At 72.7% G+C, this 55,998-nt stretch carries 54 protein-coding genes (2 of these 54 cut by a window edge); 13 read left to right on the top strand and 41 right to left on the bottom strand.

The features are described from left to right. The 3 genes from KBX43_RS07790 to KBX43_RS07780 form a co-directional block, all read right to left on the bottom strand. On the bottom strand, window positions 1–467 hold the 5' portion of the coding sequence (locus KBX43_RS07790; protein WP_064448084.1) for a hypothetical protein. 73 nt of this gene lie to the left of the window's left edge; only the first 467 of its 540 coding nucleotides appear in the window; it begins with the start codon at window positions 465–467; its stop codon lies off the left edge, out of view. A 73-nt stretch (window positions 468–540) separates the two neighbouring features. After that, window positions 541–993 (bottom strand): hypothetical protein, encoded by a 453-nt coding sequence (locus KBX43_RS07785; protein ID WP_030499431.1) that lies wholly within the window; start codon window positions 991–993, stop codon window positions 541–543. A 144-nt stretch (window positions 994–1,137) separates the two neighbouring features. Next, window positions 1,138–1,875: a hypothetical protein gene (locus KBX43_RS07780; protein ID WP_043330823.1), complete on the bottom strand. Its 738-nt coding sequence runs from the start codon at window positions 1,873–1,875 to the stop codon at window positions 1,138–1,140. Window positions 1,876–2,037: 162 nt separating this feature from the next. On the opposite strand from KBX43_RS07780, the gene KBX43_RS07775 reads away from it, so the two are divergent. Further along, window positions 2,038–3,252: an arginine deiminase gene (locus KBX43_RS07775; protein WP_043327730.1), complete on the top strand. Its 1,215-nt coding sequence runs from the start codon at window positions 2,038–2,040 to the stop codon at window positions 3,250–3,252. Between the two features lie 9 nt (window positions 3,253–3,261). Here the strand turns inward: KBX43_RS07775 and KBX43_RS07770 are convergent, their stop codons facing one another. From KBX43_RS07770 to KBX43_RS07715, 12 genes are all read right to left on the bottom strand, one after another. Beyond that, window positions 3,262–4,146: a DUF5926 family protein gene (locus tag KBX43_RS07770; RefSeq protein ID WP_069089873.1), complete on the bottom strand. Its 885-nt coding sequence runs from the start codon at window positions 4,144–4,146 to the stop codon at window positions 3,262–3,264. Between the two features lie 60 nt (window positions 4,147–4,206). Continuing rightward, window positions 4,207–4,623 (bottom strand): ATP-binding protein, encoded by a 417-nt coding sequence (locus KBX43_RS07765; RefSeq protein ID WP_176722903.1) that lies wholly within the window; start codon window positions 4,621–4,623, stop codon window positions 4,207–4,209. Window positions 4,624–4,686: 63 nt separating this feature from the next. Then, on the bottom strand, window positions 4,687–6,141 hold the full coding sequence (locus KBX43_RS07760) for an ATP-binding protein (protein WP_043327733.1): 1,455 nt from the start codon (window positions 6,139–6,141) through the stop codon (window positions 4,687–4,689). A 76-nt stretch (window positions 6,142–6,217) separates the two neighbouring features. Continuing rightward, on the bottom strand, window positions 6,218–7,009 hold the full coding sequence (locus KBX43_RS07755) for a glycerophosphodiester phosphodiesterase family protein (protein WP_043327734.1): 792 nt from the start codon (window positions 7,007–7,009) through the stop codon (window positions 6,218–6,220). A 7-nt stretch (window positions 7,010–7,016) separates the two neighbouring features. After that, window positions 7,017–7,352 carry a rhodanese-like domain-containing protein gene (locus KBX43_RS07750; protein WP_030499424.1) on the bottom strand — a complete coding sequence of 112 codons (336 nt, stop codon included), beginning with the start codon at window positions 7,350–7,352 and terminating at the stop codon, window positions 7,017–7,019. Window positions 7,353–7,380: 28 nt separating this feature from the next. Next, window positions 7,381–8,298, bottom strand: a complete 918-nt coding sequence (locus KBX43_RS07745; protein WP_233607736.1) for an LCP family protein — start codon at window positions 8,296–8,298, stop codon at window positions 7,381–7,383. Window positions 8,299–8,495: 197 nt separating this feature from the next. After that, on the bottom strand, window positions 8,496–9,710 hold the full coding sequence (locus tag KBX43_RS07740) for an LCP family protein (protein ID WP_043327735.1): 1,215 nt from the start codon (window positions 9,708–9,710) through the stop codon (window positions 8,496–8,498). 203 nt (window positions 9,711–9,913) lie between these two features. Then, window positions 9,914–11,161: an LCP family protein gene (locus KBX43_RS07735; RefSeq protein WP_210883910.1), complete on the bottom strand. Its 1,248-nt coding sequence runs from the start codon at window positions 11,159–11,161 to the stop codon at window positions 9,914–9,916. A 74-nt stretch (window positions 11,162–11,235) separates the two neighbouring features. Next, entirely contained in the window at window positions 11,236–12,213 is a 978-nt protein-coding gene (locus KBX43_RS07730) for an NAD-dependent epimerase/dehydratase family protein (protein WP_104115643.1), read from the bottom strand. A 66-nt stretch (window positions 12,214–12,279) separates the two neighbouring features. Continuing rightward, entirely contained in the window at window positions 12,280–13,953 is a 1,674-nt protein-coding gene (locus KBX43_RS07725) for a cation acetate symporter (protein ID WP_043327738.1), read from the bottom strand. Continuing rightward, entirely contained in the window at window positions 13,931–14,299 is a 369-nt protein-coding gene (locus KBX43_RS07720) for a DUF485 domain-containing protein (protein WP_030499418.1), read from the bottom strand. Before KBX43_RS07720 ends, KBX43_RS07725 begins: the two co-directional genes overlap by 23 nt. Window positions 14,300–14,473: 174 nt before the next feature. Continuing rightward, the gene (locus KBX43_RS07715) at window positions 14,474–15,070 is read right to left on the bottom strand and encodes a flavin reductase family protein (RefSeq protein ID WP_307851482.1); all 597 of its coding nucleotides are present in this window, start codon (window positions 15,068–15,070) and stop codon (window positions 14,474–14,476) included. On the opposite strand from KBX43_RS07715, the gene KBX43_RS07710 reads away from it, so the two are divergent. Beyond that, window positions 15,060–15,317, top strand: a complete 258-nt coding sequence (locus tag KBX43_RS07710) for a hypothetical protein (protein WP_043327741.1) — start codon at window positions 15,060–15,062, stop codon at window positions 15,315–15,317. The genes KBX43_RS07715 and KBX43_RS07710 overlap by 11 nt on opposite strands. Before the next feature lie 6 nt (window positions 15,318–15,323). Here the strand turns inward: KBX43_RS07710 and KBX43_RS07705 are convergent, their stop codons facing one another. Genes KBX43_RS07705 through KBX43_RS07695 form a run of 3 tightly spaced genes read right to left on the bottom strand, consistent with a single transcriptional unit; the run spans window position 15,324 to window position 18,252 of the window. Then, window positions 15,324–15,815 (bottom strand): SRPBCC family protein, encoded by a 492-nt coding sequence (locus tag KBX43_RS07705; protein WP_043327742.1) that lies wholly within the window; start codon window positions 15,813–15,815, stop codon window positions 15,324–15,326. Next, window positions 15,815–17,503, bottom strand: coding sequence for an ABC transporter permease (locus tag KBX43_RS07700; RefSeq protein ID WP_187692710.1), 1,689 nt, complete (start codon window positions 17,501–17,503; stop codon window positions 15,815–15,817). Before KBX43_RS07700 ends, KBX43_RS07705 begins: the two co-directional genes overlap by 1 nt. Beyond that, window positions 17,488–18,252, bottom strand: a complete 765-nt coding sequence (locus tag KBX43_RS07695) for an ABC transporter ATP-binding protein (protein WP_043327744.1) — start codon at window positions 18,250–18,252, stop codon at window positions 17,488–17,490. Before KBX43_RS07695 ends, KBX43_RS07700 begins: the two co-directional genes overlap by 16 nt. 151 nt (window positions 18,253–18,403) lie before the next feature. Between KBX43_RS07695 and KBX43_RS07690 the strand changes: the two genes are divergently transcribed. Then, window positions 18,404–18,904 carry a SigE family RNA polymerase sigma factor gene (locus KBX43_RS07690; protein ID WP_043327745.1) on the top strand — a complete coding sequence of 167 codons (501 nt, stop codon included), beginning with the start codon at window positions 18,404–18,406 and terminating at the stop codon, window positions 18,902–18,904. After that, window positions 18,897–19,754, top strand: coding sequence for a hypothetical protein (locus KBX43_RS31390; RefSeq protein ID WP_247677233.1), 858 nt, complete (start codon window positions 18,897–18,899; stop codon window positions 19,752–19,754). The genes KBX43_RS07690 and KBX43_RS31390 overlap by 8 nt, the downstream gene beginning before the upstream one ends. A gap of 45 nt (window positions 19,755–19,799) precedes the next feature. Here KBX43_RS31390 and KBX43_RS07680 read toward each other — a convergent pair whose 3' ends face one another. Then, on the bottom strand, window positions 19,800–21,440 hold the full coding sequence (locus KBX43_RS07680; RefSeq protein ID WP_113974508.1) for a cation acetate symporter: 1,641 nt from the start codon (window positions 21,438–21,440) through the stop codon (window positions 19,800–19,802). Next, window positions 21,440–21,790 carry a hypothetical protein gene (locus KBX43_RS07675; protein WP_051611565.1) on the bottom strand — a complete coding sequence of 117 codons (351 nt, stop codon included), beginning with the start codon at window positions 21,788–21,790 and terminating at the stop codon, window positions 21,440–21,442. The genes KBX43_RS07680 and KBX43_RS07675 overlap by 1 nt, the downstream gene beginning before the upstream one ends. A gap of 307 nt (window positions 21,791–22,097) precedes the next feature. Here KBX43_RS07675 and KBX43_RS07670 point away from each other — a divergent pair, with 307 nt between their 5' ends. Beyond that, entirely contained in the window at window positions 22,098–22,649 is a 552-nt protein-coding gene (locus KBX43_RS07670; protein ID WP_166456772.1) for a Uma2 family endonuclease, read from the top strand. 22 nt (window positions 22,650–22,671) lie between these two features. On the opposite strand, the gene KBX43_RS07665 is transcribed toward KBX43_RS07670, so the two are convergent. The 5 genes from KBX43_RS07665 to KBX43_RS07645 form a co-directional block, all read right to left on the bottom strand. Next, the gene (locus KBX43_RS07665) at window positions 22,672–23,334 is read right to left on the bottom strand and encodes a DUF5701 family protein (RefSeq protein WP_210883905.1); all 663 of its coding nucleotides are present in this window, start codon (window positions 23,332–23,334) and stop codon (window positions 22,672–22,674) included. A 67-nt stretch (window positions 23,335–23,401) separates the two neighbouring features. Further along, the gene (locus tag KBX43_RS07660; RefSeq protein ID WP_113974511.1) at window positions 23,402–24,157 is read right to left on the bottom strand and encodes a LytTR family DNA-binding domain-containing protein; all 756 of its coding nucleotides are present in this window, start codon (window positions 24,155–24,157) and stop codon (window positions 23,402–23,404) included. Then, window positions 24,154–25,377: a histidine kinase gene (locus KBX43_RS07655; protein WP_064448098.1), complete on the bottom strand. Its 1,224-nt coding sequence runs from the start codon at window positions 25,375–25,377 to the stop codon at window positions 24,154–24,156. The genes KBX43_RS07660 and KBX43_RS07655 overlap by 4 nt, the downstream gene beginning before the upstream one ends. Window positions 25,378–25,410: 33 nt before the next feature. Then, entirely contained in the window at window positions 25,411–26,919 is a 1,509-nt protein-coding gene (locus KBX43_RS07650; protein ID WP_064448099.1) for a sugar transferase, read from the bottom strand. Between the two features lie 325 nt (window positions 26,920–27,244). Further along, the gene (locus tag KBX43_RS07645) at window positions 27,245–28,105 is read right to left on the bottom strand and encodes an Fpg/Nei family DNA glycosylase (protein ID WP_210883903.1); all 861 of its coding nucleotides are present in this window, start codon (window positions 28,103–28,105) and stop codon (window positions 27,245–27,247) included. A gap of 24 nt (window positions 28,106–28,129) precedes the next feature. Between KBX43_RS07645 and KBX43_RS07640 the strand changes: the two genes are divergently transcribed. After that, complete coding sequence (locus KBX43_RS07640) at window positions 28,130–29,404, top strand: glycosyltransferase family 4 protein (RefSeq protein ID WP_210883901.1); 1,275 nt, start codon at window positions 28,130–28,132, stop codon at window positions 29,402–29,404. 73 nt (window positions 29,405–29,477) lie between these two features. Here KBX43_RS07640 and KBX43_RS07635 read toward each other — a convergent pair whose 3' ends face one another. The 4 genes from KBX43_RS07635 to KBX43_RS07620 form a co-directional block, all read right to left on the bottom strand. After that, window positions 29,478–30,200, bottom strand: coding sequence for a CDP-alcohol phosphatidyltransferase family protein (locus KBX43_RS07635; RefSeq protein ID WP_210869998.1), 723 nt, complete (start codon window positions 30,198–30,200; stop codon window positions 29,478–29,480). Continuing rightward, window positions 30,175–31,242 carry an iron-containing alcohol dehydrogenase family protein gene (locus KBX43_RS07630; RefSeq protein WP_043327755.1) on the bottom strand — a complete coding sequence of 356 codons (1,068 nt, stop codon included), beginning with the start codon at window positions 31,240–31,242 and terminating at the stop codon, window positions 30,175–30,177. The genes KBX43_RS07635 and KBX43_RS07630 overlap by 26 nt, the downstream gene beginning before the upstream one ends. Further along, window positions 31,230–31,961: a sugar phosphate nucleotidyltransferase gene (locus KBX43_RS07625; RefSeq protein WP_043327756.1), complete on the bottom strand. Its 732-nt coding sequence runs from the start codon at window positions 31,959–31,961 to the stop codon at window positions 31,230–31,232. The genes KBX43_RS07630 and KBX43_RS07625 overlap by 13 nt, the downstream gene beginning before the upstream one ends. Window positions 31,962–32,031: 70 nt before the next feature. After that, window positions 32,032–32,487: an NUDIX domain-containing protein gene (locus KBX43_RS07620; RefSeq protein WP_231915615.1), complete on the bottom strand. Its 456-nt coding sequence runs from the start codon at window positions 32,485–32,487 to the stop codon at window positions 32,032–32,034. Between the two features lie 112 nt (window positions 32,488–32,599). Between KBX43_RS07620 and KBX43_RS07615 the strand changes: the two genes are divergently transcribed. Further along, on the top strand, window positions 32,600–32,992 hold the full coding sequence (locus tag KBX43_RS07615; RefSeq protein ID WP_030499400.1) for a cyclic nucleotide-binding/CBS domain-containing protein: 393 nt from the start codon (window positions 32,600–32,602) through the stop codon (window positions 32,990–32,992). Window positions 32,993–33,088: 96 nt separating this feature from the next. Here KBX43_RS07615 and KBX43_RS07610 read toward each other — a convergent pair whose 3' ends face one another. The 9 genes from KBX43_RS07610 to KBX43_RS07570 form a co-directional block, all read right to left on the bottom strand. After that, a complete protein-coding gene (locus KBX43_RS07610; protein ID WP_113974516.1) occupies window positions 33,089–36,175 on the bottom strand; it encodes a malectin domain-containing carbohydrate-binding protein in 3,087 nt (1,028 codons plus the stop codon). 189 nt (window positions 36,176–36,364) lie between these two features. Next, complete coding sequence (locus KBX43_RS07605) at window positions 36,365–37,408, bottom strand: glycoside hydrolase family 26 protein (protein WP_043327759.1); 1,044 nt, start codon at window positions 37,406–37,408, stop codon at window positions 36,365–36,367. Window positions 37,409–37,549: 141 nt separating this feature from the next. Next, on the bottom strand, window positions 37,550–38,482 hold the full coding sequence (locus KBX43_RS07600; RefSeq protein WP_069090049.1) for a sulfotransferase: 933 nt from the start codon (window positions 38,480–38,482) through the stop codon (window positions 37,550–37,552). A 28-nt stretch (window positions 38,483–38,510) separates the two neighbouring features. Further along, window positions 38,511–40,124 carry an oligosaccharide flippase family protein gene (locus KBX43_RS07595; RefSeq protein WP_166456767.1) on the bottom strand — a complete coding sequence of 538 codons (1,614 nt, stop codon included), beginning with the start codon at window positions 40,122–40,124 and terminating at the stop codon, window positions 38,511–38,513. Continuing rightward, window positions 40,091–40,954, bottom strand: coding sequence for a sulfotransferase (locus KBX43_RS07590; protein WP_043327762.1), 864 nt, complete (start codon window positions 40,952–40,954; stop codon window positions 40,091–40,093). The genes KBX43_RS07595 and KBX43_RS07590 overlap by 34 nt, the downstream gene beginning before the upstream one ends. Window positions 40,955–40,971: 17 nt before the next feature. Next, the gene (locus KBX43_RS07585; RefSeq protein WP_210883899.1) at window positions 40,972–42,177 is read right to left on the bottom strand and encodes a hypothetical protein; all 1,206 of its coding nucleotides are present in this window, start codon (window positions 42,175–42,177) and stop codon (window positions 40,972–40,974) included. Continuing rightward, window positions 42,177–43,658 carry an O-antigen ligase gene (locus KBX43_RS07580; protein WP_043327763.1) on the bottom strand — a complete coding sequence of 494 codons (1,482 nt, stop codon included), beginning with the start codon at window positions 43,656–43,658 and terminating at the stop codon, window positions 42,177–42,179. The genes KBX43_RS07585 and KBX43_RS07580 overlap by 1 nt, the downstream gene beginning before the upstream one ends. Continuing rightward, window positions 43,655–44,662, bottom strand: a complete 1,008-nt coding sequence (locus KBX43_RS07575) for a DUF3048 domain-containing protein (RefSeq protein ID WP_210883897.1) — start codon at window positions 44,660–44,662, stop codon at window positions 43,655–43,657. Before KBX43_RS07575 ends, KBX43_RS07580 begins: the two co-directional genes overlap by 4 nt. Next, complete coding sequence (locus KBX43_RS07570; protein WP_210883893.1) at window positions 44,659–46,482, bottom strand: Wzz/FepE/Etk N-terminal domain-containing protein; 1,824 nt, start codon at window positions 46,480–46,482, stop codon at window positions 44,659–44,661. The genes KBX43_RS07575 and KBX43_RS07570 overlap by 4 nt, the downstream gene beginning before the upstream one ends. A gap of 498 nt (window positions 46,483–46,980) precedes the next feature. Here KBX43_RS07570 and KBX43_RS07565 point away from each other — a divergent pair, with 498 nt between their 5' ends. From KBX43_RS07565 to KBX43_RS07550, 4 genes are read left to right on the top strand one after another with little or no spacing between them, the layout of a single operon-like run. Beyond that, the gene (locus KBX43_RS07565; RefSeq protein ID WP_030499390.1) at window positions 46,981–47,457 is read left to right on the top strand and encodes a polysaccharide biosynthesis protein; all 477 of its coding nucleotides are present in this window, start codon (window positions 46,981–46,983) and stop codon (window positions 47,455–47,457) included. Continuing rightward, entirely contained in the window at window positions 47,457–48,035 is a 579-nt protein-coding gene (locus KBX43_RS07560; protein ID WP_043327766.1) for a glycosyltransferase, read from the top strand. The genes KBX43_RS07565 and KBX43_RS07560 overlap by 1 nt, the downstream gene beginning before the upstream one ends. After that, the gene (locus KBX43_RS07555; protein ID WP_043327767.1) at window positions 48,032–49,030 is read left to right on the top strand and encodes a sulfotransferase; all 999 of its coding nucleotides are present in this window, start codon (window positions 48,032–48,034) and stop codon (window positions 49,028–49,030) included. Before KBX43_RS07560 ends, KBX43_RS07555 begins: the two co-directional genes overlap by 4 nt. Further along, a complete protein-coding gene (locus tag KBX43_RS07550; RefSeq protein ID WP_013289266.1) occupies window positions 49,027–49,941 on the top strand; it encodes a glycosyltransferase family 2 protein in 915 nt (304 codons plus the stop codon). The genes KBX43_RS07555 and KBX43_RS07550 overlap by 4 nt, the downstream gene beginning before the upstream one ends. Window positions 49,942–50,001: 60 nt before the next feature. Here KBX43_RS07550 and KBX43_RS07545 read toward each other — a convergent pair whose 3' ends face one another. Both KBX43_RS07545 and KBX43_RS07540 read right to left on the bottom strand, forming a co-directional pair. Beyond that, window positions 50,002–51,498 (bottom strand): hypothetical protein, encoded by a 1,497-nt coding sequence (locus KBX43_RS07545; protein WP_210883891.1) that lies wholly within the window; start codon window positions 51,496–51,498, stop codon window positions 50,002–50,004. A 100-nt stretch (window positions 51,499–51,598) separates the two neighbouring features. Continuing rightward, window positions 51,599–52,477 (bottom strand): 3'(2'),5'-bisphosphate nucleotidase CysQ, encoded by an 879-nt coding sequence (locus tag KBX43_RS07540; protein ID WP_043327770.1) that lies wholly within the window; start codon window positions 52,475–52,477, stop codon window positions 51,599–51,601. Between the two features lie 199 nt (window positions 52,478–52,676). On the opposite strand from KBX43_RS07540, the gene KBX43_RS07535 reads away from it, so the two are divergent. Continuing rightward, window positions 52,677–53,771 (top strand): PLP-dependent aminotransferase family protein, encoded by a 1,095-nt coding sequence (locus KBX43_RS07535; RefSeq protein ID WP_030499384.1) that lies wholly within the window; start codon window positions 52,677–52,679, stop codon window positions 53,769–53,771. 322 nt (window positions 53,772–54,093) lie between these two features. Next, window positions 54,094–55,245, top strand: a complete 1,152-nt coding sequence (gene corA / locus KBX43_RS07530) for a magnesium/cobalt transporter CorA (RefSeq protein WP_043327771.1) — start codon at window positions 54,094–54,096, stop codon at window positions 55,243–55,245. Window positions 55,246–55,317: 72 nt separating this feature from the next. Here the strand turns inward: corA and KBX43_RS07525 are convergent, their stop codons facing one another. Further along, window positions 55,318–55,998, bottom strand: partial view of a hypothetical protein gene (locus tag KBX43_RS07525; RefSeq protein WP_043327772.1) — the 3' portion only. Its footprint extends 159 nt past the window's final position; only the last 681 of its 840 coding nucleotides appear in the window; its start codon lies off the right edge, out of view; its stop codon occupies window positions 55,318–55,320.

Raw genomic sequence — 55,998 nt, 5'->3', positions numbered from 1 at the left:
CACACGTCCGTCCCGGCCGTCACCAGCGTCGGCGTGCCGCTGCCGCCCCGGGTGACGACCTGCAGCTCCTCGTGTCCGGCGACCGCCAGCACGGTGTACTGCCACCCTTCGGCGCAGAGCGGACCGGTGGCCACTGTGACCCGGACGTCGCGGGGCAGCACTCCGGCGGACCCGCGCAGCAGCGCGACGATCCGGTCGCCGGACGGCCGGCCCCGGCACGGCGTCGCCGTCACCGGCGTGGACGGGGAGAGCACGGGCGCGGACGGTGTGACAGGTGCCACCGTCGTGGCGCTCGGGGTGGGCGTGGCGGACGTCGACGGGACCGGCGCGGGCGTGGCGACGGCGGGCGGCGTGCGCAGCTCGGGCGGCGCGCCGCAGGCGGCGAGGGCGAGCACCGCCAGCAGCGCCAGTGGGCGGTGCCGGCGACCGGGGTGGGGGGTGCGGAGCACGGTGGGCGTCCTCGGCATCGAGGGATGTCGTCGTACGGCGGGGGCCGAGCCCATCGTAGGAGGAGGCCGGGCCCGGGTGGAAGCGTGCCGGTCAGACCGCGGAGAGGAAGGTGAGCGAGCCGGCCACCACGCCGTCGGTGAGCACCGGGGTGGAGATCGCGTCGACCGTGCGGCCGGCGTCGGAGTTGGGCCCCTGCACGCGGAGCAGACCCCGGGCGAGTCGCCCGGAGTGCAGCGCGAGCAGCGGCGGGATCTTGTCGGTCTCCTGCTCGGTCAGCTCGCTCGGGCTGGCCGTGAAGTCCACCAGGCGCAGGCCGCCCTCCAGCAGCGGCAGGCCGATCACGTCCCCCGGCGCGCCCAGGCAGAGCAGCGCGCAGCCGGACGAGGAGATCGCCACGACCGTGGTGCCGGCGTCGATCAGCAGGCACGGCTCGGCGGCTCGGGAGACCATGCCGGACCACTGCCCGAAGTTGTCGGACTCCTGCTCGGTGGAGCCCGCCGGGGGCGCGAACACGTCCGAGAGTGAGAGTTCGACGTGGGCCACCGCGCCTCCTATGTACACCGACGGTCTGTCCACGCTAGCCGGTCGGTGCGGCGGGAGCATCGGCTGCCGGGCGGCCGGCGACGACGCGGACCGACGGAACCAGTCGGGGGCGGAGCCGGGGGCCGCGTGGCGTCGCCGGAGACGTTACCGGCGGGCGGCCCGCTTGTCAGCGGCCGTTCGGCCCTCGTCGTACCACCGGTAGTCGGCGGTTGGACGGTACGTGCCGTTGAACCACGTCGACGGCGCCTGGGCCACGCGGGACAGCTTCTCGGCGGTGGCCGGGCTGATCCGGTTCCCGCCGGCCACGAGCAGGCGGTCCAGCTCCCGGTGGGTGGCCATGAGGCAGTCCTTCGGCAGCCCGTAGACGCTGATCACGCCGGAGCCGACGAACGTCAGCACCGGCGTGACCGGGATCGGCAGGCCGACCGCGTCGGAGAGGGCCTTGCTGGCCCGCTTGGCGTCCCGGCGCGCCTCCGCCACGTACGGCGGGCGCTTGCCGTTGATCTGCACGACGTCACCGGCGACGAGCACGCGCGCGCGGCCGTGGTCGGCGATGGTGACCGCGAACAGGCCGCTCGGGCCGATGGCCAGGAACCCGGCCCGGTCGTCGCGGACGCGGTCGAGCAGCATGTCGGCCGGGTCCGTCCGGGGCCACTCGATGACGTGCCAGGCGGGCCCGAGGTGGTCGAGCTGGCCGAGGGCGCGGGCCCCGGCGGCTTCCAACCGGCGGGCCCCCCGCTCCGCCCGGCGACGCCGGGCCCACTCCAGTGGAGTCGGTCGGGCCGGTTCGAGCACCGACGTGGGCTCGACCCGGGTGTGCGGCACCGTGCGGGGCGGCAGTGCCCTGCTCGGTACGGCTCGACGAGCGGGAAAGACAGTCATCGCGACCTCCGGCAAAAGGTCTCTCGAAGTTATGTCTCCACTACCCTACGTTGCGCCCCCGGGGGCTCGGCAAGCCGGGGCGCCGGAGTGAGTGTGGATGAATGCCATATTCATCCACGCTTCTTTTCCGAATGGTGCGCAAGCCTGCCCTAGGCTGCGGGGGTGACCCACTATGTGGACAGCGAAGTCGCCCGGCTCGGGACGGTGTTGCTGCACCGCCCGGGACCGGAACTCGCCCGCCTCACCCCACGCAACAACGACTCGTTGCTGTTCGACGCCATCCCGTGGGTGGGACGGGCGCAGGAGGAGCACGACGCGTTCGCGGCGGCGCTGCGGTCCCGCGGGGTCGAGGTGCTCTACCTGGCCGACCTGCTGGCCGAGACGCTCGCCGTGCCGGACGCCCGGGCCGAGCTGACCGATCAGGTGCTGCGGTCCCGCCGGCTCGGCCACACCCTGCGGCGCCGGGTCGCCGACCACCTGGCGTACCTGGACCCGGCCGGGCTGGCCGACGTGCTGATCGCCGGGCTCGCCCACGAGGAGTTGCGCATCGGCGGCGACCGCCCCGGCGGTCTCGTGTGGACTCTGATGGACCGGCACGACTTCGTCATCGATCCGCTGCCGAACCTGCTGTTCACCCGCGACTCGTCGGTGTGGATCGGGGACCGGGTCGGTGTCACCAGCCTGGCCATGCCGGCGCGACGGCGGGAGACCACGCTCACCGACGCGATCTACCGCTACCACCCCCGGTTCGTCGGCACCGAGTTCGTCTACCACCCGCGGCTGGAGCATCTGGAGGGCGGCGACGTGCTGCTGCTCGCCCCGGGGGTGCTCGCCGTCGGCGTCGGTGAACGCACCACCCCGGCCGGCGCGGAGCGGCTGGCCCGGCAGGTGTTCGCCGCCGGCCTGGCGCACACCATCCTGGTGGTCCCGATCGCGCAGGAGCGCGCCACCATGCACCTGGACACGGTCTGCACGATGGTCGACACCGACGCCGTGCTGATGTACCCGAACATCGCCAACGAGCTGTCCGCGTACACGGTGATCGTCGGCGCGGACGGCGACGACCTGCGGGTCGACGGCCCGGCGCCGTTCCTGCGCGCCGCCGCCGACGCGATGGACCTCGATCAGCTCCGGGTGATCGACACCGGCCTCGACCCGGTCACCGCCGAACGCGAGCAGTGGGACGACGGCAACAACACGCTCGCGCTCGCGCCCCGGCTCTGCGTCGGGTACGAGCGCAACGTGGAGACCAACGCGCAACTGGAACGGGCCGGCATCGAGGTGATCGCGATCGCCGGATCGGAGCTGGGCTCCGGGCGCGGCGGCCCGCGCTGCATGTCCTGCCCGCTGGTGCGGGAGAAGGGCGGGGCCGCCTGACCCGGAACGTCAGCGCAGCGTCAGCTGGCGGCCGAGCAGCCCCTGCCGCGACCGGCGGCCGGCCGCGTCCAGCGGCGCCTGCTCGGCGACCGCCTCGGCGTAACGCTTGGCGAACTCCGCCAGCGGCGCCTCCCACTCGGCGGCCGGGGTGTCCTCCGGCAGGTCCCAGACCGGCGCGAGACGCCCGTGTGCCCGGAACATGCCGGCGAACTTCGTGTCGTCGCCGAGCGTCAGCGCGCCGGCCGCGCCGAGCCGGGACAGCGCGTCCAGCGCGGCGTCCTCGTCCTCCGGCAGGACCATCCGCACGTGGGCCTTCTCCGGCACCTGGCACCAGTACGCGGCCCGCGCGGCGGCCAGCTTCACGGTCGGGTAGATGGCCGAGTTGGCCCGCTCCAGGGACGCCTGCACGTTCGGGTCGTCGGCGGCGCCCGGGTCGAGCCAGAAGTCGAACCCGTCGTGCATGGTGATCTCCAGCGGGCCGTCCACCAGGATGTCCTGGAGGCGGGGGCCGGGCCCGGGCAGCGGCGGCACGCTCACCTGGCCGCCCGGCTCGGTGCGCAGCGCGGAGATCAGCGCGTCGGCCAGGTCACGGGAGACGTCGCCGGACTGCTGGTGCCGCTGCAGGCCGACGAAGACGCGCCCGTCCGGCTTGGTCATCGCCGGGGCGGCCATCGGCAGCACGGTGGCCAGCGTGACCGGGCGGTCGCCGTACTCCTCGATCAGTTCCGGGGTGAGCCGCAGCGGCGCGGACGCGGCCGGGACCAGCTCACGCAGGGCGATCCACTCCGGCTCGTCGACCAGGCCCTCGAACGGCCGGGGCACGAAGACGTCGCGCACCTTCTCCCGCTTGGGGGTGCTCTCGCCGACCCGCTGGTTCTTCCGACGCTTGCTCATGGCGAGACAGCCTAGATGCCGGGCCGCGCGGGTGGGGGCAGGACCCGCCTGCCCGTGCGTTCAGCCGGCCGCGACCAGGCCCGGACGGTGCGCCGGGGCCGGATCGAACCGTGCCCAGACGCTCTGGCCCAGGCCGTCGCGCTCCACGCCCCAGCCGCTGGCGAGCCCGGCGACGATGTGCAGCCCGCGCCCGTCGGCGGCGTCCGGCGAGGCGGCCCGCATGCACGGGCCGGCGCCGGAACCACCGTCGGTGACCCGGAGCTGGATGCTCGGCCCCTCCTCGGTGACCCGCAGCCGCCAGGCCACCCGGACCACGCCGCCGGGCAGCGCGTCGGCGTGCCGGACCGCGTTGCCGACCAGTTCGGCGAGGACCGCGACCAGGTCGGCCAGCAGAATCGGGGGTACGACGCCGGTCAGCTCGTCGGCGAGCCGGTGCCGGGCCAGACGCGCGCCGGTCGGGTCGTGGGGCACCACCACACACCACGACCGTTCGGGCGGACCAGTCGACACGTCGTTCCTTCCCCGTCTGCGAGCGCCGGGTCAACCCCGCGGCAGCCGCACCTCTGCGACCGTACCGCCACCGGCTCTGGGCCGGAGGGATACCCATCCATTCTGCTGTTCAACGATCTGGCGGACGAGATAGAGACCGAGTCCCGCGCCCGGATACCGCCGGCGGTCACCGGACTCGCCCTGCCAGAACCGGTCGAAGGCCCGCTCCACGTGTTCCGGGCGGATGCCGATGCCCCGGTCGGCCACCCGGAACGAGACGGTCCGCTCGTTCGCCTCGGCGGTGACCTCGATCGGGGTGTCCGGCAGTGAGTACTTCCCGGCGTTCGTGCCCAGCTCGGTGAGCACTGTGGCGAGGCTGTGCCGGTCGCCGAGCGCCTTGGGCAGGTCGGCCGGCAGGTCGAGCACGACCCGGTGCCGGATGTCGGCCGGCAGGTCCGTCGCCGCCGCGCGCAGCGCGTCGACCAGGTCGAACGGCGCGGCCGGTTCCCCGCCGGGACGGTTCTCGGTGGCGGCGGTCAGCAGCCTGTCGACCAGGCGGGCCAGCTCGTTCGCGCGCTGGCCGATGATCCGCGCGGCCTGCCGGCGGTCGTCGTCGCTCAGCGAGTCCCAGTGGTCGGTGAGGGTGTCCGCGTACCCCTTGATCACGGTGACCGGGGTCCGCAGCTCGTGGCTGGTCACCGCCACGAAGAGATCGCGGTCGTGGTCGCGCCGCTGCTGGTCGGTGACGTCGCGGAAGGTGACCACGCGCAGCGCGTTCGGGCCGGGCAGCTCGCCGGAGGTGATCCGCAGCCAGCGCCCGTCCGGCATCCGGTGGTCGAGCACCTGGCCCGGCGGCGGCAGCGGGAACGGCAGCGGGCGGCTCAGCGCCTCCTCCGCCGGACGGCCGGTCACCTGGACCGCCGCCGGGTTCCAGAGCCGGATCCGCCCGTCGCGGTCCACCACGGCCAGCCCGTCGGCGAGCGCCGCCACCACCGGGCCGTCCCCGTGCACCGGCAGGCCGGTCTGGTCGCCGTACATGTGCGCGACGCACGCGGCCACGTAGCCGATCACGGCGCGTTGCGCGGCATCCGGCGGCTCGCCCAGCGGGTAGAGCGCGTGCAGGCTGCCGACGGTGAGACCGCCGATCTCGGCACGCGCCACGATCATCCGGCTGAGCCCCCGGCCGGCCACCTCGTCGGCGAGCGCGCCCGGGATCGCGTCGACCCGGACCTCCCGCACCGGCGGCCCGGCGAGCAGGCAGACGGTGGCCGGGTCGGTGGCGGGCAGCGGTCGGCCGAGCACGAACTCGGCGCGGCCGGTCGCCGCGATCACCCGTCCGCCGGCCGGGGTGAACTCCACGAAGACCAGACCGGCCGCGCCCACCGCCGGTCCGACCTCGTGGAGCAGGCGGTTGAGCACTGCGGGACCGGACTCGCCCGCGTTGATCATGTTGATCACAGTCGTGTGGCCGGCGATGAGGGCGGGGTAGTCGGTTCGCTCCGGCATGTCCCGAGTGTGCCGCGCGGCAGCCCTCCCGGACACCCCCGGCCGGTCGACCGTGGCCGATACCGATCGACCGGACTCACCGGCCCAACCGGGCCAGCGCACGGGCCGGCCGGTCCGTGATCACCCCGTCCACGCCGGCTTCCAGCACGAGTTCCAGATCCTCCGGCTCGTTGACGGTCCACACGTACACCGAGTGGCCGGCCGCGCGCAGCGAGGGAACCAGGCGCGGGCGGGCCCGGACCAGGTCCACGCCAGGACCGGCGATCCGGGCGCCGAACGGCAGCCGGCCCAGCGGCAGCAGCCGCGGCAGCACCTCCAGCAGCAGCACCGTGGGCAGCGCCGGGGCGAGTTCCCGCATCCGGCGTACGGCCAGCGGCGAGAACGACATCACAGTCACCTGGACCCGGTGGCCCGGGCGGGGCTCGTCCAGCCCGTACCGGCGCAGCAGCGTGACCAGGCGGCGCTCGACCTCGCCCCGGTAACGCGACGGGTGCTTGGTCTCGATCAGCAGCCGGACCGGCCGCCCGGCGTCGAGCACCGCGTCGAGCAGCCGCTCCAGCGTGAGCAGCCGGGTGTGCGACTCGTCCAGCGGCTCGTCGTCCTCGGCGAGCGTCGCGGCCCGGTGCCAGGAGCCGAAGTCGAGCGCGTCCAGTTCGGCGAGCGTACGCGCGCTGACCAGCCCGTGCCCGTTGCTGGTGCGGTCCAGCCGGCGGTCGTGCACGCAGACCAGGTGCCCGTCACGGGTCAGCCGGACGTCGCACTCCAGCCCGTCCGCGCCCTCCTCGATGGCACGGAGGTAGGCCGCGAGCGTGTGCTCCGGCAGGTCGTACGAGGCGCCGCGGTGGGCGAAGACCAGGGGGACGGTCATGACCGCCTCAGGCGACCCGGCCCGGCTGCCCGTCGTCGGTGACCACCGGGCGGCCGGCGGCGGCCCAGTCGCCCATCCCGCCCTCGACGTTGCGCACCTGGTCCCAGCCGTTACGCAGCAGATAGCCGACGACCTGGGCGGAGCGGCCGCCGGAGCGGCAGATCACCGCCACGTCGCGGTCCTGCGGGATCTCGGCCAGCCGGGCGGGCAGCTCGGTCATCGGCAGGTGACGGGCGGCCGGCGCGTGGCCGGCGGCCCACTCGTCGTCCTCGCGGACGTCGAGCAGGTAGACGTCGTCGGGCACGGCCGACGCGGGGACGCTTGGTAGTGAGGCTCCGAACACGGTCACCAAGCCTAGCCGCCCGGACCGCTCACAGCCGGTTGACCCAGCGCGGATTCGCGCCGGCCCACTGCGGCATCCGGGTGTCGCGCAGCGCGGTGAACAGACCGCCGCCGCCGTTGTCCAGCACCACGTACGAGACGCCGTCGATGGTCTGCGGGTACGAGGGCACCTGGACGCCGCGCAGGGCGTCCGCCGGTAGCCCGCGCAACGCGAACAGCAGCTCGTCCAGGGGTACGCCGTTGGTGTCCACGGTCAGCGCTCCGCCGGCCGCGCGCAGCACCCGGTCGAGCTTCACCGGATCGGTGCGCAGGTGGGTCTCGCCCGCCCGGTCGAGCACCGCCCGGAGCATCTGCTGCTGGTGGCGCTGCCTGTCGTAGTCGCCGCCGGGCAGGTCGTAGCGCTGGCGGACGTAGTCGAGCGTCCGGGCGCCGTCCATCTGCTGGCAGCCGGCGTCGAACTGGTGCTTCGTGTGGATCGAGCGCACCGGCGTGTCCACGCACATCCGGATGCCGCCGAGTTCGTCGATCACCTGTTTGAAACCGGAGAAGTCGACGAGCGCGGCGCCGTCGAAGCGGATGCCGGTGAGCCGGGTCAGCGTGGTGCTGAGCAGCCGTGCGCCGCCCTCGCCCCCGCCGCCGTGCTCGTACGCGGCGTTGACCTTGTCCTGGCCGCCGGGGAAGCCGGGCGCCGCCGGGAGCGCCACCAGAAGGTCGCGCGGCACGGAGATCAGGTACGCCTGCCGCATGCCGGCCGGCACGTGCACGATCAGGATGCTGTCGGAGCGCTGGTCCTCGGGGTTCGCGCCGGGCCGGTGGTCGGAGCCGATGAGAAGGTAGTTGAGCGCGCCGTCCAGGTCTGTCCGCTTGTTCCGGGCGGCCGGGTCGAGCAGTTGCTCCTTGGCGACGGTGCGGTCGTAGCGGTGGGTGAGCCAGTTCAGCCCGGCCACGCCGAGCGCGGCGAGCAGGACCAGGACGAGTCCGGTGCCGAGCAGGAACCGGGCCCAGCGGGCGGGTGCGCCCCGCCCGCGTCGGTTCCGTGCTGGCCTGGACGTGACGATCCCCCCGTAGCCGCGACATGAGACCCGCTCACGTCAGGCTACGGGGGGATCGGCCGACCGATGGCGCTTTCGCGCAGGTCAGCAGGTCATTTACGGGTGGAGAGGACGTCCGGGTTGCTCACCACGAAGTCGGCCAGCTTGTCGTTCTTGACCGCCTGGAACATGTCCATGGTCGTCTCGTTGAACGTCTCCCGGCCGTTGCTGTTGCCGGCGAACGTGCCGCCGTTGGTCCGCAGGGTGACCAGGTCGTTCCCGTTGAGGTTCTTGAGCGTGAAGATGAAGTCCGCGATCGGCACGCCGCCGGTGTCCAGGACGAACGCCTTGCCGGCGGCCTTCATCAGCGAGTTCAGCTTGATCGGGTTGGTCAGCATGCCACCCTCGGTGGCCTTCTTGGCCATCGCCTTGATCAGCTGCTGCTGGTTCTGCTGCCGGTCGTAGTCGCTGTTGGGCAGGCCGTAGCGCTGGCGGGAGTAGTCGAGCGCCTCCCAGCCCTGCATCTCCCGGCAGCCCTTCTTGTGCACCACCGCCTTGTACGGCTTGCCGGTCTTCTTCGCGTCCGCGTTCCACATCGGCTTGCCGTCGACGTACGACATGTGGTGCGACTTGACCTCGTGGCTCACGCAGATGCGTACCGAGCCGAGCGCGTCGATCACGCTCTTGAAGCCGCCGAAGTTGATGATCGCGGCGCCGTCGAAGCCGATCCCGGTCATCGACTTGATCGTCTTGGCCATCAGCTGGGCGCCGCCCTCCCAGCCGCCGCCGTTCTGGGCGCCGTGGAAGAAGGCCGCATTGATCTTGTCGGTGCCGCCCTTGTAGCCGCTCTTCTCGAACGCGGGGATACGCGCCTCGGTGTCCCGGGGGATCGAGATCAGGTACGCCTGGTCGTGGCTGGCCGGGATGTGCAGGATGATGATCGTGTCCGACCGGACGTCGTCGGCGGCCCAGCGCTCGCGGGCGTCCACCCCGAGCAGCAGCATGTCGATCGGGCCCTCGAGGCTGTTGCCGCCTTCGGCCTCGCTCTTGCCCGCGCCGCCGAGCAGGTTGCGCTGGGCGATGTTGTCGGTGGCCTGGCCGATGACCGCCTTGCTGCCGACGATGGCGACGCCACTGGTCACCATCAGCACGGCGCCGAGCACCAGCGTGAGCTTCGCCCAGAGCGGGTCCTTGCGCTTGGTGCGCTTCTTCTTGCCACCACCGGGACCGCGACCGCCGGAACCGGGTTGTGTGGGGATGACCGGAGGGACCCGCCCGGATGATCCGGGTGCCGGTGACTGCGGGCGACGGCTGGTCTGGACCGACATGCGTGCTCCAGCTCGGTGATCGGGGGCGGGACCACTTTACGTATCTGTTCCCGTATTCGCGACCTCGTAGGCTCGCAATTCCCGTCAATACCGGCCTACATCCTCGGGTTGTGGCCGAACGGGCAGGGGTAAGGAGCCGGTCGGCGGTTGGCCTCCGTGGTGGTGAGGTCCTAGCGCTCGTTCCCGGTCATGTCGTGCCGGCGTCAGCCGCCCGTGTCGTCGCCCGAACCCTTCTGGTTGGCCTGCATCCACTCGGCCATCCGGTCCGCGGCGATGGCCTTGTACATCGCCAGCGCCTTCTCCCGGTCGGAGACCACCACCGACTGGCCGTCGATGGTCTGGCCGCCCAGGTGCGGGCTGGTGACGAACGTCAGGTTCTCGCCCCGCAGGCTGCGGAACTGCACTGCCATGTCGGTCAACGAGAATCCCTGGTCGACCGTGACGGCGGCGGTCACCGCCTTGAGGAAGTCGTTCAGCTTCTTCGGGTTCGTGAGCGTCCCGGTGCTCGCCGCCTTGTCCATCAGCGCCTTCAGGAACTCCTGCTGGTGCCGCATCCGGGCGAAGTCGCCGTCCGGGAACTGCTTGCGCTGCCGGACCCAGTCCAGCGCCTCGGCGCCGTTCATGTGGTTCACGCCCTTGGTGAACGTCCGGTACGGCTTGTGGATCGACGTGATGGTCCGCTCCACCTTCAGGTCGACCCCGCCCAGGGCGTCGGTGACCTCCTTGAAGCCGCCGAAGTCGATGGCCATCACGTGGTCGATCCGTACGTCGGTGAAGCACTCCACGGTCTTCACCGCGAGCGGCAGGCCGCCGAACGCGAACGCCGCGTTGATCTTGTTGCGGGAGCCGGAGTCGCAGGACGCGCCCGCGCTCTCCGGAATCGGCACGTACAGGTCACGCGGCACCGAGACCAGGTAGGCGCGCTTGTGGTCGGCCGGGATGTGCATGACGATCACGGTGTCCGCGCGCCACTTGCCGGAGCCGTCGACCGGGGCGTCCGGATCCCGCGAGTCGCTGCCCACGAGCAGGATGTTGAACGCGCCGTCGACCTGCTTGGCCGGGCGTCCGCCGGTGATCCCGGCGAACGGGTCCGTGCGGGCCAGGTCGTCGTCGAGATTACGGGCGTAGAACCAGGCGCCGAGGCCGCCGAGCAGCGCCAGCACCAGCACCGCGACGCCGGCCACCAGGCCGATGCGTCCCCAGCGCGGTCGAGGGCCGCGCCGGCCCGGACCGCCCGGACCGCCGTCGCCCGGGCCGCCGGGTCCGGTCGGCCCCACCGGACCGCCGGTACGCCCCGAGCGGGGCGCCTCGTCGTGCGGGGGATACCAGCGGGCATCCGAGGTGCGGGCGCGCCCGGTGGCGCCCCGGCCGGAGCCGGGAACCGAAGCGCGGCCCGCGTCCCGGTTCAGGGGGTGCGGGAACGGAGAGCCGGCAGACGAGGTCGCTGACATGTAACCGAGGGTAGGTCGGCCGGGCCACCGACGCCCTCGTACGCGCGCCGATGTCAGCCGCGTCCCGGGCGGGTTCAGTACCCGAGCCGCCCGCGGAAGTACTCGATCGTGCGCCGGAGTCCGTCTTCGGGCGTGACGCTCGGCTCATATCCGAGCAGTTCGCGGGCGAGGGTCAGGTCCGGGCGGCGCATCTCCGGGTCGTCCGAAGCGCGAGTGATGTAGCTCACCTCGGACGTGCTTCCGGTGAGTGACACGATCGTCTCGGCCAGTTGCCGCATCGACATCTCGTGCTCGGTGCCGCAGTTGATCGGACCGGTCTGCGTCGAGTCGAGCAGCAGCAGGATTCCGCGCACCAGATCGTCGACGTAACAGATCGAGCGGGTCTGGTTGCCGGTGCCGTGCACGGTGATCGGCTCGCCGCGCAGCGCCTGGGAGATGAACGTCGGGATGGCCCGGCCGTCGTCCGGGCGCATCCGCGGGCCGTACGTGTTGAAGATCCGCACGATCGCGGTGTCGGTGCCCCGGCTGCGGTGGTAGGCCATGGTGGCCGCCTCGGAGAAGCGCTTCGCCTCGTCGTAGACGCTCCGGATGCCGATCGGGTTGACGTTGCCCCAGTACGTCTCCCGCTGCGGGTGCTCCTTCGGGTCGCCGTACGCCTCGGAGGTGGAGGCCATCAGGAACCGCGCGCCGTCGTCGGTGGCCCGCTCCAGCAGCGCCAGCGTGGCCACCGAGCCCACCCGGAGGATCTCCACCGGCAGCTTCTCGAAGTCGGTGGGACTGGCCGGGGACGCCATGTGCAGGATCGCGTCGAACCGTTCCGCCATCGCCGGGTGGTGCGGCAGGCCGTCGGAGATGTCCGCCTCGACCAGCGTGAAGGTCGGCTTGTCCAGCAGGTGGGCCACGTTCTCCTTGGAGCCGGTGACGAAGTTGTCCAGCACCACTACCGTGCAGCCGCGCTCGACGAGCCGGTCGACCAGGTGGGACGGGACGAAACCGGCGCCGCCGGTGACCAGGATGCGGTGTCCGCTACCGAAGCGGGGAGCGACCTTCATGGCGGTCAGCCTATACACGCGAGGCGGGGCCCCCGCGTACGGCAGGGGCCCCGCTCGACGTGCCGATCAGTGCGCGCCGGCTCCGGTGAGCGAGCGCACCTCCAGCTCCGCGTACTTCTCCTCGTCGCTCTCCTTGGACAGGATCGTGCCGAGCCAGCCGCACAGGAAGCCGAACGGGATCGAGATGATGCCCGGGTTCGACAGCGGGAACCAGTGCCAGTCGTGGTCGGGGAACATCGCCGTCGGCGCGCCGGAGACGACCGGCGAGAAGAAGACGAGCAGCACGGCGGAGAGCAGGCCGCCGTAGATCGCCCAGACCGCGCCCGAGGTGTTGAACCGCTTCCAGAACAGGCTGTAGAGGATCGCCGGCAGGTTGCCCGAGGCGGCCACCGCGAACGCCAGCGCGACCAGGAACGCCACGTTCAGGTTCTGCGCGAAGATGGACAGGACGATCGAGACCGCGCCGATCACCAGCGCGGAGATCCGGGCGACGTTCACCTCCTGCCGCTCCGACGCCTCACCCTTCTTCACCACGTTGGCGTAGAAGTCGTGCGCCAGGCTGGACGACGACGCCAACGTCAACCCGGCGACCACGGCGAGGATCGTGGCGAACGCGACCGCCGCGATGATCGCCAGCAGTGTCGCCCCGCCCAGGTTCCCGCCGAGGAAGTCCACGCCGAGCGCCTCGGCCAGCTGTGGCGCGGCCGTGTTGCCGGCCTTGTCCTGCTCGGTGATCGCCTGCCCGCCGACGATCGCCGCCGCGCCGAAGCCGAGGGCCAGGGTGAGCAGGTAGAACGCACCGATGATGCCGATCGCCCAGAGCACGCTCTTGCGGGCCGCCCGCGCGGTCGGCACGGTGTAGAAGCGGATCAGGATGTGCGGCAGGCCGGCCGTGCCGAGGACCAGCGCGATGCCCAGCGAGAGCAGGTCCATCTTGCTGTAGAACGTCTTCAGCGCGTCGCCGGGTGTCTCCACGCCGTAGCGCAGCCCGGGTTCGAGGAACGCCGCTCCCTTGCCCGAGGCGCTGGCCGCGTCGCCGAGCAGCGAGGACAGGTTGAACTTGTACTTGGCGAGCACCAGCAGCGTCATCACCAGCGCGCCGCCCATGAGCAGGAACGCCTTGACGATCTGCACGTACGTCGTGCCCTTCATGCCGCCGACCGTCACGTAGATGATCATCAGGGCGCCGACCATGATGATCGTGGCGACCTTGGCGGTGTCGGCGTCCATGCCGAGGAAGGTGGTGCCCGGCTTGATGCCGAGCAGCAGCGCGACGAGCGCGCCGGCGCCGACCATCTGGGCCAGCAGGTAGAAGATCGACACGGTGATGGTGGAGACCGCCGCCGCGGTCCGGACCGGCCGCTGCCGCATCCGGAACGCCAGCACGTCCGCCATCGTGTACCGGCCGGAGTTGCGCAGCAGTTCCGCCACCAGCAGCAACGCCACCAGCCAGGCGACCAGGAAGCCGATCGAGTAGAGGAAGCCGTCGTAGCCGTAGAGCGCGATGATGCCGGCGATGCCCAGGAAGGACGCCGCCGACATGTAGTCGCCGCCGATCGCCATGCCGTTCTGGAAACCGGAGAACGACCGGCCGCCGGCGTAGAAGTCGGTGGCGGTCTTGGTCTGCCGGCTGGCCCATACGGTGATCGCCAGCGTGATTGCCACGAAGACCAGGAACAGCGTGATGGTGAGGTTCCGGGCGGTGGTGCTGCCCGCCTCAGCCGCGAGGACCGTGTTCATGGGTCACCTCCCCGATCTCGTCGCGGATCCGGTCGGCGACCGGGTCGATCCGGCGGTTGGCGAACCGGGAGTAGAGCCAGGCGATGACGAACGTGGAGACGAACTGGAGCAGGCCGAAGACCAGGGCGACGTTGATGTTGCCGATCAGCTTCGTGCCCATGAATCCCCGCGCGTACGCGGAGAGGATGACGTAGAGCGCGTACCACAGGAAGAACGCGACGGTCATCGGGAAGATGAAGCCGCGCAGCGCGCGCCGCAACCCGGCGAACTCGTCGGACCGCTGGACGGCGAGGTACCGTTCCGCCGCCGACTCGGCGGGCGCGGACGCGGGTGTGTCCGTGGACATCTGTGGATCACCACCTTCGCAGGCGTGGGGGGAGTTTCGCGCACGGTAGAGAGCGCGCTCCCCGCCCGGGAAGGCTCCGCCGCCCGGCGGCGAACGGCTGCGCCGAACGGCGCCCCGGCTGCGCCGAGTGACCCACGTCACTCCGCTAACCGGTCACCCCGACCGCCGGGTGGGTCAGTCGGTCAGCTCGCGGTAGCGGCCGCGGTAGTGCAGCAACGGGGGGGTGTCCCGGGGCAGGTCCACCGATTCGATGGTGGCCTCGACCAGCAGGCCCCAGCCGTACTCCCGGGCGGTGTCGAGCCGGCACCCCGCCCACCCGCCGGCGTCCGCCGGCACCGGCCCGTACGGCGTCTCGTTCCAGGCGTCCAGCGCGAACAGGCCGCCGGGCGACGGGAACAGGCCGGCGAAGCGGTCGGCGAGCTGCCGGTGCTGCGGGCCCAGCGGGACCACCGCGAACCGCCCCGCCTCCTCGATGGCCGCCCACAGGTCCGACTCCGCGTCGACCAGGCCGAGTAGCCGGTCCGGCTCGCCCTCGGCGACCAGCGTGGACGAGACGGTCAGCCCGGCCGGGCCGGGTGCGGTCCAGAGCGTCACCGGGGCCGCCAGCCGGCCGCGCAGCCGGCGTGCCGGCGTGCGTTGCCCGGCCGGCGCCGCGAACGGGTCGGTGGAATGGATCTGCGCGCCCGGCTCTGGATTCACGTGAAACATTGTGCCGCCCGCTGCCGGGCGGGGTTCGACGCAACGCCATACCCTGCCGGGCATGAGTCTCATCCCCCCGCAGCAACTCGCCCAGGAACGGGTCGTCGCCGCCGACGCCGTCCTCGGCGGTCAGGTCGACCTGCGTGCCTATCCACACCGGCACCTGCTGGTCCGGGCGAACAACACCTGGGGCCGCCGGGCGTTCCAGCCGCTGATGGAAGCGGTCGAGCACCTGTCCAACTACGGCTGGGAGCTGGTCACCATGACGAGCGTCGGCGACGGCCACCACGTCTACGCGGCGATGCGCCGCACCGCGTAACCGGGATCAGCCGTCGGCGAGCAGGCGGCGGGCGGCGGCCAGCACCTCCGGGTCCGCGCATCCGGCCGCGTACCCGGCGATCCGGCGGCGGATGTCGCGCCCGAGCAGCCACACCCCGATCCGCTCGGCCACCGGGCGCAGGAACGCCGGGCGGCAGCGGAAGTTGTACCGCCAGGTCGCGATCGTGGTGCCGGCCTCGGGGCCGGGCGCGAAGCGCCAGCCGCCGCCGAACCGCTCGAAGAACCACGGCCCGCGCACCATCTTCATGCCGACGTTCGTCGGCGGTGACCAGGAGACGTACTCGCTGACCATGACCAGGCCGTGCCGGGAGCGGGTGTACGTGCGCACGCCCCGGCCGGGCGCCGTCGCGCCGTCGACGAAGTGCTGCTCACGGACGAACGGATCCCAGCGGTAGCGGACCGGCGCGACCGTCTGGGAGACCGCGAACGCCAGCTCCGGCGGGATCGGGACCGTGGTGACCGCCTCGACGACCGGCATCAGCGCCTCGGCGTGACGGTGGCCAGCAGCTCCGGCTGCCGACGGTCCAGTGTGTCCCCCGCGAGGTACGCGCCGAGCAGCGCCGCGCCCACCCCGTACGCCAGTCCGATCGGCAGCGCCAGCCACAGCCACACGTCGCCGAGCAGCGCGGCGGCCACCACGAACGGCACCGCCACCACCGCGGAGGCGACCATGGAAACCAGCGTGAGCAGGCCCTTGGTGAACCCCGCGCCGCTGTTCATGGCGAACGGGTTGCTCGACTCGGGCAGCGAGTAGGCGCCGAGCACCGACACGAACCCGTTGATCGCCAGCCCGCAGCCGTACGCGGCGGCCAACGCGCCACCCATCACGCCGAGCCATGCGGGACGCCCCAGGAAGAGCGCCAGCGCGACCGCGATCACGACGAGCATCGGCACCACGTAGATCGAGAACGCGGTCATCCGGGCCCGCAGCTCCACCCGCCCGGGCACCCCGGCGACCAGGTTCGCGGCGTACGAGCTGCCGTCGAAGCCGAACTGGTTGGCCAGCGTCAGCGACGCGAGCACCCCGACGAAGATCATGGAAAGGCTGACCAGCGCCGGTGAGGAGTCGCCGCCACCGAACTCCGCCCCGCCCTCGGTGGAGAACGAGACGCCGCCGAGGTTGACCATCACCGGTACGAACACACCGACCACGGCGACCGTGATGAGGTTGGCCCGCCGCCGCGCGTCCCGCCACCAGTAGCGGCACTCGCGGGCGACGAGCGCCCCGAACCGGTCCCGCCGCGCCCAGCCCACCGCGCGGGGGAACAACTGCGTGACCGCGCCGCCGGCCACGCCGCGCGGCGCGCGCGAAGGGCCGGCGCTCGCCGCGCCCACCATCGCCGACTCCAGCGACCGCGACCACCAGAACAGGAGTACGCCGAGCGTCGCGACCGCGATCAGCAGCTTCGCGACCGCCGCGCCGGGCCGGCCCTCGGCCACGTCGACGCCGACCGTCCACGGCGCGCCGAACGGCGTCCAGCCGACCACCCGGGCCACCCCGTCCAGCCGGTCCCAGTCGGTCTGCTGCACCGCGGCGAGCACCAGCAACTGCAACGGCCCGAGCAGGGCGGCCAGGACGGCGAGCAGCACCGCCGCCAGGTCGCGTACCCGGCGGGACCGCAGCATCGTGGCGAACGCGCTGGTCAGCGCGCGGGCCCCGGCCAGGCAGACCAGCAGTCCGGCGACCACGCCGAGCGCGCCGACCACCGCGGCTGACCAGCCGCCCAGCAGCCCGGCGGTGACCACCAGACCGGCCGCGGTGAGCGCCGTCGCCAGCGCGGGCACGCTCACCAGGGCGGCGGCGAGCAGGCCGGTGACCAGGGTGCGGCGGGACAACGGCAGCAGCGCGAACCGGGCCGGGTCGAGCGTCTCGTCCACGCCGAAGAAGACGAGCGGCAGGAGCAGCCAGCCGAGCGTGAGCAGACCACCGCCGAAGGCGGCCACCATCAGGGCGTACCGGGGCTCGTCGGCCAGGCCCGGCGTGGCGAGCAGGAAGAACCCGACGGCGGCGAACCAGAGCCCGAGCAGCAGGCCCAGCACGAACAGCGCGATCCGCCACTTCTGGCCCCGGAAGTTGTTGCCGAGCACCCGCAGCTTGAGCCGGACGAAGTGCCGGGACGACACGCGCCGGGCCGGCCGCTCGGGGGCGGTCACCGGGACAGCCACGACAGCTCCTCCCCGGTGGCGGTCCGGCCGCCCACGACCTCCACGAAGACGTCCTCCAGCGACCGGTCGCCGCGCACCTCGGTGAGCGTGCCGACCCGCTTGATCCGGCCCTCGGCCAGGATCGCCACGTGCGAGCAGAGCCGCTCGACCACCTCCATCACGTGACTGGAGAAGATCACCGTGCCGCCGCCGCTGACGTACCGGTGCAGGATGTCCCGGATCAGCGCGGCCGAGACCGGGTCGACCGCCTCGAACGGCTCGTCCAGCACCAGCAGGCGCGGGCCGTGCAGCAACGCGCAGGCCAGGCCGATCTTCTTCTTCATGCCGGCCGAGTAGTCGACGACGAGCGTGCGCCCGGCGTCGGAGAGCGCCAGCACGTCGAGCAGCTCCGCCGCCCGCTGGTCGACCACCGCCGGGTCCATGCCGCGCAACAGACCGTGGTACGCGAGCAGCTCCGCCCCGCTCAGCCGGTCGAAGAGGCGTACGCCGTCCGGCATCACGCCGAGCAGGCTCTTGGCGCGTACCGGGTCGGCCCAGACGTCGTACCCGAGCACGCGCGCCTCACCGGCGTCGGGCCGCAGCAGGCCGACGGCCATGGAGAGCGTGGTGGTCTTGCCGGCTCCGTTCGGTCCGAGCAGGCCGTAGAACGAGCCGGTCGGCACGGCGAGGTCGACGCCCGCCACCGCGATCTTGGTGTCGAAGCGCTTGGCCAGGCCACGAAGGGAGAGCGCGGGGTGCTGGTCGGTCATGGTCCGACCGTATCGGTCCCCGCCCAACGGCTGCTCGGACGGCAGGATGATCTCGCCTCATCCCTGAGAGGTACGAGTCGGATCGCCGACGGCGTGCAACCGCCCACCACGGCGGGGGGTGTCAGGCGTACGAACGGCAGCGGGGAGAGAGATGGATCCGGACAGTGGGTTCGAGGAGTTCTACCGGAACAGCAGACAACGCGTGGTGACAGTGCTGTACGCGCTCGGCGGCGACCGGAGCGAGGCGCAGGACGCCGCCCAGGAGGCGTACGCGCGGGCCTGGCAGCGTTGGTCCCAGGTCGGCACGTACGACGACCCGGAGGCGTGGGTGCGCACCGTCGGGCACCGCCTGCTGGTCAACCGGTGGCGCAAGGTCCGCAACAGCGTGGTCGCCTACCGGCGGCACGGACCACCACCTCCGGTCCGGCCACCCTCCGAGAACACTGTCGCGCTGGTCAGCGCGTTGCGGCAGTTGTCGGCGGACCAGCGGCAGGCGATCGTCCTCTACCACCTGGCCGACCTGTCGGTCGCGGAGATCGCGGCGCAGATCGGCGTGCCGAGCGGCACCGTCAAGGCCCGCCTGGCCCGGGGCCGCAAGGCTCTCGCCGCCCTGCTCGACGTGAACTTCCCGGAGGAGGTCCGCAATGCCTGACCCGATCTTCTCCGACCTCTACCAGGACACCGAGGACCTGATCTGGGCGCCCACCGAGCAGGTGCGCCGCCGAGGGCGGCAACGGGCCCGGCGTACCCAGCTCGCCGCCGGCCTGGCCGCCGCGGTCGCCGTCGCGGTCGTGGCGACCGGTGTGGTGCTGGCCCGTCCGGACGCCGCACCGCCGCCGGTGCCCCCGGCGACAGTCGAACCGATCACGCCGACGCCGGCGCCCACGCCGAGCACCACGCCGTCGGCCGAGCCGTCGGCGAGCGGGGCGCCGACGCCGAGTCGCACCGCGGGAGAGCCGGCCGCCAGCATCGGCGGCGGGCCGACCAGCCGTACGCCGAGCCGGACGATTCCGGCGGCGGCGACGCTCCAGCTCGCCGACCTGCCGACGGGCTTCACGATGCAGACGGGAAAGGTGGACGGTGACTGGTCCCTGGAGTTCATGTCCTCCTTCTGCGTGAACGAGTCGCCGACGCTGTCCGACGGGGAGGTGGCCGCCCGGTCGGTGGCGTTCAACTCGCCCACCGACTGGATCGTCCAGCGGGTGACCCGGCACTCGGGCACGTCCGCCACCACGGTGATGAAGAATCTCCGCAAGCTGGTCACGGGCTGCGAGATGGAGCAGCCAGGCGACTCGCTGTCGATCATGGCGGAGTCGCTCGGCGGTGACGACGGCGTGCTGGTGGGCAGCGACGTCGGAGGGCGGCCCGGTCGCTGGCTCGTCGTCCGGCAGGGCGATCTGGTGGCGCAGCTCCGCCTCGACTCCCAGACCACGCCCACCGAGGCCCGCCGTACCGCCCGGTCGGTGGCGAACCGGCTGTGTGCCGGCACGGACACCTGCTGACGGGTGCGCGGAGGTGAGGCGGGGCCGAGCGAGCGCGGCCCCGCCTCACAGGCGCAGCGACTCCGGGGTGTGCAGGCGGAGCATGGTGGCGCCGACGTCACGCGGGAGACGCCGCCGGCTGGCCATGGAGACGAGCACCATCACCGCGAACGCCAGCGGCACCGTCCACGCGGCCGGCTGCGTGGTGAGCGTCGCCGGCCATCCGGTCAGCGGCGGGCCGAGCACGGTGAGCAGGACCGCGCCGACCGCCGCGCCGCCGCCGACCAGCACCCCGGCGGCGGCGCCCAGGTCGGTCAGGCCGCGCCACCAGATGCCGAGCACCAGCAGCGGACAGAAACTCGACGCGGCCACCGCGAACGCCAGCCCCACCACCTGCGAGACGTCCAGCCCGGAGACGTTCAGCGAGAGCAACGCCGGCACCCCGCCGGCGATCACCGTGGCGAGCCGGAAGCCGCGTACCGAGCCGCGGCCCAGCACATCCGTGGAGATCACCCCGGCGACGCTGGTGAGCAGGCCGGACGAGGTGGACAGGAACGCCGCGAACGCGCCGGCCGCGACCAGCGCGGCGAGCAGCCGGCCGGTGGTGCCGTCGCCGAGCGCCGCCCCGGGCAGCAGCACCACCACCGCGTCGGTCTGGCCGCTGACAAGTAGTTGCGGCGTGTAGATGCGGCCCAGCACGCCGTAGACGGTGGGCAGCAGGTAGAAGACGCCGACGAGCGCCAGCACCACGAGCGTGGTGCGGCGGGCGGCGGCGCCGTCGGGGTTGGTGTAGAAGCGGACCAGCACGTGCGGCAGGCCCATGGTGCCGAGGAACGTGGCCAGGATCAGCGAGTACGTGGCGAACAGCCCTCTGTCGTTCTCCCCCGCCGTGTCCGGCAGCAGCCACTCGGCGGGGCCGGTCGCCGCGCCGGACACCTCCGGCACCGGGTCACCGGCGGCGAATTCGAGGCGGTCTCCGGGGCGTACCTCCCGGATGTCGCCGTCGGGCAGCGTGAGCGTCGCGCGGTGCTCGACCACGACTGTGGTCGCGGTCCGGAACGTCGGCCCGTCGGGCGGGGTCACCGCCGGGCGGGCGTCGGCCTGCCACTGCAACGCCAGGAAGATCGCGGGTACGGCGAGCGCGGTGAGCTTCAGCCAGTACTGGAACGCCTGCACGAAGGTGATCGCCCGCATGCCGCCCAGCGCCACGTTCGCGGTCACCACCACGGCGACCAGCAGCGCGCCGAGCGGGTACGGCGAGCCGGTGAGCGTGGCCAGGGTCAGCCCGGCGCCCTGCAACTGCGGCACCAGGTAGAGCCAGCCGATGAAGATCACGAAGACGGTGGCGAGCGTCCGCAGCCGCCGGGAGCCGAGCCGTACCTCGCAGAAGTCGGGCAGCGTGAACGCGCCGGAGCGGCGCAGCGGCGCGGCCACGAACAGCAGCAGCGCGAGGTATCCGGCGGCGAAGCCGACCGGGTACCAGAGCACGTCCACGCCGTACTTGAGGATCAGCCCGGCGACGCCGAGGAAGCTCGCGGCCGACAGGTACTCCCCGCCGATCGCGGCGGCGTTCCAGGTCGGGCTGACCGCCCGGGAGGCGACCAGGAAGTCCGACGTGGTGCGGGCCAGCCGCAGCCCGTAGAAACCGATGCCGACGGTGACCAGCGTGACGGCGACGATCGCCGGGACCACGTACCCGTTGGACATCAGCGTTCCGGCCGTCGGATCAGGTCGACGAAGTCCTGCTCGTTGCGTTCGGCCAGCCGCACGTACGCCCACCCGACCACGATCAGGAACGGGAAGGACACGACGCCGAGCAGCAGCCACGGCAGGTTGACCCCGAGCACCGTGACCCGGCCGACCGAGGGCGCGATGGCGAACAGCCACGGCAGGCCGCCGAGCCCGATCATCACCAGCAGGCTGAGCCGCAACGCGAGCGAGAGCTGGGCCCGCATCAGTCCCTGCACCAGCGTCTCGCCCACAGGGGTCTGCTGGGCCAGTTCGGAGCGGGTGCGGTCGGCCGGGCTGCCGGCCCGGGAGACCTCGGCCAGCACGATCCGGGTCCGCTGCGGGGTGGCGGCCGGCTGCGGGCTCTCCGGCTGCCGGGGGGCGGGCGCCGGCGACGCGCGCGGGCCGGGCACCGGGGCGGTCTCGACGGGCCGCCCCGGTGGATGCTGTTCCTCGGCTCCGGTCACCCCCGGCAGTCTCGCCCGCTGAGCCGAATTGTCAAGACCGCGCCGTTGCGCCCTGTGCACAACCTGTGGATAACGCTTCACCCCTGTGGATAACCCGGTGGACGGCGCGGAGTCGTTGTGGACGACCGGGCGGGGTGTCAGGGTGAGCCGGTAGAGAGGAGGTGTGACAGTGACCAGCCCGGCACGACCCGGCACCGGCGACGTCTGGACGGTGGACGACCTCCAGGACCTCCCCGAGGACGGCCAGGACTACGAGATCTTCGACGGGAGCCTGCTCGTGTCCCCACACGCCGACGTCCGGCACGGCGCGATCGCCAACCGTCTCCGCCGGCTCCTCGACCGGCAGGCTCCGGCCGGTCTGCTCGTCGGGCAGGACGTCGGCGTCAGCGCGAAGCGCTCCTCCTACTTCGTGCCGGACGTCTTCGTCGCCCGCGAGGAGGCACTGGAGCGGGGTGGCCCGGCCCTCGCCCCGGCCGACGTGCTGCTCGTGGTCGAGGTCGTCTCGCCGGGCAACGCCGGTCGTGACCTGGTCCTCAAGCGCCACGAGTACGGCGTGGCCGGCATCGCGCGTTACTGGCTCGTCGAGCCGCGCAAGGAGACCCTGACCGTGCTGGAGAACGTCGACGGCCGCTACCGCGAGTCGGCGGTGCTCTCCACCGCCGACGTGTACCGCGCCGACCAGCCGTTCCCGCTCGTCCTGCCGGTCGCCGAGATCTTCTGAGCGCCCTGATCCCGCCTGGGCGTCAGCCGAGTCCCACCCGTACCGGGTTCGAGGTCGCCGAGCCCAGCCAGGTGTGCGGGTTGCCGAACCAGCACCACCCGAGCTTCGGCGCGCCCTGACTGATCCAGAGCGCGGGCACCCGCCGGTCACCGCAGCGCGAGCCCACGAGCGAGAAGCACCTGTTGCTCGCCAGCGCCGCCGGGTACAGCGTGACGAACGCCAGACCTTCGTCGATGGTGATGGGGAGCCGGTCCTTCGCGGTCATGTCCTCCAGCGCGGCCGACGGCGCCACGTTGCGGTACTCCTCGCCCCGGTCCACGTCGAAGAGCAGGTACGCGGGCCCGGCCGGCACCTCCAGCTCCTTGATCGGGTGGAAGGTGGGCAGGTCGTCGGCGGGGAAGTTCCGGTCGAGGATGCCGGGCTTGCGCTTGCCGGCGAGCGTGGTGAGCGCGATCCGCTCCGGCACCGGCACCAGTTCCCGCGTGGTCACCAGCAGGAACGGCACCCGTCCCCCGGTGGGGCCGCGCAGCCCGGCGGAACCGGTGACCGCCGCGTCGCGCAGCGGGCTGAGCAGGGCGCGGAACGTCTCCTCGGTCTGCCCGGCCAGCGCCGGATAGCCGAGTTTAACGAGGCGGTCGAGCTGGCTGTCGAATTCTGCGGCGGCGTCGAAGCGGTCGTCGGACATGCGGTCCCCCCACCCTGTCGTACGGTCTGCCGTACATTGTACGCCAGGGTTTGCGGTGACCCCTCCCTCAGCGACTCCAGTCCTGCTTCGCGGCACGGACCAGCTTGTCCTTCAGCTCCCGGGTGTGCCGGCGGCTCACCGGCAGCTCGGATCCGTCGATCACCACCACATAGCCGGAGTTGACCAGCCGCAACTCGGCGATGAGCCGCAACTGCACCAGGTACGAACGGTGGATCCGGACGAACCCGGCATCGGCCCAGCGCTCGGCCAGCGTCGCCAGCGAGACCCGGACCAGGTGCGACCCGTCCGCCGTGTGCAGGCGCGCGTAGTCGCCCTGCGCCTCCACCCACCGCACCGCCGAACGGGGCAGCATCCGGGTGGTGCCCGCCAGCTCGATCGGGATGGTCGGATCCTCCTCCGCCCGGGCCAGCGCGGCCGGGTGCGACGGCACCACCCGGGCGCCGATCACCCGGCGCAGCGACTCGGCCAGCCGCTCGGCGCGTACCGGCTTGCGGACGTAGTCGGTGGCGCCCAGGTCGAACGCGTCCACCGCGCCGTCGTCGTACGCGGTGACGAACACGATCGCCGGCGGACGGGCGAACCGGCGCAGCACCCGGGCCAGTTCCATGCCGTCCAGCCCCGGCATCCGGATGTCGAGGAACACCACGTCCACGTCGTCGTCGCGGAGCACCCGCAGCGCCTCGGTCGCGTCCCCCGCCGTGTGCAGCCGGGCCACCCGGGGATCGGCGCGCAGGTGGTACGCCAGCTCGTCCAGCGCGGGCGGCTCGTCGTCCACCGCCAGCACCCGAAGGAACCCCGTCACGAGGAAACCCGTACGCCGGGGTGGAACTTCGGCACCCGCATGCTCACCTTCGTACCCGAGCCGAGGCCGGTCTCGACGACCAGGCCGAACCCGTCCCCGAAGACCGACCGGAGCCGTTCGTCGACGTTCGAGAGGCCGACGTGCTGCCCCGGGTCGTCGGCCGGGTCGCTGCCCGCCCCGGACAGCTCGGCGATCCCGGCGGTCAGCGTCGTCGGATCCATCCCCACCCCGTCGTCCTCCACCGTGATGTGACACTCCGCGCCCGCGTCCCGGGCCTCGATGCTCACCATGCCGGTGCCCGGCTTGCGGGACAACCCGTGGCGGACCGCGTTCTCCACGAGCGGCTGCAGGCAGAGGAACGGCAGCGTCACCGGCAGCACCTCGGGGGCGATCTGCAGGCGCACCTGGAGCCGCTCGCCGAACCGCGCCCGCTCGATGGTCAGGTAGCGGTCGATCGAGCGCAGCTCCTCGGCGAGCGTGGTGAACTCGCCGTGCGCCCGGAACGAGTAGCGGGTGAACTCGGCGAACTCCAGGATCAGCTCCCGGGCCCGCTCCGGGTCGGTACGCACGAACGAACCGATCGCGGTCAGCGCGTTGTAGATGAAGTGCGGGCTGATCTGGGCGCGCAACGCGCGCACCTCGGCCCGGGCGAGCCGCTCCCGCGACGACTCCAGCTCGGCCAGGGCGAGCTGGTCGCCCGCCCAGTGCGCGGTCTCCAGCGTGGCCTGCACCAGACCCGGAGCCGGCCGCTCGCCGGCCACCGCCACCAGCGCGCCGACCACCCGGCCGTCCGCGCGCAGCGGCGCCACCACCGCGCCGCGGACCGGGCAGTCGACCAGGTCGCAGCGCAGCTCCGACTCGCCCAGCACGGTGGAACGCCCGCTGCCGACCGCGCGCCGGGCCGCCGCGACCAGTTGATCGCCGTGGTGCGCGCCCTGCCCGTCGACGGCGAGCAGCGTGTCCCGGTCCGTCAGCGCCAGCCCGGCCGCGCCCACCAGGGCCCGCAGATGGCGTACGGCCTTCGCCGCGTCCGCGGCGGTCAGCCCGGCGCGCAGCGGCTCGGCGGCGAGCCCGGCGGTGTGCAGCACCTCGTACGTGGCGCGCTGCGTCGCCGTGGCGATGCCCCGTCGGCCACGCAGCCGCAGCACCGCCCAGAGCGCCGCCGCCAACGCGGTCACGAGCGAGACGACGGCGAAGACGGCGGAGAGGTTGCCACCCACGCAGCGATCCTGCCGGGTGCCGGCCCGGTAGCGCTAGTACGCGCCCTTGCGGGCCAGCACCACGCCCACGGTCCGCCACAGGATGCTCAGGTCGTACGCCAGCGACCAGTTGTCGACGTAGTAGAGGTCGAGCCGGACCGCCTCGTCCCAGGACAGGTCGGAGCGGCCGGACACCTGCCACAGCCCGGTCATGCCCGGCCGGACCAGCAGCCGGCGGCGTACGTCGCCGAGGAAGTCGCCGTCGTCGGCGGGCAGCGGGCGCGGGCCGACGAGCGACATCTCGCCCCACAGCACGTTGATCAGCTGGGGCAGCTCGTCCAGCGACGTGGCCCGCAGGAAGCGGCCCACCGGGAAGACCCGGGGGTCCTGCTTCATCTTGAACAGCATGCCGTCGGTCTCGTTCCGGTCGACCAGACCGGCGAGCCGCTCCTCGGCGTCGACGTACATGGTCCGGAACTTCCAGACCCGGAACGTCCGCCCCTCGTGCCCGACGCGGGGCTGGCGGAAGAAGACCGGCCCGGGGTCCGAGATCCGGATGGCCAGGGCGATGGCGGCGAAGAGCGGGACCAGCATCAGCAGGCCCAGGCCGGCGGCCACCCGGTCCATCAGGTTCTTGACCAGCAGCGCCGGCCCGGACAGGGTCGGCTCCTCGACGTGCAGCAGCGGCAGGCCCTCGATCGGGCGGATGTGCACCCGGGGACCGGCGATGTCGGTGAGCTGGGGCGCGACCACCAGGTCGACGCCGGAGCCCTCCAGCTGCCAGGCCAGGCGGCGCAGCTCGCCCGGCTCGGCGCTGGCCGAGCCGCAGACCGCGATGGTGTCGCCGCCGACCTCACGTACCAGGGCGAGCACGTCGCGGCCCGCGTACACCGGCACCGGGGTCTCCAGGCCGCGGGCGGCGGCGTACCCGTCGGTGAGGTGGATGGCCACCGGGATCAGGCCGACCGACGGGTGCCGGGTGACCGTGGTGTAGACCTCCAGGCACTCGGGCAGCGTGCCGACGAGCACCATCCGGTGCCCGGCGTGCCCGAACCGGCGGCGCAGCCCGTGCAGGGCGGCCCGGGCGATCATGCGGCCGAGCACGATCAGCAACATCGCGCCGAGCAGCGCGAAGCCGACCGTCCACCGGGACAGGGAGTAGGTCTTCGTGGCGAAGGCGATGAACGAGACCGCCGCCGCCACCGCCACGCCGGCCCGGATCACCCGCTTGAATTCGTCCGGGCCGAGCCCCAGGTAGCGCCGGTCGTAGGCCCGGTTGCCCCAGAGGAAGAGCAGCCAGCCGAGCGGCAGGAGCACGAACGCCACGGTGTAGAACCAGGCTTGCGGGGAGTTGCGGAAGCCCGAGTCGGCCTGCTCGAAGATCTGCACGGCCAGGAAGCTGGCCAGAGCCGCCGCGCCGAAGTCGAGCAGCAGCAGGAACAGGATGTAGGGCCGGTGCCACCGGGAGACCCGGCGCCGGGCGCGGGCCCACGCCGACCGGGGTACGCCGTTGTGCGACGGCGGAGTCGGCGGCTGGATCTCAAAGCTGTCGACGTGCCGCACGCTCTTGCTCCGGCCTCTGTCGGTTACCGGGCGCTGGAGGCTTGTCGTCACCTCAACCCATGTCCTCCCGCATGACCCGCACCCTCACTCGCCGTGAGGATCCGGGTCGCTCACCGTCCCAGTCTCCCACGCGGGCCCGGCCCGGACCGGCCCCCGCGAAGAAGCCGTGCCGCTGGTGCTCGGTGAGATCTGGCCGGCTCCGAATCAGTTGTGAAGCCGGGGACCGAGCCACTATACCGATGGATGACCACTCGGGTAGAGGGGCGGACCCGGACCTTCGGTGATCCCGGGTCGATTCCACTCAGTAATCGCCGGGTGCGGTTACTCACCGTACGAGACGGGACAACCTTCGGTCAGCCAGCGGCTTCCCGCCGGTCTGACATGTGGGGCAGTACTGGAGGCTCGAATCGGCGAACGAGACCTCACGCACCGTGTCGCCGCAGACCGGACACGGCAGGCCCTTGCGGGCGTGCACCTTGAGCCCGGAGCGCTTCTCGCCCTTCAGCTCCGCCGCCCGCTGGCCCATCGACCGGCGTACCGCGTCGCCGAGGACCGTGCGCGTCGCCGCGTGCAGGCCGGCGAGCTGGTCGTCGGTGAGCCGGTCGGTGATCGCGAACGGCGACAGCCGCGCCGCGTGCAGGATCTCGTCGGAGTACGCGTTACCCACCCCGGCGAGCACCGACTGGTCGGTCAGCACGCCCTTCACCTGGCCCCGGCGACTGCACAGCCGCTCGGCGAAGGTCGGCAGATCCGCCTCCAGCGCGTCCGGCCCGAGCTTCGCCACACCCGGCACCAGCGCCGGGTCGGTGACCAGATAGGCGGCCAGCTTCTTCTGGGTGCCCGCCTCGGTCAGGTCGAAGCCGGAGCCGTCGTCGAGGCGTACCCGCACCGCTATCGGGCCCTTGCCGGGCCGCAGCGGGGTCGCCGCCGGGAACGCCTCCCGGTAGTGCAGCCAGCCTGCCCGGGCCAGGTGGACCACCAGGTGCAGTCCCTCGTCGAACCGGACATCGAGGAACTTGCCGTACCGGCCGGCACCGGTGACCGTACGGCCGGCGACAGTGCTCGGCGGCGGGTCGTACGTCTTGAGCGCGCTGATCGCGGCGACCTCGAACCGCTCCACGCGGCGGCCCACCGCGCGCTCGCGCAGGTAACCGGCGAGCGCTTCCACCTCCGGAAGTTCGGGCATCGTCCAACGGTAGCCTTCTTTCCCGTGAGAATCGTGGTGGCGCACAACCGGTACCGGGAAGCCCAGCCCTCCGGCGAGAACACCATCGTCGACGCGGAGATCGCCCAGCTCACCGCCGCCGGCGTGGAGGTGCTGCCGTTCCTGCGCAGCTCCGACGAGATCCCGTCGATGTCCAAGCCGGCCAAGGCGCTGCTGCCGATCTCGCCGATCTGGGCCCCGAAGGCCCAGCACGACCTCGACCGCCTGCTGACCGAGCACCGGCCGGACGTGCTGCACCTGCACAACCCGTACCCTCTGCTCTCGCCCTGGGTGGTGCGGACCGCGCACAAGCGCGGGGTGCCGGTGGTGCAGACCGTGCACAACTACCGGCAGGTCTGCTCCTCCGGGCTGTACTTCCGTGACGGCGTGATCTGCCAGGACTGCCGGGGCCGGGCGCTGGGCGTGCCGGCGATCGTGCACCGCTGCTACCGCAACTCGCGGGCGCAGAGCGCGCTGATGGCGACCACGCTCGCCGTGCACCGCCCGACCTGGAAGTCGGTGGACCGGTACATCGCGCTCACCACGGCTGTGGCTGATCATCTGCGCGACTACGGCATTCCGGACGAGCGGATCGTGGTCAAGCCGAACGCGGTACCCGACCCGGGCACACCGGCGCCGGTCGGGAACGGCTTCCTCTTCATGGGGCGGCTCAGCCCGGAGAAGGGGCTGGACCTGCTGCTCGCCGCGTGGCGGCGGCATCCGGTGGGTGCGCTCGGCCCGCTGCGCATCGCCGGTGACGGCGAGCTGCGCCCGCTCGCCGAGGCGGCCGCCGCGGAGCGGCCCGACGTGCTCTACCTGGGCCAGCTCGACCGCTCCGGGGTACGCGCGGCGCTGGCCGACAGCTCCGTGGTGCTGGCCACCTCCACCTGGCACGACGTGCTGCCCACCGTGATCATCGAGGCGCTGGCGTCCGGGCGGCCGGTGCTCGGCACCGCGCTGGGCGGCATCCCGTACCTGGTGGGCGCGGACGGCCCGCGCGAGCCCGCCGGGACCGGCCCGGCCGAGGTGGCCACCGCCGCGCCCGGCGACGGGCATGTCGCGTTGCCGGTCGGGGTGCAGCGCGGCGAGGCGGGTTGGGTGGTGGCGCCGGAGGCGGACGCGCTGGCCGCCGCGCTGCCGCTGGCCGCCGCCGAGGCGGGGATGCTCGCCGGTCCGGCCCGATCCCGGTACGAGCGCACGTTCCACCCCGACGTGATCACCAAGCGCCTGATCGACATCTACGCCGGCCTGGCCGCCCCCGGAGGCCGCCCCGCGCGCTGAGCCCAGGTGTGCTGAGCCCGGGTGTTAGGAAGGGCCCCTTTTTATGCACGAGGCGTTAAGAAGGGGCCCTTCCTTACCGCAGGGAGGCGCGGGCGGAGAAGGCGATGCTCGCCAGCAGGAAGCCGCCGTTGACGATCGTGAACGCGACCATCACCCAGAACGCCAGCGCGGGCGCGAAAGCCAGCACCAGACCGGCCACGAAGATCACCGCGCCGTAGTCGCGGACCAGCTTCACCAGGCGTACCGGGAGCGAGGTCGAGGTGACCATGCTGGCCGCGTTCGGCCCGGACTGCATCACCGACGTCACCAGGTTGACCATCCAGGTGCCCGCGAACACCGCCACCAGCCAGACCGGCGTGGACGGGCGCTGCGCCACCGCCGTCGCGCCGATGGCCGCGACCAGCGCGATCTGGGCGGCCACGTCGCAGAGCACGTCGATCCGGGCGCCGGCCGCGCTGCCCTGCCCGGTCACCCGGGCGAGCTGCCCGTCGGCGCAGTCCAGCGCGTACGCGACCTGCCACGCGACCAGCGCGAACAGCCCGACCGCCCAGGCCGCAACGGTGCCGGCGGCCACGTCGTCGGCGAGCGCCACCACGGTGACCGAGGCGGCCAGCCCCAGCACCAGGTTGGCCAGCGTCAGCGCGGTCGGGCGCAACCCCAGGCGCTGGGCGGCAAGCGCGAAGGCCGCCCCGATCCACTGACTGATCGACTCGCTGAACAAGCCGCCTCCCCGGTTGACCCGGTGGAAGTCGGCGACTGTGGGACGGGGCTCAGCCAATGTGGTCGCGGAGGGCACCGGCGTAGTCTGCCAGCCGCTCCCGCGTCTCGGTAGCCGACATCGCGAGGTGTTCGAGGATGGTGTAACGGTCCGGCCGGGTGGCCGGCGCGAACTGCACCGCCTCCACGAACTGGTCGTCGGTCAGCTCGACCTCGGCCGGCAGCCGGGGCAGCCCGTGCCGGGTCAGGCAAGCCGCCATCTCGGCGAACCGGCGCTCGTCGCCGCGCAGGTACGTGCAGAACAGCGCGCCGAGCCCGGCCAGCTCGCCGTGCGAGGCGGTGCCGGGGAAGAGCGCGTCGATCGCGTGCATGATCTCGTGGCAGCCGCCGCTGCACGGCCGGCTGGTGCCCTCGATCGCCATCGCCAGGCCACTGGAGATCAGCGCGTCGGCGAGCACCGTGACGAAGCCGTCGTCGTTCATGTCACCCGGGTGGTTGAGCACCGCCTCGGCGCCCGCGCGCGACAGCGAGGCGGCCAGCCCGTCGACCCGCTCACCGCGGACCCGCCGGGCCAGTTCCCAGTCCGCCAGCGCGCTGATGTTGCTGACCACGTCGCCGATGCCGGCCCGGTTGTGCCGCTCCGGCCCGGCCTCCACGAAGTCCAGGTCCACGATCACCGCGATCGGGATGTGCACCCCGTAGGACCCCTTCAGGCCCTCGGTGATCAGGCTCGCCACCGGGGAGGCGATGCCGTCGTTGGCGAGACTCGTCGCCACCGACACCATCGGCAGACCGCGCCGGGTCGCCGCGTACTTGGCCACGTCGATCGTCTTGCCGCCGCCGATGCCGACCACCGCGTCGTACGACCGGGCGCGCAGCTTCGTCCCCAGGTCGTCGGCGGCGTCCAGCGTCCCCCCGGCCACGGTGAACACGTCGGCCGAGCGCAACGACGGCCGGATCAGCTCGGCGATCCGTTCGCCCTGCCCCGGCCCGACCACCACGGCGACGTCGCCACCGGCGGAGATGCGCCCGTCGGAGAGGATCGCCGCCAGGTCGGCCACCGCGCCCCGCCGCACGTCGATGTGCAGCGGGGTGAGGACGCTGCGGGCTAGTAGCGGCACGCGATCTCCCGCGCCCGGGCCAGATCGGCGTGGTTGTCGACCTCGACCCAGGAGACGTCACCGATCGGGGCCGCCCGCACCTCGCCGCCGCGCTCGGCGAACTCCTGGTAGCCGTCCTCGTAGTAGAGGTTCGGGTCGCGCCGCCAGGTCGCCTCCAGCGCGTCCGCGAGCGGCTCGGCCACCTGCGGCTCGATCAGCGTCGCGCCGATGTACTCGCCGTACGCCTCGCCCGGGTCCATCAGCTTGGTGATGCGGGTGAGCTGGCCGGCGGCGTCGAAGGTGGTCTTCATCTCCTCCTCGGCCAGCGGCTTGAGCGTGTCCACGGCGAGCAGGATGCCCGGCCCGCGCTCGGCCAGCAGCGTCTTCTCCACGCTCACCGGGTGCACGGTGTCGCCGTTGACGAGCAACACGCCCCGGGAGAAGTACTCGCGCGCCAGCCAGAGCGAGTACGCGTTGTTCCACTCCTCGGCCTTGTCGTTGTGGACCAGGGTGAGCGTGACGCCGTACTTCTCCTCCAGGGCGGCCTGCCGCTGCCGCACCGCGTCGGCCGCGTAGCCGACCACGATCACGACCTCGTTCAGCCCCACCTCGGCGAGGTTGCGCAGCGCGATGTCGAGGATGGTGGTCTCCCCGTCGACCGGCACCAGGGCCTTGGGCAGGGTGTCGGTGTACGGCCGCAGCCGGCGCCCCGCTCCCGCGGCGAGCACCATCCCGATCATGCCGACACGCTCCTCTTCTCGACCCGATTCCACCCGGCGAGGATATCGCCGGGCGCCGACCGGCAGTGGTTCAGCCCGTCAGCCCGATCGAACGCAGCGCGGCGAAGCCGTCCTCGGCGATCCGCCGGATCAGCCCGTCGTTGACGTCCCGGTGCTCGTCGAGCAGGTCGACGTCCGACTCCGCCAGCCAGCGGAACTCGGTGTGCTTGCCGGCCTCCAGCCGAGGGCGGCTCAGATCGCCGTCCACCCGGACCAGGAAGTCGGTCTCCACCCGGGTCAGCCCGTCGTCGGCGGTGTAACGGTATTCGCCGACCAGGCCGAGCACGTGCGACACGGACCAGCCGGTCTCCTCGGTGACCTCCCGGCGCAGCGCGTCGTCGATCTCCTCGCCCGGTTCGAGGTGGCCGCCGACGATGTCCCAGCAGTTCGGGAAGAGGCGTCGGTCGGGGGATCGGCGTTGGATGAAGATGCGGCCGTCGTCGTCGACGATCAGCGCGCCGGCGCAGCGCAGGGGCTCGGTGGGCACCCTCCGACAGTAGCCATCCGCGCCGCCTCCGGCGATGCCCGTCCTTGTCCCGGTACGCATAGAGGGCCCACCATGTCCGTACTCAGTCGCCGTCCCACAGGGGTGATGTGTGATGCAGGTACGCGAAGCGATGTCCAGCGAGGTACTCGTGGTCGGGCCGGAGCACACGCTCCGGCAGGCGGCCCGGATGATGTCGGCCCGCGGTGTCGGGTCGGCGGTCGTGATCGACCCGGACTCCGAAGGGGTCGGGATCATGACCGAACGCGACGTGCTGAAGGCGATCGGTGCCGGGCTCGACCCGGATGTCGAGCGCACCGGCGCGCACCTGACCTGGGACGTCGTCTACGCCGGCCCGGACTGGACGGTCGAGGAGGCCGCCGCGGCGATGGCCCGGGGCGGTTTCCGGCACCTGGTCGTGCTCGACGGGCGTGAGGTGGCTGGAGTGATCTCGGTACGGGATCTGATGCGGGTCTGGGCGGGGCAGCACGCGCCGACCCGGAGCTGAACCGGGCCGGCGCGACGGGCGCCGGAGAAGGGCGATGGCCCGGCCGATACCGGCCGGGCCATCGTCGTGTGTGTTCTGTTTCGGTCGTGCCGCCCGTCAGGGGCCGACGAAGACCGAGGTGCCGCGCCAGTCCACGTCGTCGACGCTCGGACCGCTGCGCACCGTGGCGGTACCGGTCGGCACGCCGCCCGACCACGCCATCGAGGCGAGGTTGCCGGTGCTCCGGGAGACGACGTAGAGCGTGTCGCCGTCCAGGAACAGGCCGCCCGCGTCGGCGAAGCCGGTGGTGCCGGTGACCGTGTTGCGCTCGGCGCCGACGGTGCCGGTGTCCGGCGCGAACCCGCGCCAGAACAGCGTGCTCTGACCGGCCAGCGAGTAGTAGACCCGGCCCTTGGAGTAGAACATCGCGGTCACGTTCGGCAGTTCGGCGGAGAAGTTGCCGGTCATGCCGGCGTAGGTGGAGCCCTCCGGCGCGGAGCCGGTGACGACCAGGTCCCACTTCGCGTCGTGGTACGGGTCCAGCTTCTTCGCGGTGCCGAACTCGGTGCCGTCGAACGAGCGCTTGTAGAGGTCGCCGCCGACGCCGTAGAACAGGTCACCGCCGACCCAGAACGCGCCCTTGATGTTCGACCAGCCGGTGTTGTCGCCGTTCGGCACCGACATCGCGTTGCCGACCGAGGACGCGCCGTCGTACGTCCGCTTGGTGATGCTGTCCACCGTGGTGGACGGCGGCACCGGCGGCAGCTTGACGATCTCGATGGCCTGCACCAGCGGGTTCTCCAGGACGCGACCGAAGTCGATGTCGATGTTGCCGTCACTGGTGACCGGGAACGCCCGCATGGTGCCCCGGTTGGTTGCGCCGATCGCCGTGATCGGGTCGAAGTTGCTCAGCTTGACGACGCCGTCGATGCTGACGTTGAACTTGCGCTTGCCGGCGGTGGCGGTACCGGCGTAGCGGTTCGCCAGGTAGAGGCGCACCTGCACCGGCGTGCCGGCCGGAACCGGGAAGTCCCACTGCATGTCCGGCGCGGTCGACTCGTCCCACCGCTCCGAGTTGAACAGCTCCACCGGCGTGCCGGCCGGCACGGTGGCGTCGAGCGCGGCGTTGGTGGTGTAGCTGGTCACCTGGCTGCCGGTGTTGTGGTAGGTGCTCGGCGCGGCGGCGGTGTCCGCAGCCCAGGCCGGCCCGCTCGGCGCGGCCATCTGGTCGCCACCGGCGTTGACCCGGTAGAGCACGTCCGAGGCGTCCGGGGTGGGCGCGGTCTTGACGATCTCGATGCCGTGGACCAGCGGGTTCTGGACCACCCGGCCGAAGTCGATGTCGACCACGCCGTCGCTGACCAGGGAGATCGACTGCATCGTGCCGCGGTCGGTGCCACCGGCGGCCACGACCGGGTCGAAGTCGTTCAGCTTGAGCACGCCGTCGACGCTGACGTCGAACTTGCGGTTACCCGGCTTGCTCGTGCCGGACCAGCGGTTGGCCATGTAGATCCGGACGTCGATCCGGGTGCCGGCCGCGACCGGGATGTCCCACTGCATGTCCGGCGCGGTCGACTCGTCCCACCGCTCCGAGTTGAACAGCGTGGCCGGCGTGCTCGCCGGCACGGTGGCGTCGAACGTGGCGTTCGTCGGGTACGTGGTCACGCTGTTGCCGGTGTTGTGGTACGGGCTCGGCGAGGCCTCGCTGTCGGCGGCCCAGTCCGGCCCGCCGTCGGTGGCCGGGATGGCCGGACCGCCGGCGTTGACCCGGTAGAGCACCTCGGTCTGCGCCGCGCGACCGGCCTGGTAGACGTTGCCCGGCAGGCCCTTGGTGCTGGTCGAGTGCGGGGCGTTGCCACCGGCCAGCGGGAAGAACGCGAGCCGCTTGCGCTGGTAGTCGAAGTCGCCGATGTACTCCTGGTCGCTGCCCAGCCAGAGCCCCTCCGGGGTCACCAGCATCTCGGTGACGCCGTAGCCGCGCGGGTGGCGGCCCGGGTTCCAGGACAGCGGCAGGCCGCTGACCGGGTCGAGGGCGGCGATGCTGGCACGCGGCACCGCGCCCGGTCCGGCCTTGTCCCGGGCGAGCGGGTTGTTCGACCAGCGGAAGTGGCCGCCGACGTAGATGGCCTTCTCGCTGATGCCGACGGAGAGGAAGGTGTCGCCGCCGCTGAAGTTCGTCCAGGTCGGCTTCTGGCCGGCGCCGGTGGCGTCGGTCTCCCAGCGGGCCGCGGAGTCACAGAGCGTGCCGGGGTAGGACGCGCCGGTGGTGACCACCACGAAGTACTTGCTGTCCGGGGAGAACTGGACGTCGCGCACCCACGAGTCGAACGCGGTGTACTTGCAGGCCGCGGCGTAGCTGTCGGTGTTCCAGTCGGCGATGGTCGCGGAGTTCTCACCGAGGTTGATCCGCACGATCTGGTCGTGCACGACGCCGTCGGCCTTCTTGAAGTTGCCGATGACCACGAGGTGCTTGCCGTCCGGCGAGACGGTGAACTTTTCCACGCCGACACCGGCCGAGGCCCCGTTGTTGGTCGGGGTCCAGTTGTGGTTCTCGGTCAGCGCCACGGTGAGGTAGTCGTCCACCGCGCCGGTGGTCGGGTTCAGCGAGGCCAGCCCGTTGCGGTTGGTCGTCGCGGTGACGGTGGTGAAGATGCCGCCGACGAGCAGGTGGCCGTCGACGAGCGCGATGTCGCTGACGGTGCCGTTGAACGCCGGGCCCTTGAACCCTTCGACGGGGGTGCCGTCGGCGACGTTCAGCAGCGCCAGCTTGCGGAAGTTCTTGTCGCCGACCTTGTTGAACTTGCCGGCCACGTAGACGGTGCCCGGGGTCGGGCCGGCGATGATGGCGGTGACGTCGTTGTCCAGCACCGGCGCGAACGCATTGTCGATCTTGCCGGTGGCCTTGTCGAAGGCGAGCAGCCCGCGCCGGTCGACCGGAGTGGGTGAGGAACCCCGGTTCTGCGCGTTGGTGAACGAGCCGCCGACGATCACCTTGCTGCCGGCGTCGTGGATGGCCACCACGTTGCCGTCGTTGATGTTCGGCGTCTTGTCCGAGGGCACCTCGCCGACCATCGTGCTGTGGTCGGGCGCGGGCGCGGTGGTCGGCGCGGCGAGCGCCGGCACCGGTGTGAACAGGGTGGCGATGCCGAGTACGGCAGCGCCGAAGGCGGACACCGAGCGGTGTCTCAGGATCGAGGAAGCCACAGGCTACTCCGGGGGGAATACGTCGGAGGCGCTGCGATCGTGGCCGGTGCCGACTTGAGGCGGGGCGTCACTCGACCGACCGCAGACGTGAGAGCAATACCTTCTCGCATTCGCCGGTCGCGCGTCCACCCGGGATCGGCCTTTTTGGCCGAGGAAACGGCCCGGGTCGCACGAAAAGACGAGCGACTATCACTCGCCGGACACGGAGGGTGTCCCTGAGGGGACGCTCAGGTCGGGCATCGGCGGCTGGAAGTACGGATCCGTCGCCATCTCCCGGAAGACCTTCTCGCTTTCCGGGTCGTCGCCGAACGTGCTGTCGTAAATCGGCTTCTGCGTCTGCTTCGCCGCGAAGTAGACCGCCGCCTTGATCTGCGGGTGCTTCTTCAGGTACGGCCCGACCTCGCGCATCCAGTCGGCGCGCTGGCCCGGACGCCCGTCCTGGGTCAGGCCGAACTCGCCGATGACGACCGGCCGCGGGTGCTTCTTGGCGAACGCCATGAAGTGGTCCATGCGGTTGGAGAAGCTGTTCCACTCCGGGCTGGGATAGACGTCGGCGCAGAGCCAGTCGACCTGGTCGTCGCCGGGGTAGTAGGCGGCGGCCCGGCGCTGCGGCTCGGCGAAGCCGTCCGCGTGCGGGCACCACACCCAGGCCGCGTTGGTGACGCCCATCTCCGTGAAGATGCCGCGGACGTGCTTCCACGCGGCGACGTAGTCCTCCGGCGAGTGCATGCTCGCGGCCAGGTTCGGCCGGTCCATCTCCCACCGGTAGCGCAGCAGCACCGGAACGCCGAACTCCTTGACGTCGCGCGCGCGTTCCCGGATCAGCGTGTCGTAGATGCCGCTGACCGTGGAGCGGGTGTCGGTGCCCTGCCAGGAGATCATCTGGAGCCTGCCCCGGGCCTGGAACGCCCGCTCGCTGGCGCCCGGGAACGGCTCGTTCCACTCGTGGAACATGTGCGCGATGGCGAGTGTGCCGCCGGCGGCCCGGTTGAACTCGTCGAACGCGGCGGCCCGCCCGGTGGCGGTGTGGTACTGCGGCTTGACCCAGGTGCCGAGCCAGGCGCCCTGCTCCGGCGGCTCCGGCCCGCGGCCGGTGGTGCGGACCGGCGCGGTCCGCGGCGTCACGGTCGGTGGAGGCGGCGCCGCCGTGGTCCCCTCGTCGGACCGTTCGGAGCCGATCTCACAGGCCGTCACGGCCGGTGCCAGCAGGGCCAGGCCCAGCACGGCAGCCATCGTCAGTCGTAACCGTCGTACCACCGCAACCTCTCCCCAGGACGGTCGCCGGCCACGGTGGGGCCCTGACGGATCCGCGTGAGCGGAGAGGCACGCCGGGCCGGGCGGGCGACCCCTGGCACTCTACCCGGGGAGGAGCGCTCAGGCGGGGTAGCCGAGCTCGGTCAGCAGCGGTCCGGCCTGCGCCAGCACATCGGCCAGATCCTTTTCGGTCAGTCGCTGCCGCCAGCGCCCCACCGAGCCCGGCCGGGCCTTGGCGAAGCGGGCGTGCAACGCCGCCCGGCCGGCCGGGTCGCGTACCTCCAGGAAGTCGGCGACCACCTCGGCGGCCTCCGCCGGCCGGGTGACGACGTCCTCGTAGCGCAGGTGCCGCACCCGGTCCGCGGGCAGCTCGGCGAGCTGGGTGAGCGCGCTGCTGGTGAAGCGCCGCCACATCCAGGCCGACCGGCCCAGGTCGGAGACCTGCGTGAACTCGTCGCGCCGCTCCGGCTCCACCCAGAACCGCGGCGCGGCGCCCCAGGGCGTACCGCCCCGGCCGCTGCGACCGGTGCCGGTGGACGCGGCGTTCAGCCAGGGCTGCTCGGCGTGCGACACCGCCACGTCCCGGCCGTCCCGGTAGACGTGCAGGAAGACCGCGTCCGGGAAGACCTCGGTCAGGAACGGCACGATGAAGCAGTTCTCCGGGTCCTTCTCGGCGAAGCGCAGTCCACCGTGCCCGGACGCGGCGAGCAGCGCGCCGTAGTAGCCCCGGAAGTAGCGGGCCGCCCGCTGCGGCGTCCAGCTTCCCTCGTAGACACAGCGGGCGACCGCCTTGGTCAGGCGCGGCTCGAAGTGGTACGACACGTCCGGCAGCGCGCCGACGCAACTGCCCAGGAACGTGGTGCCGGAACGCGGGGCCCCCAGGATGAAGATCGGGCGCTCCACCTTCAGCGTGAGGCGGCGGTTGCCCGCCTCCACCGGCCGTTCCAGCTCGCGGCGTTCCTTGCGGTCCGCCAGCAGGCCGACCGCGGCGAGCTTCGCGGCCTTCACGGTGGACAGCCCGGAGTGCGGGGCGAGGGGGGAGTCGCTGGTCATCGAAGGTCCCATCGGTGCGCAGGATCGGTCAGGACTGGGCGGCCGGGTCCGACCCGGCGCGGTTGCGGCCGCGGCGAAGGGACCGCAGCGCGTCGAGGTTCAGCGTGCGCCGCCAGCGCCAGACACCCGCCGCGTACGCGGCCAGGCCGACGGCGCTCACCAGCGCGAGCACCGGCGGCGTGGCGTCGAGCAGGCTCGCCGCGCCCAGCGGCAGGCCCAGCGCCACGACGGCGAGCGCCATCGCGGTACGGGTGCCGGCGCCGAACGGGTGCAGCCGCATCGACCACCAGAGCTGGGTCAGCGGCACCAGGTTGGTGACCAGGATCGAGATCGTCCAGGCCAGGGCCGCGCCGAGGATGCCGAACCGCGGGATGAGCAGCAGGTTGCCGACCACGTTGAGCACGGTGCCGGTCATCGCGTTGTAGAACGTCCACGCGGTGCGCCCGGCCATGTTGAGCACCATGTCGACCATGCCGCATCCGGTGGCCAGCAGCATGGTCAGCGCCAGCAGCACCACGACCCGGCGGCCGTCGGCGTAACCGGCGCCGAACAGCGCCAGCATCGGCGTCGCGAAGGCCGCGAAGATCAGGTACGCGGGCCAGGAGAGGATCACCAGCCAGCCGGTGGCGACCTGGTAGAGCTGGCCCGCCTCGGCCCGGTCGTTGCGGGCGAACGCGGCGGCCAGCCGGTGCTGCACCGAGCTGGACAGCGCGACGCTGGAGAGCTGGCCCAGCGCCAGGAACCGGGTCGCCGCCGTGTAGATGGCCGCCTCGGCCGGCCCGCGCAGCGCGCTGAGCAGCACGATGTCCAGCCGCTGCACCACGATCGCGGCCAGGCTGCTGACCGCACGTGGCCCGGTGAAGCGCCAGAACGGCCCGGCCAGCTCACGCGCCGGCACCGGCCGGGTCACCTGCCGCCCGGCCCGGCCGACGAGCCGGCTCAGCCAGAACAGCGCGACCACCGCGGCGAGCAGGTACGGCACCACCCAGGCCAACGGCAGCGCCACGGTGGCGGACAGCCCGAGCCAGGCGGCCACCGCCACGGCCAGGAACTGCACCAGCGTGCGGCCGAGTCGCTCCACTGTCAGCAGCGGGCGCATCTGGCCGAAGCCCCGGCAGGCGGCGAGCGCGTAGTCGTTGAGCGCGGCCAGCGGCACGAACGCCAGCAGGATGCGCAGCGCGGTCACCGCATCCGGCCCGGCCTCCGGCATGGTGGCCCGGGCCAGCGCCGGCGCGGCCAGCCAGCCGGCGAGGCCGAGCAGCGCGCCGACCGCGAGCACCGGCAGCAACCCGACCAGGATCGTGCCCCGGATCTGGTCGCGGCGGTCCAGCGTGCGCTGGCGGCTGACGAAGTAGACGGTGCCGACGTCGGTGCCGAGCCGGGCCGCCGACGCGGCGATCATGAACGCGCTGGTGGCCGCGAAGAACATGCCGGCCTCGCGGACGGACCAGCCCCGGGCGATGACGATGTTGAGCCCGAACCCGGCCACCGCGGCCAGGCCGACACCGACCAGGTTCGCGAAGCCCTGCCGGGCCGCGCCGCCGAGCCCCGCGCCCGGCCCGGGCGGCGGTGCGGTGAGCGTCGGGGTGCCGCCGGCGTCCGGCCGGGTCACCGCCGCCACGACGGCACGCGTCCCCACCACGCCGCCAGCCGCTCGTCGTACGGGGCGAAGTGGTCCTCCAGCCGGGCCCGCAGCTCCGCCGACATGGGCGAACGGGACCGCGAGTTGTGCTTGCCGAACGCGATGTCCGCCCAGCGGGGCAGCCCGAGGAAGTCGCAGACCGCGTCGAAGGACGGGCGCGGGTCGGCGAAGAAGTCGTCGCTGTCGATGACGTGCATCCGCTCCCGCCCGACGAGCGCCTCCAGCCGCTCCAGCTGCTCGATGTAGCGGCCCCGGGCCAGGTACGCGTTGTGCTGCAGGTGCTCGCTCGCGTACGCGGCCGAGCGGATCATCCGCTCCCGCTCGCCCGCGGTCCGCTGCTCCTCCAGCGCCAGCGCCCGCTCGAAGTCAGACTCGGTCTCGTAGCCCCGCGCCAGCTCGTGCGAGTGCGCCGAGTACGCCCGCTCCACCGGGTCACGCAGCAGCACCAGCAGCTTCACCGAGGGCAGGTCCTTGGCGATGCGCTGCCCGGCCAGCGGGTGGAACATGTAGTACGGGCTGGACTCGCCGGTGATCCCGCGTACCCCGATCTGGGCCTTGACCGCCTCGGCCTTGGCCGTGGTGGGGAAGTGCCCGAGGTACCAGTTCATCCCCCGGTGGTAGTCCATGTCGAAGTAGTGCACGCCCTTGTGGTACGCGGGCGGCAGCACGCCGGGGTGCTGCGAGAGCGTCTTGAACAGCGAGGTGGTGCCGCAGCGCTGCGCCCCCACGATCAGGAATCCCGGCACCATCCGTGAACCGGCAGTCAACCGACCGACAGTCCGGCTCACCGACTTCACCGCGCGGAGCGCCTGCTCCCTGGCCACCGTCACGTCCCCACTCCTCACTCTCACCGGGCCCGGCGGGCCAGGTGTTCCTCCACGGCGGGCAGCAGCCAGGTGTCGACGTGCCCCAGTCGCGCACCCGCCTCCGCCTGCCGGTCGCGCAGGTAGCGCGCAGCCAGCTCCACCAGGTAGAGCACGGCGACCAGATCGGCGCCCCCACCGGTCTGGTCGAACGGTGCCAGGGTTGCCCCGGAGCCGGCGATCAGCGCACGCGCGGCCTCGACCGGTTCCACCCCGTCGTGGCTCATCGCGCCCTGCACCGCCAGGTGCAGCGCGTCGTACCCGGCCGGCACGTCCGCCTCGAACCGCTCCCAGTCCCAGACCAGCACCCGGCCGTCGGCGAGCACCGCGCTGTTGCCGCCGTTCCAGTCCCCGTGCCACGCGCCGAAGGCGACCACCGGGTCGGCGTCCGCGACGGACTTCAGCACCGCGCGCAGCCGCCCGGCCTCCGGCCGGGGTCCGAGCGCGTCCACCGCGGCGGTGAGCCGGGCCGCGTGCCCGCTGGCCGCCCATGACTCCCGGCGTACGCCGAGACAGCCGGCGACCGCCACCATGGCCGCGCGTTCGGCCGCCTGCGCGGCTGCCGGGGCGGCCCGGGGCAGCCGCACCGGCAGCGCCTCCTGCACGAGTAGCGCGTGCCCGTGCCAGTCGCCGTGGTGGCGTACCCCGGCCAGGACCACCGGGCCGAGCGGCACCTCGGCGAGGCGGCGCAGCGCGTCCGCCTCCGCGTGCACGAGCGCGCGGGTCAGCGGGTCGACGCCGAGTTTCGCGTACCCGAGGGCCCGGCCGTCCGGGGCGAGCAGTTGCAGCACCGGCTTGCGGTTCGCGCGGGCCGGCCCGATGTGCAGGCTGACCAGCGCCGGCTCACCCAGCACCTCGGCCAGGTGCGCGTCCAGCCCGCCGCCGTCGACGACCAGCCGGTCGCGGAAGACGAGCGGCCCGAGACCGAGCCGGAACGCGGTGGCGAGGCCCTGCCGGACCAGCTTGGCCTTGCGGCCGACGGCCTCGGTGGAGTGCCGGACCGCGCTCGCCGCCGCCCGGCCGGAGCCGGTGGGCACGAGCAGCCGGGGGCGGGCCGCCGAGGGCACCACCACCCAGCCGGCGCCGCCGCGGCGCAGGCTGGGCTCGGCCGGCGCGGGCCAGATCAGCCCGGCCAGTTCACCGAGGTACGCGGCACGGCCGTCGCCGTCCGGGGGTACGCGGAACACCATCAGCGGTCACCGGTCGCTTCCAGCCGGGCCCGTAGCCCGGCGATCGTGCCCTGCGGTGGCGCGGGCGCGAGCGACCGGCGGATCCGGTCGTTGCGGGCCAGCAGGGCGACAGTGATCAGGGCGTAGGCGAGGGTTGCTTCCATCGCACCGTAGGTGAACTGGAAGAAGAGCATGAGGATGAGCACGAGCGTGCCGGCGATCCCGATGGCGCTGTGGTCGCGCCGGTAGCGCCAGATGCAGTAGATGAAGAACGCGTTGTAGCAGATCGCGCCGACCCAGCCCTGCCCGACGAGCAGCGCCCAGACCTGGCCGTTGCTGCCCAGCTCCCGGTTGCCGCACTGCTTGCAGTCCTCGGACTTGCCGATGGCGATCGACCGGTTGCTGCCGATCAGCGCCCGGTTGCCGCCGTAGCCGAGGATCGGCGACTGGTTGGCCGCCCGGACCGCGCCCTGCGACAGGGTGGTGCGGATGTCGTCGCTGTGCCCGTTCTGCAGGCGTTCGTCGAAGGTGCGGCCGAGCGGGGTCGCGATGATCAGCACGCCGATCAGTCCGACCGCCAGGGCGAGCCCGCCGAGCACCACCATCCGGCCGCGCAGCGCGAGCCGCAGCGCCACGTACGCGGCGGCGATGCCGAGGCCGATCCAGAGGCCGCGGTTGAGGGAGTAGACGATCGGGAAGATCGCCGCCAACGCGATGGCCACGCCGGCGGTACGGCGCAGCGGCTTGCCCAGCACCACCCAGCCGACGATCAGCCAGACCAGCAGGATCGCGGTGTTCTGGCCCCACGAGTTCGTGTAGGTGAACGGCGCGGACGGGCGGGGCGAGCTGGCCTCCCCCTCGATCACCTGCTGCACCTGGGCGAACTTGATCTCCATGAGCGAGGTGACGTACGGGTGGCCGGCGATCGACTGCGGCAGGACGAACCGCAGCGGCGCGACGAACCTGAGGTTCGGGAAGAGCGAGCCGATCCAGCCGCCGAGCACCACGACCACGCCCATGAACCCGAACAGCCGGACCATCCGGCGCTGGGACAGCTCCCGCTCGCGCAGGTTGTAGACGTAGAGCATGGTCACTGTCATCGCGACGTAGTTGGCGAGCCGGATGCCCCAGCCGATGTACTTGCCGCTGCCGCCGGGCGGCAGCGTGTTCGGCGCGGTGAGGTCGAGGGTGAGCACGGACAGGAACACCCAGAGCAGCAGGACCATCCAGATCCCGAAGCCGGGCGGCACCCGGACCGGGCCGCGTTTGCGCATCTGCGCCACCATCGGCACCGCGAAGATGACGAACACGAAGCTCGACACGCCGAGCACCCACCACAGCGGGTACAGCAGGAAGACCGCGATCAGCGGCCATGCCGTCGGCAGCCGCCACGACCAGCCCTCCGGCCGTACCCGCACCGGGCGGAGGCGGTTCCCGCCGGGCGACACCGCGGCGAGCGGAACCGACCCGCGCGCGGTACGGGGCGGGGTGGCGGTGCTCATTTCACGGAGACCTTGGCGGTGGTCGGCGCGTAGATGACCCACGCGTTGCCGGGCTGGGGGCGCAGGAGGTCGCCGCCGGTGTCGGCGAGCGTGCAGACCAGAGGCAGGCCGGGCTTGCGCCATCGACCCTTGGCGCTGTTCGGCCCGGACACGGCGAGCACCGCGCCCTCACCGAAGACGTTCGCCGAGGGCAGCGAGCGCGGGGACGGGTTGCGTACGTCGAGCGTGCGGTACTCCATCGTCAGCACGATGACGGATGCGGCGGTCACGGTGACCTTGCCGATCCTGCCGGCCCAGACGGACTTCGCCTGGTCGTACCGCCAGACCATCGGCGGACCGCCGGAGACGGTGACGGTGAGTTCGGTGGCGGGTGCCAGGTCGCGGGTGGCGAGCGCCTCGCCGTCGGTGGTGTGGTCGATCGGCGCAGGGGGCGGCTGGCCCCCCTTCGGGGCGGCCTTGAGCAGCGCGGCGGTCGACGTGTAGCCGCCGGAGAAGACCTTGCTGTCGTCGTCGGGCGTGACGCCGTCGAGGTCGGAGTTCTCGAACTGGGTGAGGAAGCCGGTGGGGCCGCCGTCGTAGCCGACGAACGGGCGCAGCACAGTGAGCGACCGGATGTCGACCGGCCGGATCTCGGTGACCGGGCCGATCTTCGTGGCGTCCTTGGAGTGGAACACCGCGGTCAGGTGCAGCGTGTCCGCCTCGGCGAACTCGGCGTAGACCAGGTCGGCGGCGTCCAGGCCGGCCGGTGTGGTCGCGGGGCTCACCCGCAGCGGCACCGCGACCGCCTGGCGGGTCGCCGCGGCCGGGGTGCTGACCGGAGCCCCGGTCAGCGGGCCCTTGGGCAGGGTCGGCGAAGCGCTGGCCGCGGACGGCGAGGCGGTGACGTCGCCCGGGTCCACCACCTGGACCTTGCCTGGCTTGGGCTCGGGCTCGCTGCACCCGGTCCCGACGCCGAGGACGACGGCGGGGGCGATGGCGGCGCGGAGCATCTGCCGACGGTTCACCCCAGGTCCTCGCCGGAGTCGAGGGCGTAGCTGCGGCCGTCGCCGTCACCCCGGGAGCGGTACGTGCCGCCGGTGCCGTTGAGCGGCACCGGCTTGCCCGGGGCGGCGGGCGGGGTGGCCTTGCCGGGCATCTGCGGCGCCGGAGCGGCCGGCTTCGCCGGGGCGGGCCGGGACGACTGCATGCGCGGCAGCACCATGGTCGACTCGGCGGACGGGCCGGGGCTGGGGCGGGGCTTGGGCCGGTTGGCCGGGGCAGCCGGGGCGCTCGACGCGTTCGACCCGCCGGACGTCGCCGGGCGGGTGGCGCCGGCGGGCGGTTCGGGCAGGCGCGGAGCCAGCACGGCGCCGATCACCGGCGCGTTCACCTGCTCGAACTGCTGGAGCGCGGCGGTGATCTCACCGCTGCGGGTCTTGCCCGCCTCGGCCACCATGATCACCGCGTCGACGTACCGGCCCAGGGCCTGGGCCTCCACGGCGAACGTGGGCTGCGGGGTCTCGATGATCACGTGGTCGAAGCGCGCGGACAGCTCGTGCAGGATCTCCAGCAGACCGGCGACCGGCAGTTCGACCTCGGCGTCCAGGTCGCCGGGCACCAGCACCCGGAGCTGGCCGAGCCCCGGCACCGGCGCGAGCGCCTTGAGCGGGGGCACGTCGCGGCGCAGCACCGAGGCGAGGCTGTGCCGCCCCTCGGCCACGCCGGTGATCGCGCCCACCGCCGAGTCGGGCTTGGTGGTGATCAGCGCGACCTGCTGGCCGGTACGGGCGTACGAGGCGGCGAGGTTGGCGGCGACGAACCCGGCGGCGGCGCCGGCCGAGGCGTCACAGAGCAGCAGTTGGCGCCCGCGCCCGCCCTGCGCCGCTTCGGGCACCGCGGAGAGCAGCACGTTGCGCAGCCGGCCCAGCTCGCGGGAGGCCCGGTGGGTGGCCGGCAGGACTGCGAGCGACGGCGCGCGCGACGGCAGTTCCACAAGCAGCGGCAGGCCGACCCGGTCGGAGATGTCGCGTCCGCGGCGGATCCGGGTGTCCAGCCGGTCCAGCACCAGCGCCAGCACGATGCCGAGCAGCAGACCCGCGCCCATGCCGCTGGCGAGGTTGAGCGTGCGGTTCGGCGAGCTGGGCCGCTCCGGCAGCCGGGCGTCGGAGATGATCTCGCCGGGATCGGAGCCGGCCGCGCTCAGCGGGTTGAGCCGGTTGTACAGGTTGCTGATCTGGTTGGTGACGAGCTGGCGGTCGGATTCGGCCCGCTCGCGCTCGGGCGAGTTGGACGGCGCCGCCGAGATCCGCCCGGCGATCGCGCTCAACTGCTTCTGCAGATCGGCGATCTGCTGCTTGAGCGTGTTCGTCTCGTTCTCCAGCGACTTCTGCGCGGTGGCCTTGCGCAGGTCGAGGTAGGCCTGGGCGAACGCGTGCGAGCCCGACTGGGCGCCCTCGGGGCTGTTCGCCTCGTACGCCACCTGGAGGATCTGGCTGTTCGGCGGGACCTTGACGGTCACCGACTTGACGAGCTGGTCGGCCCCGGTGTCGACCTTCATCAGCGCCTTGGCCCGCTCCGCCACCACGAGCGAGCGGACCACCTGCGCCTCGGTGTCGAGGTTGACCTTGGCGTTGGGGTTGTTCTCCGCGCCCGAGCCGAGCGGGCGCACCAGCAGCGACGTGGTCGAGGTGTAGCGCGCCTCCTGGACCTGGCTCAGCGCCAGCCCTCCGCCCAGGCCGAGGACCGCGGCGAGCAGCAGGATCCACCAACGGCGGCGCAGCCAGCCCAGGTAGGCCATCAGGGCAAGACCGTCGGCGTCGCTCTCGGCCAAATGGGGTGAGGGCATCAGAGTCTGTCGCTCCCTTTCGACCGAGCCGGGCAGTCCACGGCACAGCTGGACCTGACCGTGGCCTTGAGTGTCCCCGATCCGAACGACGAGGGAAAGTCTGCTCACGTTCCGGTAAGCCTGCCCGGGTGTGGGCAGCCCGCGTAGAAATGGCCGATCGGCGCTGACCATTCGGCGGGTTTCCCGGTGCCGGGCCCGACTTGCCCCCGGTAAGCCGACGTCGCCGACGGCTCTCGTGCGGAGCGGTGACGGAATCCTGACACATCTCACTTCGTTCGGGTGTCCCGGCCCGTGGTCCGGGCGCGGCCGGGCTGACCTGCCCGACGGCCGGTCGACGCGCATCCCGTTGACGGGAATCGCGAGGTGAGCCGACCGGCGAGCCAGGATCCGTCCAATGGCCCCTTCAGTTGCCCACGGGCCCGCCAGTAGGTTGTCAGGACGCGTCCGAGGGGCATTCACAAAAATCCGGACGCGTCATCCGCGTACGGGAGGACGTTTGTGGTGAGCGGGTCAACCGAGGACTCGGGACAGGTCCTGCTGGTGGGTTCCAGTGGCGGGCACCTGGCCCAGCTCCTGGCCCTGGAACCGTGGTACCGGGATCGGCGCCGCGCATGGGTAACCTTCGACACCCCGGACGCGCGCTCGCTGCTCGCCGGCGAGGACGTGGTCTGGGCGCACCACCCCACCACACGCAACGTAAAGAACCTGGTACGCAACGCGTTCCTCGCGCTGAAGGTCATCCGCCGGCGCCAGGTCGACGCGGTCGTCACCACCGGCGCCGGGGTCGCCCTGCCGTTCGTGGTGGCGGCCCGCATGCGCAAGATCCCCACGGTCTACATCGAGGTGTACGACCGGATCGACAGCGCGACGCTCACCGCCCGGCTCTGCCGTCCCTTCCTCTCCGCGATGCTCGTGCAGTGGGAGGAGCAGCGCCGGATGTACCCGGAGGCGACCGTCGTGGGGAACCTCCTCTGATGGCGCACATTCCCCAGCAGCGGGACCGGCGGTCCAGGCCGTTCGTGCTGGTCGTGGTCGGCACCGACGTGCACCGCTTCGACCGGCTGGTCGGCTGGCTGGAACGCTGGCACGCGGCCCGGCCCGAGGTCCGGCTGGTCCTCCAGTACGGCCACAGCCGCACCCCGGCCCTGCCCGAGGCCACCCCGTTCCTCGGCCACGAGGAGCTCCAGCAGGCGATGGCGGAGTCCACGCTCGTGGTCAGCCACGGCGGCCCGGCCACCATCACCGAGGCCCGGCGCACCGGCCACCTGCCGATCGTGGTGCCCCGCGACCCGGCCCACGACGAGCACGTCGACAACCACCAGCAGCTGTTCTCCCGCCGCCTGGGCGCGGCCGGCATGGTGCGGCTGTGCGAGTCCGAGGCCGAGCTGGTCGCCGCGCTGGACGAGGGCCTGGCCGACCCGAGCCGGTTCGTCCTGGCCGCCGACCCGGGCCGTCCGGACCCGCGCGCCGAGGCGGTCGCCCGGGTCGGCGCGGTGATCGACGGCCTGGTCGCCGGCCGGGTACGCCAGCGGACCGCCGGGCGGCGCGGATGAGCGGCCCGGACCCGGCTGCGCCGCGGGTCCTCTTCGTCGGCGGCCTCGGACGCAGCGGCTCCACGCTGCTGGAGCTGCTGCTCGCGCAGAGCGCCGACGTGTGCGCCGTCGGTGAGGTCGTGCACCTGTGGGAGCGGGCCCTCGGGGCCGACGAGCGGTGCGGCTGCGGCGAGCGGTTCACCGGCTGCCCGTTCTGGCGGCAGGTCGGCGACCAGGCGTTCGGCGGCTGGGACGCGGTCGACCGGGACGACGTGCTGGCGCTCAAGGACCGGGTCGACCGGACCCGGCACATCCCCCGGCTCGCCAAGGAGGCGCTCCCGCCGGAGCAGCTCGCCGACGTGCGCCGCTACGCCGACCTGTACACCCGGATCTACCGGGCCGCGCTCGCGGTGACCGGCGCCCGGGTCGTGGTGGACTCCAGCAAGCACGCCTCGCTCGCGTTCGCGCTGCGCTGGGCCGAAGGGCTCGACCTGCGGGTCCTGCACCTGGTCCGGGACAGCCGGGCGGTGGCGTACTCGTGGGGCAAGCAGGTGCGCCGCCCCGAGGTGGTCGACGGCGAGGACTTCATGCCGACCTTCTCGCCGTTCGAGGTGAGCAAGCTGTGGACCGCGCAGAACGCGGCGTTCCACCTGCTCGCCTCCCGGGCCAAGGTGCTGCGGCTGCGGTACGAGGACTTCACCGCCGACCCGGCCGGCACCGTAAGCCGGGTGCGGGACTTCGCCGGCCTGCCGGACGACCCGGCCGCGCTGCGGATCCTCTCGGCGGACGCGGCCGACGCGGCGAGCGAGCCGGCCGCGCCGTTCCGCGCGCACAGCGTCGCCGGCAACCCGTTGCGGTTCAGCGGCGGGCCGTTGACAGTGCGCCGCGACGAGGCATGGCGCGACCGCCTGCCGCGACGCAGCCGTGCCGTGGTCAGCCTGGCCACGCTTCCCCTGCGGGTCCGTTACGGCTATCTGGGCCAGCGGGGATCCGACGAGTCCGTGGAGAGAGCATGAGTGGGCCGAGCATCTCGGTGGTCGTACCGACGCGGGACCGTCCGGAGCTGCTGCGCGCGGCGCTCGACGCGATCCTCAGCCAGGCGCACCCGGGGCTGATCGAGGCGATCGTGGTCTACGACCAGTCCGAGCCGGACCGGTCGCTGGAGACCGACCGGGGTGACCGCCGGATCCGGGTGATCACCAACACCCGTACCGCCGGGCTGGCCGGGGCGCGCAACACCGGCATCGAGGCGGCCACCGGCGACTGGGTGGCGTTCTGCGACGACGACGACGAGTGGCTGCCCGGCAAGCTCGCCGCCCAGTTCGGGGCGCTCGACGCGCACCCGGACGGCGCGCTGGTGAGCTGCGGCATCCGGGTCAGCTACGACGACCGTACGGTGGACCGATCGCTGGACCGCGCCCGGATCTCGCTGGAGGCGCTGCTGCGCGACCGGCTCACCGAGCTGCACCCGTCCACGTTCCTGATCCGCCGGGCCGCGCTGCTCGACGCGATCGGCCTGGTCGACGAGCAGATCCCGGGCAGCTACGCGGAGGACTACGAGTTCCTGCTCCGCGCCGCCCGGTACGCGCCGCTGGTGAACGTGGAAAGCCCGTACGTGCTGGTCCGCTGGCACAAGCGGTCCTACTTCGCACAGCGCTGGGAGACCATCTCGACCGCGTTGCAGTGGCTTCTGCGCCGCTACCCGGAGTTCGCCACCGTGCCGCACGGCGAGGCTCGGGTGGCCGGTCAGATCGCGTTCGCGCAGGCCGCCATGGGTAACCGGCGGGACGCGGTCCGCTGGGCGCGGCGCACGCTGGCCCGCAACCCGAAGGAGCCGCGTGCCTACCTGGCGCTGGCGGTGGCGAGCCGGGCGGTGCAGGCCGACCGGGTGCTGCGCACGCTGCACAAGCGCGGCCGGGGCATCTGACGCGTACGCGGAACGGGCGGGCGACCGAGGTCGCCCGCCCGTTCTCGTCCGGTCATCAGGTCAGGCCGTGCAGAAGGACTTCCACGCCTGGATGCTCGGCTGGTCGAGCAGCCGGAAGTCGCCCTGGCTGACGGTCTGGTTGTAGTACGCGACGAATTCCGGCCGCTGGCCGTTGAGGAAGTTCGTCATCGACCGGATCCAGGCCGCCCGGCCGGTGCCCGGGTCACCCGGCACCAGGTCGCTGCCGGTCTCCGCGACGCCCCACGGCTTGCCCAGCGCCTTCGACTTGCTGATCATCGGGCCGTAGATTTCCTGCGGCGGGGCGTACCGCTTCCACTTCTTGCCCCAGTTGTAGCAGTCCCAGCCGAGTGTCTCGATCACGTCGGAGCCGGGGTAGAACGCGTCGAAGCTGCGCCCGGACTTCGGGTCGAGCGTCCAGCACATCAGGATCAGCGTGTTGATCAGCTTGGGGTTGTTCGCCCGGGCGGCCAGCCCGGCCACCCGCTTCCACGCGGTCCGGTACGCCTCGGTGGTGAAGGCGCCGCGCTCGACGTCGTCCTCCGGCTCGTGGAAGTACGACCAGTAGACGTTGTGCTCGCGCGGGATCGAGGCGAACCAGGAGGTCAGGCGGGAGTCGAACTTGCCGGTGTTGATCTCCTGCGGCGCCGCCTTGAAGGACACCACAACGGTCCGGTCCACCACGTCGGCCCGGCTGCCGGACCAGGCCGGCGGCAGGCCGGGGAAGAAGATCCGGGCCATCCGCAGCTTGCCGAACGTCCGGTCGGAGCGGGCCAGCGCCTGACCGAAGGTCTCCCCGTTCTGCACGCCGATCGAGGCGCCGGGCAGCGTCAGCCGCGTACCGCCGAAGGCCGGGCCCGCGTTCTCGGAGGCCGACGGGCGGGCCGAGGGTTTGCCACCTAGACCCTGGTCGGCGCTCGGGGACGCACCCGGCGTAGCTGGCGCGCCCGGGCCCATCGAGGTCGCCGGGCCGACCGATCCGGGGGCCTCGCCTGCTTGCGGGTTCGCGGAGTCGGGCCGCAGCGCGGCCACCGCCACCCCGCCGCCGGCCACTGCCAGCGCCAGCGCCGCCGCGACCGCCACGCGCCAGCGTCGCCGGGCGCCGCCGGGCGGCGGAGTCGTCCCCGGTGCGAGCGGCGGAGCGGGCGGGCGGCCCGGCCCGCCGGTGGCCGGATCGTGCGGGGCGTCCACCGGAGGCGGCCCGGTCAGGGTGGCGGTCGCCGCCGCGCCCGCACCCCGTACCGCGTCGCCCGCCGGACCCGGCCCGGCCCAGTCGGCGTCGTCGTGCGGCGCCCAGCCGGGGTCACCGTGGACCGTCGGCTCGTCCTGCGGCCAGGCGGCGTCCCGGCGGCCGGCGTCCGGCCGTTCCGGCCACGGCAGGTCGCCGCCGCCGGTCCGAGCCGGTGGCGGCGGAGACGAGGTGACCTCGGCCTCCGGCCAGGGCAGCGACGGGCCGCCTGCCTGGCGTGGAATGTCCTGACCCGGCCACAGGCCGGTCGGCTGCCCGAAGGCGTTGTGCGGCTCTCGATCGGCCGGCATGACCCTCCCTGGCTGTCGGCGGCCCGTGTCCGGGCTCAGATCGCCACGCATACCTGCCCGACGATAACCCTCATTCACCTGGCCGTATGTACCGTGACACTCAGCCGAACGCCTGACCGGGGGTGTCGGTGACGGTCGAAGCGGGCATCTCGACCCCGGTCCGCGCGATCGCGTCGAGCAACTGGTCGGCCAGCTCCGGCCGGCAGACCAGCAGGTCGGGCAGGCGCGGGTCGGCGCGGTTGTAGCGCAGCGGCGAACCGTCGATCCGGGACGCGTGCATGCCCGCGCCGAGCGCCACCGCGACCGGGGCGGCACTGTCCCACTCGTACTGGCCGCCCGCGTGGACGTACGCGTCGACCTCGCCGGTCACCACGGCGCAGACCTTCACACCGGCCGAGCCCATCGGTACGGCGGTCGCACCGAGCATCTCGACCAGCTCGCCCACGAACGCGGGCGGGCGGCTGCGGCTCACCGCGATCCGGATCGGCCCGTCGGTCGGCTTCGGCGGCGGGCAGGTGGTGCCGAGCACGAGCGGCGTACCGTCCACAGTGGTCCGCGCCGGCATGCCGACGGCACCGGCGACCAGGGCGCCGTCGGGCGCGGCGGAGCGCTGCCAGAGCGCCACGTGCACCGCCCAGTCGTCCCGCCCCTCCTCGGAGAACTCACGGGTGCCGTCCAGCGGGTCGATGATCCAGACCCGGTCCGCCTCGTGCCGGGGCGCGCGCTCGCCGTCCGCCCATGCGCGGCGGGCGTCGGCCTCCTCTTCGGAAAGCACCGCGTCGGCCGGCCGCAGGCGGGCCAGCGCCGCCGTCATCAGCTCGTGCGACGCGCGGTCGCCGGCGTCCTTGAGCGCCTTCGGGTCGGCGAAGCCCTGCCGGTCCCGCAGCGCGGTGAGCGCCTTGCCGGCCTCGGTCGCCAGCCACTGCGCGAACCGCTGGTCGTCGAGCCGTCCCGCCTCGTCCTCGGTCACGAGCCTCATCCCTTGTTCTCCCGGGTCTGCCGCGACCCGTCATCCTTCGGCGTCCGGTCGGACCGGCGCCAGCGTCCGTCGGATCGTAGACAGTCGCGAGGTGCCCTCGGATCCCCCGGACGCACCCGGTGCCCCGCCCGGCCGCCCGCATGTTGAACTTCGCGTGTATGGCGGTCGGACCCGCCGGGCCAGGCCCTAGGCTCTGCGCATGACCGCCGAGCAGCTGATCTCGTTCGCCCGTGGCGCGCCTTCGCTGGACATCGTCGATGTCGAAGGGCTCAAGGCCGCCGCTGTCCGCGCCTTCGACGCCGACCCCGCCGGGGTCACCGCGTACGGCACCTCCGTCGGCTACCCGCCCCTGCGGAAGTGGATCGCCGAGAAGCACGGCGTCGAGGCCGATCAGGTGCTGATCACCAACGGCTCGCTGCAGGCCGACGCGTTCCTCTTCGACCACCTGGTCCGCCGGGGCGACGCGGTGGTGGTCGAGCGCCCGACGTACGACCGCACGCTGCTCAACCTCCAGCAGATGGGCGGCGAGGTGCACGGCGTGACGATCCAGCCGGACGGCCTGGACACCGCCGAGCTGCGCAAGCTGCTGGAGTCCGGGGTACGGCCGCGGCTGGCGCACGTGATTCCCAACTACCAGAACCCGGCCGGTGTGACCCTCTCCCTGGAGAAGCGCCGTGAGCTGCTCGACCTGGCCGCCGAGTACGGGTTCACGATCTTCGAGGACGACCCGTACGCGGACATCCGGTTCCGGGGCGAGCCGCTGCCGTCGATGCTGTCGATGGACACCCGTGGCGTGGTGGTGCACGCGTCCAGCTTCACCAAGACGGTCTGCCCGGGGGTGCGGGTCGGCTACCTGGTCGGCCCGGCCGAGCTGATCGCGACGATCGCGAAGCGCGCCACCAACCTCTACATCTCGCCGGGCATGGTGGCCCAGGCGATCGTGCACCAGTTCTGCGTCTCCGGCGCGATCGAGGAGTCGATCCGGACGGTCCGTACAGCGCTCGGCGAGCGGTCGGCGGTACTGGCCGAGTCGCTGCGCCGGCACATCCCGGAGGCCCGGTTCGTGGAGCCGGACGGCGGCTACTTCCTCTGGGTCGAGTTGCCGGAGGACGTCGAGGTCGACCGGCTCGCGCCGGCCGCCGCCGAGCGTGGCGTGGCGGTGGTGAAGGGCAGCGACTTCATGGTCGACGGCGGCCGGCACGCGCTGCGGCTGGCGTACTCGGCGGTGACCGCGGACCGGATCGACGAGGGCGTCCGGCGTCTCGCGGAGGCGATGGCCGCCGTACGCGGCTGATTTCTGTCGGGTTTCTGACAAAAAGGCCCCGCTGGCCGGTTCGGCACTCCCGCTGGACCGGCCAGCAGCCCACAATGCTGCGAGTGTCGTTCACCTTTCCGGTGGCCGGGCCGCTCCGGCCAGGGCCGACGGCACGCCCAGCATCACTCCCGCCCCCAAGGGGTGCCGGGTGGGCCGTGTCGCCCCTCACCCCCCTGACGCGGCCCGGCCCGCCCGGCGCCGGGGCGTGACGCCCGTCGCACCGCCCGTCCCGCTCCCGCGCTGCGCCTGCCGCCGGTCGGCGTAACCTGCAAGCCGCAGCTCTAGGGAGAGGGGGCGAGAGATGACGGACCGGGTGGCACGCGACCGAACCGCCGGCGCCGACGGCGGCAGCCGGGCACTGCGCCCCCGCGCCTGGGCGGCCCCGGTACGCGCGATGTCCCGCATCCTCAACGCCGACGGCTCCCCCCGTGCCGCCCAGCCAGCCGGCCCGGAGCGCAGCGGGATCGTCGACTGCGGGCTGTACGTCGACGGCGAGCGCCGCCCCGGCCGCCCCCAGTACGCCGAGGCCCTGGCCGCCGCCCGGCAGGAGCGGGACGGCTTCGTCTGGCTCGGCCTGCACGAGCCCGACCTGACCGAGATGACCGAGATCGCCGCCACCTTCGGCCTGCACGAGCTGGCGGTGGAGGACGCGGTGAAGGCCCAGCAGCGCCCGAAGCTGGAGCACTTCGGCGAGATCGTCTTCCTGGTGCTGCGGACCGCCCGCTACTGCGAGCACGCGGAGCTGACCGAGAACTCCGAGGTGGTGGAGACCGGCCAGGTGATGCTCTTCATCGGGCCGCACTTCGTGATCAGCGTGCGTCACGGCGACGCCTGCCGGCTGGCGCCGGTCCGCGCCGACCTGGAGGCGAAGCGGGACCTGCTGCGGCACGGCCCATGGGCGGTCGCGTACGCGATCACCGACCGCGTGGTCGACCTCTACCTGGAGGTCGCCGACCGGCTGGAGGACGACCTCGACGTGCTGGAGGCGGACGTCTTCGACCGGCAGAGCAGCGGCCGGATCCAGCGGATCTACCAGATGAAGCGGGAGCTGGTCGAGTTCAAGCGGGCGGTGGCGCCGCTGCAGCGCCCGCTGATGACGCTCACCTCGCAGGTCAACCGCGCGGTGCCGCAGGAGGTCCGGCGCTACTTCCGGGACGTGCAGGACCACCTCAGCCGCACGGTCGAGCAGGTGAACTCCTACGACGACCTGCTGAACTCGATCCTCCAGGCCCGGCTGGCCCAGGTCACCGTCGACCAGAACAACGACATGCGCAAGATCGCCGCCTGGGCCGCGATCGGTGCGGTGTGGACGGCGATCGCCGGCATCTACGGCATGAACTTCGACAACATGCCCGAGCTGAAATGGACGTACGGCTATCCGGGCGTGTGGGCGCTGATGCTCGCGGCGTCCTTCACGCTCTACCGCCTGTTCCGCCGTAACGGCTGGCTGTAGCCGCCCCGTACACGCGGAAGCGCCGGCCACGCGGGTCGCCCCGCGTGCCGGCGCTGATCCGACGGTACGAGGTCAGCGGCGACCGCCGGCCTTCGCGGCGTTCTTACCGGCCTGCACGGCCTTGGTGATGTCGTCGGCCGGACGGCCGGAGACGTCCCGGGCGCCCTCGGCGACGGCGGGGACCTGGTCGTTCGGGTGGATCACCGGCTGGCTGCCGGAGGTGGCGGTCGACGCGCTGCTGCCCTTGGCCACGGCCGAGGAGCCGGCGCCGGTCGGGCCGGCCTGCGTCACCTTCGCGCTCGCGTCCGGGGTCTCCACCACGATCGTGTCCACGTCCTCCCGCATCGGCTCCAGCTTGTCCCGGCCGGTCGCGCCGAGCGTGCCCGTCGTGCCGAGCGTGCCGGTCGGGTCGTACTCGGCCCACTCCTGCTGCTCGCGGCGGCGGCGCATGGCCATCGCCCCGGCCAGGCCGGCGACGGTGCCGGCCACCAGCAGGCCCGCGGTCATGCCCCGCGACCTGCGCTGCTTCTTCTTTCCGGCCTTCATGCTCTTCGCCTTCTTCGTCATCGCGGACTGCTTCGCGGCCATCGCCTTGCGGCCGCCCGACGCCTTACCGGCGGCCTCGACCCGGGCGTTGCGCACGGCCAGCAGCACCGGCGCGAGCGCCGCGGCGGTCGACGCGAACCCGCTGGACGCCCGGTCCCGGACCATGACCGCGGTCGGCGCGACGGCGCCCCGGGCTGCCTGGACCCG

It is taken from the genome of Micromonospora sp. C41 (assembly GCF_018070485.1).
Classification (GTDB): Bacteria; Actinomycetota; Actinomycetes; order Mycobacteriales; family Micromonosporaceae; genus Micromonospora; species Micromonospora chalcea.
Note: the sequence above shows the minus strand (reverse complement) of the source record. Positions and strands in the feature narration are given on the sequence as shown.

Bases quoted from the DNA above. Each gene is read 5' to 3' on its own strand.
- KBX43_RS07780 (WP_043330823.1), bottom strand. From the start codon at position 1,875: ATGACTGTCTTTCCCGCTCGTCGAGCCGTACCGAGCAGGGCACTGCCG.
- KBX43_RS07770 (WP_069089873.1), bottom strand. From the start codon at position 4,146: ATGAGCAAGCGTCGGAAGAACCAGCGGGTCGGCGAGAGCACCCCCAAG.
- KBX43_RS07760 (WP_043327733.1), bottom strand. From the start codon at position 6,141: ATGCCGGAGCGAACCGACTACCCCGCCCTCATCGCCGGCCACACGACT.
- KBX43_RS07755 (WP_043327734.1), bottom strand. From the start codon at position 7,009: ATGACCGTCCCCCTGGTCTTCGCCCACCGCGGCGCCTCGTACGACCTG.
- KBX43_RS07740 (WP_043327735.1), bottom strand. From the start codon at position 9,710: ATGTCGGTCCAGACCAGCCGTCGCCCGCAGTCACCGGCACCCGGATCA.
- KBX43_RS07735 (WP_210883910.1), bottom strand. From the start codon at position 11,161: ATGTCAGCGACCTCGTCTGCCGGCTCTCCGTTCCCGCACCCCCTGAAC.
- KBX43_RS07730 (WP_104115643.1), bottom strand. From the start codon at position 12,213: ATGAAGGTCGCTCCCCGCTTCGGTAGCGGACACCGCATCCTGGTCACC.
- KBX43_RS07725 (WP_043327738.1), bottom strand. From the start codon at position 13,953: ATGAACACGGTCCTCGCGGCTGAGGCGGGCAGCACCACCGCCCGGAAC.
- KBX43_RS07720 (WP_030499418.1), bottom strand. From the start codon at position 14,299: ATGTCCACGGACACACCCGCGTCCGCGCCCGCCGAGTCGGCGGCGGAA.
- KBX43_RS07710 (WP_043327741.1), top strand. From the start codon at position 15,060: ATGAGTCTCATCCCCCCGCAGCAACTCGCCCAGGAACGGGTCGTCGCC.
- KBX43_RS07715 (WP_307851482.1), bottom strand. From the start codon at position 15,070: ATGAGACTCATGCCCGGCAGGGTATGGCGTTGCGTCGAACCCCGCCCG.
- KBX43_RS07705 (WP_043327742.1), bottom strand. From the start codon at position 15,815: ATGCCGGTCGTCGAGGCGGTCACCACGGTCCCGATCCCGCCGGAGCTG.
- KBX43_RS07695 (WP_043327744.1), bottom strand. From the start codon at position 18,252: ATGACCGACCAGCACCCCGCGCTCTCCCTTCGTGGCCTGGCCAAGCGC.
- KBX43_RS07690 (WP_043327745.1), top strand. From the start codon at position 18,404: ATGGATCCGGACAGTGGGTTCGAGGAGTTCTACCGGAACAGCAGACAA.
- KBX43_RS31390 (WP_247677233.1), top strand. From the start codon at position 18,897: ATGCCTGACCCGATCTTCTCCGACCTCTACCAGGACACCGAGGACCTG.
- KBX43_RS07680 (WP_113974508.1), bottom strand. From the start codon at position 21,440: ATGTCCAACGGGTACGTGGTCCCGGCGATCGTCGCCGTCACGCTGGTC.
- KBX43_RS07665 (WP_210883905.1), bottom strand. From the start codon at position 23,334: ATGTCCGACGACCGCTTCGACGCCGCCGCAGAATTCGACAGCCAGCTC.
- KBX43_RS07645 (WP_210883903.1), bottom strand. From the start codon at position 28,105: ATGCCCGAACTTCCGGAGGTGGAAGCGCTCGCCGGTTACCTGCGCGAG.
- KBX43_RS07625 (WP_043327756.1), bottom strand. From the start codon at position 31,961: ATGATCGGGATGGTGCTCGCCGCGGGAGCGGGGCGCCGGCTGCGGCCG.
- KBX43_RS07615 (WP_030499400.1), top strand. From the start codon at position 32,600: ATGCAGGTACGCGAAGCGATGTCCAGCGAGGTACTCGTGGTCGGGCCG.
- KBX43_RS07605 (WP_043327759.1), bottom strand. From the start codon at position 37,408: ATGGCTGCCGTGCTGGGCCTGGCCCTGCTGGCACCGGCCGTGACGGCC.
- KBX43_RS07600 (WP_069090049.1), bottom strand. From the start codon at position 38,482: ATGACCAGCGACTCCCCCCTCGCCCCGCACTCCGGGCTGTCCACCGTG.
- KBX43_RS07585 (WP_210883899.1), bottom strand. From the start codon at position 42,177: ATGGTGTTCCGCGTACCCCCGGACGGCGACGGCCGTGCCGCGTACCTC.
- KBX43_RS07580 (WP_043327763.1), bottom strand. From the start codon at position 43,658: ATGAGCACCGCCACCCCGCCCCGTACCGCGCGCGGGTCGGTTCCGCTC.
- KBX43_RS07570 (WP_210883893.1), bottom strand. From the start codon at position 46,482: ATGCCCTCACCCCATTTGGCCGAGAGCGACGCCGACGGTCTTGCCCTG.
- KBX43_RS07560 (WP_043327766.1), top strand. From the start codon at position 47,457: ATGGCGCACATTCCCCAGCAGCGGGACCGGCGGTCCAGGCCGTTCGTG.
- KBX43_RS07555 (WP_043327767.1), top strand. From the start codon at position 48,032: ATGAGCGGCCCGGACCCGGCTGCGCCGCGGGTCCTCTTCGTCGGCGGC.
- KBX43_RS07550 (WP_013289266.1), top strand. From the start codon at position 49,027: ATGAGTGGGCCGAGCATCTCGGTGGTCGTACCGACGCGGGACCGTCCG.
- KBX43_RS07545 (WP_210883891.1), bottom strand. From the start codon at position 51,498: ATGCCGGCCGATCGAGAGCCGCACAACGCCTTCGGGCAGCCGACCGGC.
- KBX43_RS07540 (WP_043327770.1), bottom strand. From the start codon at position 52,477: ATGAGGCTCGTGACCGAGGACGAGGCGGGACGGCTCGACGACCAGCGG.
- KBX43_RS07535 (WP_030499384.1), top strand. From the start codon at position 52,677: ATGACCGCCGAGCAGCTGATCTCGTTCGCCCGTGGCGCGCCTTCGCTG.
- corA (WP_043327771.1), top strand. From the start codon at position 54,094: ATGACGGACCGGGTGGCACGCGACCGAACCGCCGGCGCCGACGGCGGC.